Origin of the sequence: Pseudomonas lactucae, assembly GCF_016937615.1 — a bacterium.
Taxonomy (GTDB): domain Bacteria; phylum Pseudomonadota; class Gammaproteobacteria; order Pseudomonadales; family Pseudomonadaceae; genus Aquipseudomonas; species Aquipseudomonas lactucae.
In genome coordinates, this window is the sequence record NZ_JAFHKI010000073.1 from 1 (window position 1) to 54476 (window position 54476).

Consider the following 54476-nt stretch of genomic DNA (forward strand, 5'->3'; position numbering starts at 1 on the left):
GGCCTGTTGGTGGCGCGCTTCGCGGGTCAGGCGCGCTCCGATGCCTTGGTCCACAATGACCGCGGCATGCTTGCGACGGTCATTGCGTTCACTGTCGCCATCCTGCTGGCCGGCGCCATCGCCTGGAGCACCTCGCGATTTGTCGCGCAGCCCATCGTGGCCCTGGCCTCGGTCATGCGCCGGCTTGCGGCCGGCGACCTGCGCACCGGGATCGCCGGCGTCGAACGCGGCGACGAGATTGGCATCATGACCCGCGCGGTACGCGTGTTCCAGGAGAATGCCCTGCGCATCCGCGTGCTGGAGGCCGAGGCCGAGGCCGAACGCCAGCAGGTCCAGGCCTCGTTGGAGCGAATGGTCGCCGAGCGTACCGACACGCTGCATCACCAGACCGAGGTGCTGGAGGCGCAGGCCATCGAGCTTATCCATGCGCGCAATCAGGCCGATTCGGCCAACCAGGCAAAGAGCGATTTCGTGGCCACGGTCAGCCACGAACTGCGCACGCCGCTGACCCTCATTCTCGCCCCCCTGGAGCAGCTCTCGGCAGCGGCCCTTCCGCCGGTCGACTGGCGGGTGCAAATCGAGCGCGCCCAACGCAACGCGCTGCGCTTGATGAACCGGGTCAACGACATCCTCGATTTCTCCAAGGCCGAAGCGGGCAAGTTTGAGGTGTGCCCGACGCTGGTCGACTTGAACAATGCGGTGGGGGTGCTGGCCGAGGATGCCGCCATGGTGGCCAAGGGCAAGGGGTGCACCTTGACCTGCAGCATCGATCCCGCGCTCGGCACGGTGTTCCTGGACCCCCGACACTTCGAGAAAATTCTGCTTAATCTGGTGAGCAACGCCATCAAATTCACGCCCGCTGGCGGCACCGTACACCTGGCAGTGACGCCGCTGGACGGCGAGCGATTTGAACTGGCGGTGCAGGACTCGGGGATCGGCATTGCGCCTGAGGAACTGCCGTTGCTGTTCCAGCGGTTTTCGCAGATCGACAATTCCGCCACGCGCCATTACAGCGGCACAGGCATCGGCCTGGCCCTGGTCAAGGACCTGGTCGAACTGATGGGGGGCGAAGTCGGCGTCAGCAGCGAGCCCGGACGCGGCTCGTGCTTCTTCGTTCGACTTCCGCTGGGGGCCGAGCAAAACGCCTTGCTGAGCGACGCCAGTAGAATGCATGAGCCCTCGTCACCGGGCACAGCGAGCACGACCGAGCAGCGCCATCTGCGTTTCGACGACGGCCGCCAGGGCAGTCCGGCGCAAGGCGTAGACGCCGAGCAGCACCCCGAACACGCCGCGCGATCCAAAGTGCTGGTGGTGGACGACAGCCCGGAAATGCTCAGCTATCTCAGCGAGCTTTTGCGTGACGACTATGTCGTCGCCACCGCGGTGGATGGAGAGCAGGCCTGGGCACTCCTGCAGCGTCGCCCCATCGATGTCGTGGTCTCTGATGTGATGATGCCGCTGCTCGACGGCTTCGGCCTGACCGCCAGAATCAAAGGCAGCCCTGGTTTTGCCCACTTGCCCGTCATCCTGGTGACCGCTCGCGGCGGCAGTGATGCCTGCGTTTCCGGGCTGGAGAGTGGCGCCGACGACTACATCGCCAAACCCTTCTCGCCGCTGGAACTCAAGGCTCGCGTGCGCGCGGCGCTACGCATGAGCCAGGTGCAAAGCGAACTGCACACAAAATCCCGCCAGGCGGGCATGGCCGAAATCGCCACCGCTGTGCTGCACAACGTCGGTAACGTCCTCAACAGCGTGAACGTGTCGGCAGAGCTGGTCAGCAACCAGATGCGCACCTCCAAAGTCCAGGGGCTTGGCAAGGTCGCTCAACTGATGAACGAACACGTCAATGACCTGAGCGATTTTCTCGCCAACGATCCCAAAGGCAAGATGCTGCCCGACTACCTGCTCAAGCTGGCGGAGGTGGTTACGGCAGAGCAACAAGGCATTGTCGAAGAACTCGGGCAACTCACCAAGGGCATTGACCACATCAAGACCATCGTCGCTGCCCAGCAGTCCTATGCCGTTGCGGTCAGCGTCGTGGAGACAGTCTCGGTCGCCGGGTTAGTCGACGATGCGTTGCGCATGAGTGCCGGTTCGCTGGAGCGTCAGGGGGTGACGCTGGTCAAGAGGATTGCCGAATTGCCCTTGCTGCCGCTGGATCGGCACCGGGTCTTGCTGATTCTGGTGAACCTGATCAGTAATGCCAAGCATGCGTTGGAAGGCGTGGCTGATCGCAGCCCCTGCGTTACGCTCGATGCCTGCCTCGTTGACGCATCAGTCCTGCGTATTTCAGTGACCGATAACGGCAACGGGATCACGCCAGAGCACCTGGCGCGGATCTTTTCGCATGGTTTCACCACTCGCAAGGAAGGCCACGGTTTCGGTCTGCACAGCTGTGCCCTCGCTGCGCAGGAAATGGGTGGCCGCTTGACCGTGCACAGCGACGGGGCCGGGCAGGGCGCAACGTTTACCTTGGATATTCCCCTTGAAGCCGCACCGGATCAGTGATGGGCGGCGATATCAGCCGCCGCGCTGTATCTGCTCCAGTATCAGGCTGTCGGTGATGTTCAGGTCGTCCAGCAACAGAAACATCTTGCTCAGCACCTCGGCCATTTTCTGGTCCGTGTCGGCGAACGGCAGGTAGAACTCGCTGAAGCCACTGCCGGCGGGCACGATGCACAGGTAATTGCCGGGCTCGATATGGATGGCTGCGCTGCCCAGATGAATGCGGTAGTTCGCGCGCTGGCCGGTGACGTACAGAAAATGCCCTGCACATTTGACGTTTCGCAGCCCTAGCCCTTGGATCAACTCGTCGACCAGTTCAGCGCGGCGCTGCAGGGTTTCGTTGCTGGTGCTGTAGCCATCCCCGGCATGGGCCACGGAGACCAGCAGGTCGGCGTCACGCATGACTTGCGAAAACAGCAGCGGCGGAACCTGCTCAAGCGGTAGGGCGGTACGGTCGCGGTAGAACGCGATTGTGTCGAAGGTAAAGTGTTCGGTTTCCGAGAGGTAATGGCCGGTGTCCAGAAAGTTGAACATCGCGTAAATGCCGTGCTCCTTGCTCTCGAAATAGATGTCTTCGACGCTTGAGGTCGACCAGCCGCGGGCCTGCAGCAACCGCGCGGCGACCTTGGCTTTGAGGCGGTGACCGGCAAATCGGTTGGACCACAGGCCGGTGTCTTGCTCAGCCGGCGTCAGCAGGTACAACTCGCGAAAGGCCTGCTTGAACGGCTGCACGCGGCGCTGGGTCACCACTTCTTTCTGCCAGGCCGACAGTTGGCCCGCCGTGAACAGATGAAACGGGTGGGCAATACGCAGGTGCTTTTTTGCGCTGTGCGGGCGGCCTTCAAGGTCGGTCACCGTCAGCGTTGCGGCATCGAGCCAGCCCAGCACAGCGTCATCGGCCTGCACGATCAGTTGTTCCAGCAGCAGGCGCACCGCAGGCATGTTCAACAGCGGTTTCAGCTCGTCCGGCGCCAGGGTTTCGCCGCTGCTCATCATCGCTTCCAGGGTGCGGCAGAAGCGCGCGATCTGGTCCTTGAGCTGGGTTTGCTGGGTCTTGAGGGCGACGAAGTCGGGATGTTTGCGAATCGCGGGCGGTGCGGTTTTCAGGGTCTTTCCGGCTTTGCCGACGTGCAGTGCGGGCGACAAGCCGTCAATGATCAGTCTGACGTCATAGCCATCGATCGTGGCGGCCGTCACTGCCGACTCGGCGATTTGCGCTTCCATGGCCCACTCCAGGCGAATCGCCGAGGGGTAGCCGGCGACACGCGCGAGGTTTTCCAGGCCGGCCTGTATCGCGGCATGGGAGTTGGCTTGTCGTTCAGCGCCGTATTTGCGCACCTCGTTGTGCAGTTTCTTGAACATCAGATAGCGCTGGCTTACGTCGTCCGCGTCCCTGACGGGCAGTACGCCATAGATGCGCATGGACGCCTGTGCGTGGCGGGTCAGTTTCTTTTCCAGTGCTGCTCGGCCGACGCCCTGGTAGGCGTCGAGCAGCACACGCGTCTCGGGAAACGCCCAGTGCGAGGGTTCGAGTGCCGCGAGGTAGTCGCGCAAGTGGTCGGGGTCGGCCTCGGCCAGCGCCTTGTCCAGCAGGTAGCGGTCCACCACGCCCACGGTGTCATCCTGCGTATTGGGCAGGTCGCTGCCCCAGCCGGACTCCGGTGCCAGGGCAATGCTCAGGTATTCACGCTGGAAGGCTTGCAGATCATTCCAGCCGAGCGCATCGAGCACCACGCGGCTGGCGTGCCCGGCGTAGGGCAGGGCGGTCAGCAGGGTATGCCTGGAAAAACCGTCCAGCGCCGCGAGCAGTTCAGCCGATGCGGGCTTGGGCAATGTCTGAAGCGCCAGGAAGCGCTCGAGCACGGCGGCCGTATGGCCGAAGCCGTCGACAAAATTATCCGGTGTCATGCCCAGCCGTTCGATCACCGCCAGGGCCTGCAGCAACCAGCGGGTCTGATGCACCTCTACCGAACGAAAGGTGTCCGCCAGCTTCTCGGCGTTTTCGGGCAACCCAGCCAGCGCGTCCTCGACATAACGCACGGTGAAGCGCGCCAGTTCAGGGGGCACGGCTGCGGACTCTTCAGCGGCAGGGGCTGCGCTTTCGGTTGACTCATCATCGTCGAACGCGTCCTCGGCGTACCGATCCATGTCCACATCATCGCTGTCCAGCCCGGCATCGTCTGCGTAGAACATCATGGCGCGGCCCCAGGTATTGGCCGCCCGGACGAAGCGCGGGTAATCGAGGCGGCCCGCGGCCAGCAGGCCCAGTGCGAAACGCTCGATTTCCTGGTGCACGTAGACATAGCTATCGGCGATTTTTCGCGTGTCTTCATCCGGCGGCGAAGGCGGCTGCTCGCGGTTCCAGCTGCCGTCCAGCAACCATTCGGCGAGCGTCAGCCAGGCCGGGGCAGGCGGGTAATTGCTCAGGCGATTGAGGCAGGCCTGAACGTCAGGAAAAGCCCAGGCCTGGTCCAGACTCCTGCGGTAATAGGCAGGGCCATCTTCGTCAGTGGGCAAGGGATAGTCACTGTCCTCGAAGGCAAATTGCAGCATGTGCCGCAGTCGCGCACCGATCTGCTCCAGCGCATAGGCATCCGCGTGCGCGGTGATCCACGCGTCGCAGAGTCGATATTGCAGGCCGTAGCGCTGTTGATCGCGGCGGTCCTCCAGGTCGTCCCAGACGGTCGGGAACACAAACCCATCAGCCAGCGCTTTGGGCCCCTCCTTGGGCTGCTGCCTGACCCAGTCATCGGCGATGCGCAGGAAGTCGATGCCGTCCCAGAAATCGAGCTCGAACGCGTCATATCGGCTGAGCGCGGGATATCCATCTAGCGCGCTGTCACAGAATGCGCGCAGCGCAGCGAGGCGTGTGGCTTGTTCGGGCGCGGGGCGGCGTGATTGCATGAGGGCATCCAGGGAAATGAGCGACGAGGATCAACCGCCAATCAGCGGCACCAGGCGGATAAACGCGAGCGTGGAAGGGGGACTCAAGTCAATGGGTTCATCGAGTGTTTGCAGCATGACGCCGTTGTGCAGAACGCGGAACGCACGGGCTTGAAAACCCTTCAAGGCGCGAGCGACCTCAACGTCGACATCCAGCTCCGCAGCTGCGCTGGCCTGAGGCATGGCCACCGCGCCTTCACGGGCTTGCCGACGAATATCGCGCTCGCTCAGGTATTGACGGTCGAGTACCTCACGCAGCGACAGGTGTTCCAGCCAATGCTGGACCGACAGCGCGGCGATCTGTTCGGCAACGGTCAGGCGAATGAGCTCGGCGACCGTCAAGGTCAATGACTGCGGCGTGAGGGTCACAGGGGGCAGCAAAGGCTCCTGGCGCGCACCTTTGAGGCAATAGCTATGGACCACGAACTCCATGACGCATTCCTTGCAAACCAGGCCAGCCGGGCGGATGGCGCCTTAGCATAGCCCGGGCTGCAATAAACGTCATCGACCGTCGCCGTCACGCTGACGGCCAGCCATCTATTTAATCGAACGCCGCTTTCAGTATTTAGTATTTGCCGACCTCCGGGCCAGCTATTAGTCTCGGTCCATCCACACCGAACGCTGGCAAGCCGCTCGTCACAGGCGGCGTCCAGGCAACACGCAACAACCACTACAAGAATACCGATCCGGGACGCGCCGTCAGGCGTCGGCCACGGTTTCGGACATCCAAAATCTGCCGATTTTCTGGAGCCACACCGCCATGAGTGCACGACCTCACCTCGGCGCAGACGCCGACAGCGATGCCGAACAACTGCGCAAACTGGGCTACACCTCGAACTTCAGTCGCAGCATGAGCCTATGGGAAAACTTCGCCCTGGGCTTTACCTACCTGTCGCCGGTAGTGGGCGTTTACACCCTGTTCGGCCTCTGCCTGGCGGCCGGCGGCCCGCCGATGTTCTGGGCCTACCTGCTGGTGGGTTGCGGGCAGCTGCTGGTGTGCCTGATCTTCGGCGAGGTGGTTTCGCAGTTCCCGATTTCCGGCGGCGTCTACCCCTGGGCTCGACGTCTGGTGGGTAAACGCTGGGCGTGGATGGTCGGTTGGATTTACTCCATCGCCCTGTGCGTCACCATCGCCGCCGTCGCAGTCGGCGCCGGTCCCTACCTCGCGGCGATGCTCGGTTTCGAGCCGAGCAACAACACCAATATCGTCATTGCCGTGCTGCTGACGCTGTTCGCGACCCTGGTCAACCTCAGCGGTACCCAGGTCCTGGCGCGCATCGCCATGTTCGGGTTTCTGTGTGAACTGGTCGGCGCGGTGATCGTTGGCGTGTATCTGCTGGTGTTTGAACGCCACCAGCCGATCAGCGTGCTGTTCAACACGTTCGATATCCGTGTCGACGGTTCTTACTTACCGGCGTTCCTCACCGCATCGCTGGCGGGCATGTTCCTCTATTACGGCTTCGAGGCGTGTGGCGACGTGGCCGAGGAAACCCCGAACCCGAGCAAGCAAATCCCGGTGGCCATGCGCATGACCATCTACATCGGTGGTGTCGCCGCGATGTTTGCCTGCCTGGCGCTGATCCTCGCCGTGCCGGACATGCAGGCGGTGATCAACGGCACCGATAAGGACCCGGTCACCACCATCCTCAACAATGCCTTCGGCAGCGTCGGTTCGAAGGTGGTGATGGGCGTGGTGATGATCTCTTTCATCTCCTGCGTGATCAGCCTGCAGGCCGCTGCCAGCCGGCTGCTGTATGCCTACGCCCGCGATGAAATGGTAATCGGCAGCCGCCTGCTGAAGCGTATTTCGCCGACCACCCAGGTGCCGGTGGCCGCGCTGTTTGTCTCCGGCGTGCTGCGACGCTGATCATCGCCCTCGGCTTCTTCCTCTAGGACGCCGTGGCGACCATCGTCAGCTTCGCGGCGATCGGGATTTACCTGGCCTTCCAGATGATCGTGCTCGCCGCCCTGTACGCGCGCGCCCGGGGCTGGAAACCCAGCGGCAAGTTTGCCCTGGGCGGCTGGGGCCTGCCGGTGAATATCGGGGCGTTGGTCTATGGCGTCGGCGCCATCGTCAACATGGCCTGGCCGCGCACGCCGGACGCGGCGTGGTACATCAACTATGCGATGTTGCTGAGCACGGCCATCGTCATTGGCCTGGGCCTGCTCTACATGTGGTTGGGCAAGCCCTATGACCGTGGCACCGCGCCCGCCGGCGATGCCTGGAACGCCGGCCGGTAACGGCCAGCGACCCGCGTGTAATTGGAATGCGCAGTCCCAAAACCCTGGCGGCGGGTGTAAGGTAGTCTGCGCAACCCGTGGAAATCTCAGGAAAGCGAGGTGACTATGAGCGTTCCAATGTTGAAAAAGCTGCATCTGAATGGGTACCACATCGTGCAGGTCAACTACGGACCCTGGCGCGTGTGTACGCACAACGACCGGTTGGCGTCCTTCGACTCCCGTGAACAGGCGCTGGCGTATGCCGCGGCTCTTCCGGGGTACAAGGTGCGCCACAGACCGGTGTCCAATGATGATTGAGTGTTAAGAAGAAGCCCTGGTTTTGCCGGGGCTTCTGCATAGGGCGTCTACGAAAAACTGCTTCCCCTGATCATAAAAAGGACTGAATGATGAGTGTCGAAACCCTGCCGCAAGCGGGCAGTTGCCGTTGTAATGGCGTGCGTTTCAGCGTGAGCCAGGCCCCCGTGATTACCATGGCCTGTCACTGCACCGGCTGTCAGAAGATGACCTCCAGCGCGTTCTCCCTAAGCGCACTGTTTGCCGCTAGCGCTTTCACCGTGACGCAAGGCTGCCCCGTGGTCGGCGGGCTGCATGGCCTGGATCGCCACTACTGCTGCTCTCACTGCATGAGCTGGCTGTTTACGCGTCCTCATGGCATCGATGAGTTTGTCAATGTACGCGCGACCTTGCTGGATAACGCCCACGATTACGTGCCGTTCATGGAAACATGGACCTGTGAAAAGCTGCCCTGGGCGGTCACTCCGGCTGTCGAGCGCTTTGCGCAACTGCCTGAACCCCAAGACTTTGCGCGCCTGATGCAGGCCTATGCCCAATTGCAGGCACGCTGAACTCAGTCGATCAGCGCCAGCAGGTCGGTGTCGCCAACATCCACCCCCGCCTGGGTCAGCAAGGTCGTCACTTGCCCTCGGTGATGGGTCTGGTGGTTGAAGAAGTGCGTCAACAGGCTGAAAAACGGCTTGCTGGCCGCCACGCCGCGCATGTTGCGTTAGTGCAGTTGCTGGTCGAGATCGGGCTCACGCAAGGTGCCGGCCCAGTCGAGGATCAGTTGGTCCAGCCAGACGCGACGGGCCGCCAGCGCATCCAGGTCGACGAAGGCTAATTGCTTGAGGTCACCGGGCTGGGCGATGGTCTCCAGGGGCACCAACGCCGTGAAGCCTGTCGGGTGCTGGGCAAAGCGCTTGAGCCAGACCGTGTCACCCAGCGCCAGGTGATTGAGCGTGCCGAGAATCGAGCCGAAAAATGCCTGGCGATCCAGGCGCACTTGCGCGTCTGACAGCTGGGCGGCAGCGTCATAGACCTTGCGGTTCATCCACTGGTTGTAGGTGGCCATCAGCGCGATCTGTTCGATACGGTTCACGTCGCTTATCTCTCATCGGCTGCATGCCCGCTCGGTGGTCAGCATGTTGCGGCGGTGGCAGCTTGTGGTGGTTGAACGACAATACTATGCACGCCGGGTCAGCCCCTGCATACCCGCGATGCCGACGGCATTGCGGGTATCTTCATCACCTGACCCACCGCTGTCGCAGCCTCGCTAAAGCTCCACAGCTGCTACGAGGCGGCGGATGCAGATTGCGATAACAACGGGCGGGCCTAGAAGCGTAGCGTGGCACCGGTGGTCAACCACTGCGTGCGCTCGCCGATCAGGCTACGGCCGACCACTACATCAACATCGACAGACTCGCCCAGATGAAACCTGGGCCCGGCCTGCCATGCCTGGTCGCCACCTGCCTGGCCGTATCGCTCGGCAACCAGCGTCAGCGCCTGTGCTGGCTGGTATTCAATACCGGTGCCCCAGGTCATACGGTGTTTTTCATCGCCATCATTGTAGGCGTGCGTCCAGCCGGCATTCAGGTTCAGTCGCAGCGGCGCCACCGGTTGCCAGGTAAGGGGCACATTAAGATCCGCGCCGTCGTAGGCGTGCCTGCGGGCCTGGGCCATGTGCGCAGCGGCCGAAACAGCCATCTGCAGCCCCAGCTCATCCCACGACCCTATGGGTGCCTTGAACTGCGGACTGAGTTGGGTTTCACCGTCGGCACGTGACAGCGCCGCGCCCCACTGCACGGACGGCATTGCGCTGAAGGTGCAGGCCGGCGAGAGCGTTTCGCTGTGGCTGGCGCCATCGTGGCGATTTGCGGTGTACCAGGCATCGACATTGCATTCGCCTGGCGCATTAATGGCGCCATCGTCGACCACATAGGCGCCGCCGGCGGCATGTGCCTTGGATATCAGCGCGATCAGAGCAAGAGTGCCCAGGCTCAGACCGATGAAGATCAGATTGCGTCGCAGCGCGCGGCGTTTGGCCGGTGGCAACAGTAACAACGTGGGGCGCGCGGCGCGATAGTGGCGTGCGCGGTATTTGGCAAACCCGTCCGGGCGCTTCGGGGTGTGTTGTTTGTGCATGATGCACCTCGCATGAGTTCAGCTTTCTACGGTCAGCACCGAAATGCCGCTGGCGTTGGCCTGGCAGACCAGCTCGCAGGTGTCTTCACCGCCCGGCAGGGCGATGACCACGTCGGGGCGGCTGTCGGTCAGCATGAAATGGTTGCGCTGGCGTTCGGCCTGTTTGCCGTGGCGCTGCCAGTTAGGCGGATAGCGCACCACGTCGATGCCCAGTTCCCGCGCCCATTCTTCAATGTCGCTGCCCAGGAACGAGTTGCCGCCATGAATCAAAACCCGCACCGGGCGCAGGCGGTGGTAAGCATCCAGCACGTGGCGGGACTTTTTGCTGTCGGCGTAATGACGACCTGCACAGATCAAGATGCGCATAGTCAGTGTCCTTGTGTTACGCGATGGTGGTCGGGCGACCGCCATCGTTCGGAGGGAGAGGGTGATCAGTACCACTGCTTGAAGCGGCGGATGTAGATCGTTTTCATCAGTTGGGCCACGCAGCAGTAGCTGAGCAAGGTGCCCACCAACCATGGGAAGTACGCCAGCGGCAGCGGTTGCAGGCCCACCAGGGTGCCCAGCGGCGAGAACGGTACGTAGATGCCCAGCGCGATGACCACGCAGGTCATCATCAACACCGGCCAGGCGGCGGTGCTCTGGAAGAACGGGATCTTGCGGGTGCGCAGCATATGCACCACCAGGGTTTGCGAAAGCAGGCCTTCGATAAACCAGCCGGACTGGAACAGGGTCTGCATCTCGATACTGTTGGCGGCAAACACGTACCACATCAGGGCGAAGGTGGTGATGTCGAAGATCGACGAGGTCGGCCCGATCCACAGCATGAAGCGGCCGATATTTTTTGCGTCCCACTTGCGTGGCTGCGCCAGGTATTCCTTGTCCATCTTGTCCCACGGCAGGGCCAGCTGGGAGATGTCGTACATCAGGTTTTGCAGGAGCAAGTGGATCGCCAGCATCGGCATGAACGGGATAAACGCACTGGCCACCAGCACCGAGAACACGTTGCCGAAGTTGGAGCTGGCGGTCATGTTCAGGTACTTCATGATATTGCCGAAGGTTTCGCGGCCCTTGAGCACACCTTCTTCCAGCACCATCAGGCTCTTTTCCAGCAGGATGATGTCGGCCGACTCCTTGGCGATGTCGGTGCCGCTGTCCACCGAGATGCCCACGTCGGCATCGCGCAGCGCCGGCGCATCGTTGATGCCGTCGCCGAGGAAGCCCACCGTGTGCCCATTGGCTTGCAGGGCTTTGAGCACGCGTGATTTCTGCAGCGGTGTCAGTTTGGCGAACACCGTGCGTTCTTCCACGTGGCGCGCCAGGGTGGCGTCGTCCATCAATTCGATTTCCACGCCCAGCAACGGCTGGCCGGGTTCAAGGCCGACCTGGCGACAGATCTTGCGGGTGACCACTGCGTTGTCACCGGTGAGCACTTTGACCGCCACACCGATTTCCTGCAGGGCGGCAATGGCCGGGCCGGCGGTTTCCTTCGGTGGATCAAGGAAGGTCAGGAAACCGTGGATCACCAGGTTGCGTTCATCGGCGGTGGTGTACTGCTGGCGTGCCAACGCCTTGGGAATGTTGCGGGTGGCCACCACCAGCACACGGAAGCCGTCTTCGTTGTAGTCGTTGGCAATCGCCAGCAATGCCTCGCGGCGACGCTCATCCAACGCCACGGCGGCGCCGTTCTCCATCACGTGGGTGGCAATGCTCAGCATCTCTTCCACGGCACCCTTGCACACCAGCAGATGGTCGTCGTCGGCGTTCTTGACCACGATCGACAGGCGACGGCGGACAAAATCGAACGGCAATTCATCCACCTTGCTATAGGCAAACGGCGCTTGGAACTTGGGGTTCTGTTCAAAGAACTGCACCACGGCCTGGTCCATCAGATTTTTCATGCCGCTTTGGTGGTGGCTGTTCAGCCAGGCCAGGCTTAACACCGCATCGTCGCGCTGGCCGAAGGCATTGACGTGATGTTCCAGGATGATCTTGTCCTGGGTCAGAGTGCCGGTCTTGTCGGTGCACAGCACGTCCATCGAGCCGAAGTTCTGGATCGCATTGAGGCGCTTGACCACCACTTTGCGTTTGGCCATGGCTGTGGCGCCCTTGGCCAGGTTGGCGCTGACGATCATCGGCAGCATCTCCGGGGTGAGGCCCACGGCCACCGCCAGGGCAAACAGGAAGGCATCGCCCCAATCACCCTTGGAGAAGCCGTTGAGGAAGAACACGATCGGGACCATCACCAGCATGAAGCGGATCAACAGCCAGCTGACGCTGTTGACCCCGCGATCAAAGGCGGTTTGCGTGCGCGAACCGACGATCGCCTTGGCCAGGGAGCCGAAGTACGTGCGCGGTCCGGTCGCCACCACCACGGCGGTAGCCCGGCCGCTGACCACGTTGGTGCCCATGAAGCAGATGTTCGGCAGGTCCAGCAGGTTGCCTTGGTCCGCGCTCACCGGGCCGGCGGATTTTTGTGTGACATCACCGAGAGTGTCGTACTTCTCTACCGGCAAGGCCTCGCCGGTGAGCACGGCCTGGCTGATGAAGAGGTCGCGGGACTCGATCAGGCGGATATCCGCCGGGATCATGTCGCCGGCCGACAGTTGCACGATATCGCCGGCCACCAGGTCGCGCATCGGCACTTCGCGCAGGGTCGGCTGGCTGCCAACCTGCTCACGGCGCAGTACCGTTGCGGTGGTGCGCACCATGGCCTTGAGGGTCTCGGCGGACTTGGCCGAGCGATGCTCCTGCCAGAAACGCAGCAAGCTGCTGAGCAGCACCATGGTCATAATAATGATGACCTTGGTCGGATCGGCCTCTTCGCCTTGCCGCATCGGCAACCAGCAGTCGGTGAAGAAGCTGATCGCGCCCAGGGTCAACAGCACGTAGATGAACGGGTTATGCAGTGCGTGCAGGAACTGCACGATGGCGTGCGGCGGCTTGTCGTGGGCGACTGCGTTGTGGCCTTCGCGTTGCAGGCGGGCAGCGGCGTCCAGTTCGGTCAGGCCCTCTCGGGTGGCGCGGACATTGGCCAGGGTGGCCTGCAGGCCGTTGTGGGCCTCGCGGGCGGCACGCATCGACAGCTTGGTGTCGGTGCTGGTTTTGCTCAATGGCGGGTTTTTTTCGGCGCTCATGGTGTGTACTCCTGTCGCCAATGCTCGACAAAACATACCCGTTACTTGCCTGGATACAGGCGAGCGAAAGCATGCCGAGTCGCAGACTTCGCGATCGGTTTAAATAAAGTTTCGAGTAACTTTTGCTGCCGCCTTAGTTAACAGGCGCGCAGCGTAATACCTCTGGAAGTGTTCATGAAGAACGCCAGTGTATTCATGGATTAGTTGCTGTTTTCAGCGGATCAGGCGGCGCGATTGTCCAGGTAAAACCCGAGTATCAGGCCGGCCTGCGCCAGGCTGAAAACCTGGCGTCTCTGTGGGTCTTGAGGGTCGGCGTGTTCCCATTGCCGCACCCATTGGCCGGTGGCTGGGCAGGCACGCCAGTGCGCCAGCGGTTGAGCCCGACGTACTTGAGGGGAGGGGGTGACAAAGGCCGAGCGGGCGGGCGCAAAACCCGCGGGCGCACGGCACAGCTTGGCGCGCAGGGCCGAGGCCAGTGTCCGTACATCAGGGAAGACAAGGGTTTGAAAGGTCATAACACACCTCGGGACCGGACACGCATCCGGCGAGGCAGTTACGGGGGAGCATCAAGCTCCAGCGCAGCTTACCGGACCGGGGAGGAGAGTCCTGTCATATTCTGGGTTTGGCGTCCGACGTCCGCAAATGCGGGATTCGGACAGCAACTGGATACTGTGTCCATTGGCTTCTTTTGTGAGGTTTAAAAAAGGCCCCAGTAGCGGGCAGGGGCAATCTACTTAGGCGGTTAATAAATGTCAACGCACTTTTAATTAAAGTGAGCAGTGTTCAGAGTTCATTCAGATAAGTTGCAGTCTTTAGAACTTCATATACCGCGTGCCGCGAGAACGGCCAGATAAATCAATACCACGCCACAGGTGCCATAACTGATGCGCTGCCACAACGGTGATGCGTTCTTGCGCAACAGGTTCACCAGCGCGGCGATCAGAAAACACGACAGCACCGAGGCCAGCATAAACCCGGCAAAAAACATCAGCGTCTGCCCATGGCTGGGCGTAGCGCCGACGATACCGGACAACGCGCTGCCCAACGCGCCCCAGTAAACGATGTTCTTCGGGTTGGCCAGGGAAATCGCAGCACCCACCGCCAGTGCGTTTTTCCCGGAACTGGCCGGTGCGTCGTCCGCCTCGGGCAGGTGCCAGGCGTCAATCAGGCTGCGTACGCCGAGCCAGGCCAGGTACAACGCGCAGACCACCGTCAACGGCACGCGCACGGCATCATGCTGGATCAGCAGGGCGATGCCGGTCAGGCCGATCACCGCCCAGACGGCATCGCCCACCAGTGAGCCGATCTGTACCAACAGCGCGGGCGTGAACCCCTGGAGCAAGCCGCGACGCAAGGTCTCCGCCAGCACGGCGCCGGGGGAGAGGCAAAACACAAAACCAAACACCAGTGCGTAAAAAAAGATCGCCAACATGCCCGCTTCCTTTCGAGAAAGTCGCAAAGCATACGTCAGCGGCAGCTGTCGGCGGTACCCATCATCTTAAATACTCAGGCGCAGGGCGAGGGCGGCCAGGGTGATCAGCAGCACCGGCAGGGTCAGCACAATGCCGACCTTGAAGTAGTAACCCCAGGTGATAGTGATGCCCTTGCGCGCCAGGATATGCAGCCACAGCAATGTGGCGAGGCTGCCGATGGGGGTGATCTTGGGGCCGAGGTCACTGCCGATCACATTGGCGTAGATCATCGCGTCTTTGACCACGCCCACGGCATGGCTGGACTCGATGGACAGCGCGCCGATCAATACGGTCGGCAGGTTGTTCATCGCCGAGGACAGCAACGCGGTCAGCACACCGGTGCCCATGGCCGCGCCCCAGACGCCGTAAGTGGCAAAGGTGTCCAGCCAGGTCGCGAGGTAGGTGGTGAGGCCGGCGTTACGCAGGCCATAGACCACCAGGTACATCCCCAAGGAAAACACCACGATCTGCCACGGCGCTTCCTTCAGCACTTTGCGCGTGGAAATCTTGTGGCCCTTGGCGGCGATCACCAGCAGCAGGACGGCGCACACCGCGGAAATCGCACTGATGGGAATGCCCAGCGGCTCCAGGGCAAAGCAGCCGACCAACAGGATGCCCAGCACCCACCAGCCGGCACGGAACGTGGCGCGGTCGTGGATGGCGCTGGCGGGGTCAGCCAGGTCGGCGGGGTCGTAGGCCTGCGGGATATCGCGACGGAAGAACCACAGCAGCACCGCCAGGGTGGCGGCAACACTCACGAAGTTGACCGGCACCATCACGGCGGCGTATTCGTTGAAGCCGATCTTGAAGTAGTCCGCCGAGACGATGTTCACAAGGTTCGACACCACCAGCGGCAGGCTCGCCGTGTCGGCGATAAAGCCTGCGCCCATCACGAACGCCAGGGTCGCCGCTGGAGAAAAGCGCAGCGCCAGCAGCATCGACATGACGATGGGGGTCAGGATCAACGCCGCGCCATCATTGGCGAACAGCGCCGACACCAGTGCCCCGAGCAGCACCATGTAGGCGAACAGCCGACGCCCCCGCCCGCGGCCCCAACGCGCCACATGCAGGGCGGTCCAGGCAAAGAAACCGGCTTCGTCCAGCAGCAGACTGATGATGATCAGCGCGACAAAGGTGCCGGTGGCGTTCCAGATGATGTGCCACACCGCCGGGATATCCGCCAGGCTGATCACGCCGCAGGCCAAGGCCAGGATCGCGCCGAGGGTGGCACTCCAGCCGACGCCCAGCCCCTTGGGCTGCCAGATGACCAGGATGATGGTGACGATAAAAATCGCGATTGCGACAAGCATGTATAAACGCTCCGATGGCTCAGCAGGTGCTGGCCCGTTGTGGTCGGTTGCCCATTGCATCCAGACGCAGTGCGTCGTGTTGCAACCATGGCTGGTTGGCTTGCAGGGTAGTGTCCGGCATGTGTGTACCCACTCAGGCAGTGCCGGGTTGATGCAGTAGCAGCTCCATTGCGCAGTTGCGCCGGATGGCGGGAAATCTTCGGCTGGCCGTCGCCCAGAGCATGGATCAATTTGCCTAGGCAAAGTTCGTCTTCGTACAGGATCTACGGTGTGATTCGGTGCGGGAGGCATCTGCCAGGCGCTTGAACAGGGTGAGCGGCGAGAATGTTCATCGGTTTCGGTTAAATGCTGTTTCGATTGATAGGGATCAATAATCCGCGAATCGACACACAAGTGTTTGAAATTAAAATGAAACATGCATGTCCTAAAGTGCCTGCCCATTGCCGACGAAGGAAGACCCGCGTGACCCGAGCCACTCGTAACCTGCGCAAGACCCTGGATTGCGTCGCGGAAAATAACGAAACCGCAGCGTTCGACTTGATGCGTGCCGTGGAAAAACTCTCTGATGAAGTGCTGCGTCAACGCCTGCTCAATACCATCCACCGGCTCAACCAGGACGCCCACGAACTGCGAGAAGCGCGTGATTCGGTGGGGCAGGTGTCGGTAAAGCTCGCCTGAGCAAGATCGTTCAAGACAACCTTTTTTCGCCCTGGCATGCTTGTCGACTGTCTGTCGATGAGCCGTTTCCATGTCTGCTGCCTTGCCTCATTACGCCTTCGCTCGCGGCGCCATTGCCGTCATTCCGTTATCCCTGGCCTGTGCGCCCTGGGGGCTGCTTGCCGGCTCCATGGCCATCGATGCGCAATTTACCCCGCTGCAGGCCCAAGGCTTGTCCGCCATTGTGTTTGCAGGTGCGGCGCAGTTGGTTGCCATCGGCATGGTCAAGGGCGGCGCCAGCCTGATTTCCATCGTGCTGACCACCTTGCTGCTGACCTCCCAGCATCTGCTCTACGGCATGCACCTGCGCCCGGTGCTTTCGCCGCTCACGGCGCGCTGGCGCATGAGCCTGGGGTTTCTGCTCACCGACGAGTTCTTCGCGCTGGTCAGCCACTATGACCGTCAGACCTTCAACCGCTGGTATGCGTTGGGCGTAGGCCTGACGTTTTATATCATCTGGAACCTGTTCACCCTCGCCGGCATTGTGCTGGGTAAAAGTATTCCGGGCCTTGATCAACTGGGCCTGGAGTTTTCGATTGCCGCGACCTTTATCGCCTTGATCACGCCAGTGGTGCGCGATGCGCCGACGGTGGTTTGCGTGGCGGTGGCCTTGCTGTGTTCGGTGTGGCTGAGTTATTTGCACTGGGAGTCGGCGGTGGTGGTGTCCGGCGTGCTGGGCATGAGCGCGGGGTTTGCCTGCAAACGACTGGGAGTAGGGCAACCATGATTTACCTGATGATCGTGGGCATGGGCCTGGTGGTGTTTTTCAACCGTTACCTGTTTATCGAACCGCGCCTGCCGGTGCGCCTTAACCGTGGCGCGCGGGAGTTTCTGGGATTTGCGGTGCCGGGCATGCTCACGGCGATTTGCGGGCCGATCATTTATTTACCCGATCACCAGCTCAACCTGAGCCCGGCCAATCCGTATTTACTGGCCGGTATCTGCGCGATAGGCCTGATGTACTGGACGCGCAATGTGTTGATGACCGTGCTGCTGAGCATGGCGTTGTTCTATCTGTTTCGCTGGTGGGTCTGACGCGCAGGCGTAAAAAAGCCCGCGGGAGGGCGGGCGGAAGGAAGACTTCTAAAAATGAGCCTGACCACTATAAGCGCGCGAGTTTCCCTTCACAGTGAAACTAAATTCATGCGGCTGGCGGTAAAACGGCCCCGTTGGGACCGCCGTGTCGCGTCAGTTTTTGGCGTTGAGCTTGCGCAGTTCTTCGTAGGTAGCCGACTGCACAAACCAGAAGCCGGACACGATGCACCAGGTCAGCGTGCCACCGACCAGCACCGCCAGGCCCGACAGAAAACTTGCGCTGAACATCGATACCAGCCCGATGAGCCATACGAAGGCCAGTGCAATGTAGAGAACATAGTTATTGACGCTGATGACGAAATCTTTCATGACGCTTCCTTGTAGAGAGTATCCCGTGGCCTCCTCAGTGAGGCCAGCGGCGGCATCATAATGCCATGGTCATGGCGGACGCCAGCTTGGGCGTTAAGGCGTATGGCGTCGTGTGAGGTGGCGGCGAGTGGTACAGTCGCGTTTTTTTCAAGGAAACGATGGCATGCGAAAGGTGGTCATGGGCGCATTGGTACTGGCAGCACTGGCCGGTTGCGCGGGTTCGAAAATGCAAGAAGCGCGTACCGGCAGCCCTTACAAGACCCTGGCGTCGGACAAGGCAGCCCTGGTGGTCGCCGAATGCATCCAGTTCGGTTGGCAGGATGAAAGCGTGTTTGGCGTTGACGCCGGCGGCTTCAAGGAGCCGATCGGCGCGGGCGGTTTCACCGTTTACACAACGGCCGGCGACTATTTTGTGGACGTGCAAAGCGCGGGCGGCGGTTCCAGCGTCAAGTACTACGCCGCCGACGACAACATGCCTGCCAAGCGTCGTTTGGCTGCACTGGCGACTTGTCTGTAATCCGTTGCCTTAGTCATATTCGGAAACGCCCGGCGGGACAGCCGTCGGACATTCGCTTATTATTCACGTCGCTCGCCCGAGGTAATGGCTCTTTACCAGTACACGGATGTCGAGGCCAGTGCCTCGGGCGAGCATCCTTTCCTTTACCGTGGCATAAACCCCAAGTGCCAGCGTCGAGGGATCTTCAGTGTCAATAACCCCAGCAGCCCCGCCAATACGCCGCTGACCAGCAACGCCTTCAGGCCCATCTGCTGCTCCAGCAGCGCACCGATCACCGCGCCGACAAACATGCCGCCCCACGGGATCAACTGCACTCGCCAACCATTGCGGCGCTCCCCCAGCATCCAGCGGCCCAGGCCACGACCGAAGCGTGACAGCGCCCCGGTGACGTAGGTCAGCCCCACCGGTAAACCATTCACCTCTTCCACCGCCGCATTGAGCATGCCCATCGCCGTGATCGCCGCCAGCAATGCCGGCAAGGCATCCTCGAACGGCCACAACGCGCCCGCGCACAACAGCATGGCAATGCACAGCAGCAAGGGCAGCGCATGTCGCCGTCCGTAGCGGCTGACCACCACGCCCAACGCATTGCCGACAACGAAGGTGGCAACCAGCAGCAGCAGGCGCCCTGTCAAACCGAGATCACCGGCACTGATCGCCACCGCCAGGCGCGTGGTGTTACCGCTCATGAACGACACGAAGTCACCGCTGGCCATGAAGCCAATGGCGTCGGTCATGCCCGCCAGCACCGAAAGGCTGGCCACCAGCATCAGGCCGATCCTACCGCGCCAGCGCTGTTGATGAGCAAGCGCGGCGTTGGCAAACGGCTTGTGAGACGAAGGCAGCATGGGGCCGGGCTCCTCAATGAGATTATCCGGCCACTACGGTAGGACGCTTTGCTGACGTGCGCAATGATCTCAGACAGCTTTCAGCTGCACGACCTAACGGTCCTTGGCGAGCTGTTCAAGGAACATGGCCAGGGCGACTTCCTCGGCCTTGAGCCCCTTGCGCATGCGCGGCTTGGGCAGTTTCGACAACTCGCCCAGGCTGAAATGCTCCAGCACGGCGGGGTGGATATAACACTTGCGGCACACCGCCGGCGTATTGCCCAGTTGCCTGGCGACGTCCTTGACCATCGCTACCACGTGTCGCTTGGCATCGGACTCTGGCTGCCATTGCAGTTCGCGCAGCACCGCCAGCGCCATGGCGGTGCCGGCCCAGGTGCGGTAATCCTTGGCGGTGAAGTCGGCGCCGGTCAGGCTGTGCAGGTAGGCATTCACATCCTGGGAGCTGACGGTGTGACGCTCCCCGTCCTCATCCAGGTACTGGAACAGGTTCTGCCCCGGTAATTCCATGCAGCGCCTGACCACCGTGGCCAGGCGCCGATCCTTGACGCTGACCTGATGCTCCACGCCGCTTTTGCCCCGGAACTGAAACTTGATTTCACTGCCCTTGATGCCTACATGGCGGTTGCGCAGGGTGGTCAATCCGTAGGATTTATTGTCGCGGGCATACTGGGTATTGCCGACGCGGATCAAGGTGGCATCCAACAGCATCACCACGGTGGCCAGGACTTTCTCGCGGGTAAAACCGGGTTCCGCCAGTTGCGCTTCCAATTGCTTGCGCAATGTGGGAAGCGCCTTGCCGAACGCTTGCAGGCGCGCGTATTTATCGCTGTCGCGCACTTCACGCCAGCGCGCGTGATAACGGTACTGCTTGCGGCCACGGGCATCGCGTCCGGTGGCCTGCAGATGGCCGCGCGGATCGGCGCAGATCCACACGTCAGTGTAGGCGGGTGGCACGGCCAGGGCATTGAGACGCTTGATCTCGTCAGCGTCGGTGATGCGCTCGCCATTGGCATCGACATACTGGAATTTGCCGCGCACTTTCTTGCGGCGGATGCCGGGTTGGGTGTCGTCAACGTAATGCAAATCGCGGGGTAGGTCGGCGGGCAGCGCAGAGTCAGGCATGGGCGGTTTCCTTGGCAACACATCAGGCCGGTATGTCTGATTGACCGCAGCCCTGTGTGGTCGTGCCAAATAGTTACGCCAGCACCGCGACTGCCTTGATTTGCGCCCATAGCACTTGGCCGGGATGCAGTTGCAACTGATCGCGGGAGAAGCGCGTGATACGCGCCAGCAACGGTGTGCCATCGGCGTCCAGGCGCACCAGCACGTGGGCGCTGTTGTCGGCGGGAATTTCCTCGGTCACCGTCACCGGCAGGCGGTTGAGGATACTGCTGTGTTCTTCGGCTTGCAGGTTCAGGCTCACGTCACGCGCCTGCACCTTGACCCGCAATGCTTTACCCACGGCCAGCGGCGCATGAGCCACGCGCATCGGCAGTGCACTGCCCGGCAGTTGCAGCGTCAGCAACTGATAGTGCGCGTCGTAGGCACTGACGGTGCCGTTGATGACCACACCGGCGTCGTCGCCGCGTGCCAGCGGCAGGTCGAGCCGCGCCAGGGTTTCGCCGATGGGGCCGCTGGCCAGGGCCTTGCCGGCGCTCAGCAGCACGATATGGTCGGCCAGGCGCGCCACTTCATCCTGGGCATGGCTGACGTACAGCACGGGGATATCCAGTTCGTCGTGCAGGCGCTCCAGATACGGCAGGATCTCGCCCTTGCGCTGGCTGTCGAGGGCCGCCAGTGGCTCATCCATCAACAGCAATCGAGGGCTGGTGAGCAAGGCGCGGGCGATACCGATGCGCTGGCGTTCGCCGCCGGAGAGGTGCAGCGGGTTGCGCTCGAGCAGGTGGCCGATGCCCAGTAATTCGGTAGCCTGAGCCGTGTCCACGCGACGTTGCTGGCGGGGGATGCGCTTGAGGCCGAATTCCAGGTTGGCGCGCACCGACAAATGCGCGAACAGGCTGGCCTCCTGGAACACATAGCCCAACGCGCGTTTATGCGGCGGCACGAACAACCCACTGCGGCTGTCCTGCCAGACTTCATCGTTGACCTGGACAAACCCATCGTGCGCACGCTCAAGCCCGGCGATGCAGCGCAGGCAGGTGGTTTTGCCGGAGCCGGATTGCCCGTACAGCGCCGTCACGCCGCGCCCAGGCAGATGCAGGTCCACCTCCAGGGCAAAGTCCGAGTACTTGAGTTGCAGGCGTACATCAATCATCGACATCAGCTCCAGCCCATCCGGGTTTTACGGCTGGAGTACAGTGCCAGCAACACGAGGAACGCGAAGACCACCATGGACCCGGCCAACCAATGAGCCTGGGCATATTCCATCGCTTCGACGTGATCGTAGATCTGCACCGAGACCACGCGGGTCTTGTCCGGGATATTGCCGCCGATCATCAGGACCACGCCGAATTCACCCACCGTATGGGCAAACCCGAGGATCGCCGCGGTGATGAATCCCGGGCGCGCCAGCGGCAGCGTCACGCTGAAGAAGGTGTCCCAGGGATTGGCGCGCAGGGTCGCGGCCACTTCCAGCGCACGCGTGCCGATCGCGGAGAAAGCGTTTTGCAACGGCTGCACCACAAATGGCATGGAGTAGATCACCGAGCCGATCACCAGCCCGGTAAAACTGAAAGTGAGAGTGCCCAGGCCCAGCCATTGCGTGAACTGGCCGACGTAACCGTTGGGCCCCATGGTCAACAGCAGATAGAAACCGATCACCGTGGGTGGCAGCACCAACGGCAGGGCGACGATTGCGCCGATGGGACCACGCCACCACGAGCGGGTGCGCGACAGCCACAGGGCAATCGGAGTGCCGATGACCAGCAGGATCAGGGTGGTCAGTGACGCCAGTTTGATGGTCAACCAGATGGCGGAAAAATCGGCACTCGATAGCGGCATTTAGAGCTCGTAACCGTAGGACTTGATGACGGCAGCGGCTTTGGGGCCTTTCAGGTACTCAACCAACGCCTTGGCAGCGGCGCTGTCTTTGCCCTTGTTGAGGATCACCGCGTCCTGTTTGATCGGGTCATGCAGTGAGGCGGGGACGATCCACGCCGAACCTTGGGAGACTTTGCCGTCTTTATAGATCTGCGACAAGGCCACGAAACCCAGCTCGGCATTACCGGTGGACACGAATTGAAAGGCCTGGGTGATGTTCTGGCCTTCAACCAGCTTGGCCTTGACCTGCTCGGTCAGGCCCTCTTTGGCCAGCACTTGAGTGGCGGCCAGGCCGTAGGGGGCGGCTTTCGGGTTGGCGATGGACAGGTGCTGGAAGGCGTTTTTCTTCAACACGTCGCCCTTGGCGTCCACATAGCCTTCTTTGGCCGACCACAGCGCCAACGTGCCCAGGGCATAGGTGAAGCGCGAGCCTTTGACGGTGTCGCCTTCGTTTTCGAGTTTTTGTGGGGTGGTGTCGTCGGCGCTGAGGAACACCTCGAATGGCGCGCCGTTCTTGATCTGCGTGTAGAACTGCCCGGTAGCACCGTAGGACGCGACCAGCGTATGGCCGGTGTCTTTTTGAAAGTCGGCGGCAATTGCCTGGATCGGCGCGGTGAAGTTGGCGGCGACAGCCACCTGGACTTCATCGGCGTTGGCCGAGCCGACCGCGAACGCGGCGACCAGCACGGCCAGGCGTGAGGCGTGAATCATCATGGAGCAGCTCCTTGGGATGTACGGCAGGTGGGTAGAAGGGCTAACCGCTATGTACGCAAATATATAGCGGTTGGCCATTGCCGGTACAGCACAACGTTGCCGCAGGTGGCTGGGTTACTTGAGTCTGGCCAGGGCTTGTGCCGCCAGCTCGCGGGTCAGCTCATAGGTGGTCATGTCCTTGCCCAGGCGCAGTGCCTGGCCCGACCAGAGGTTGCTGAAGCCAGCTTCATCCTTGGCCTTGAGCGGCATTAACGCGCCACCGGCCGTGGGAAAGGCAGGCGCCGCCGGGTTGATCGCGCCCAATTCGCGCATCACCCGATTGACGATGCCGCGCGCGGGACGGCCGGTGAACAGGTTGGTCAGTGCCGTTTCGCTGGCCTGGGCGTGGCGCAATGCGTAGTGATGGGCGGCGGTCACATTCGCTTCGGGGGTGAACAGGTACGCGGTGCCGATCTGTACGGCCGAGGCGCCGAGGGCGAGGGCCGCGACAATGCCGCGTGCATCGCCGATGCGCCGGCGGCAATCACCGGCACGTTCACGGCGTCGACGATCTGCGGCAATAGCGCGAACAGGCCGATCTGGGTATTGATATCGTCACTGAGAAACAAGCCACGATGCCCGCCGGCTTCAATGCCCATGGCGATAATCGCATCGCAGCCATGACGTTCCAGCCAGATCGCCTCTTCCACGGTGGTGGCGGAGGACAACACCTTGGCGCCTGTGGCTTTTACCCGCTCCAGCAGGGATTTTTCCGGCAAGCCAAAGTGAAAACTGACGACCTGCGGGCGAAACGCTTCAACGACCTGGCAGGCGGCATCGTTGAATGGCGCACGGTTGGACACCTGCGTCGGCGCTTCAAAATCGGCACCCAATTCACGGTAGTAGGGCTCCAGCAGCGCTTTCCAGCGCAGGTCCCGCGCTTCGTCAGGCGCGGGCGGCTGATGGCAGAAAAAATTGACGTTGATCGGCCGATCGCTGGCCTGGCGGATACTGGCCAGCGCGTCGCGCAACTGTTCAATGCTCAGCGCGGCGGCTGGCATCGAGCCCAGCGCGCCCGCCTGGTTGGCGGCGATCACCATGGCCGGGGTGGTGCCGACGGCCATGGGCGCCTGGATAATGGGCACCTCTATGCCCAACAGGTCGAGAATGCGCGTATCTGGCCAGGTGCTCATGGGATGCGTCTCCAGTGTCAGTCGGTCTTTTCGCTGTTTTAGCAGGGCATCCGTTGCCCGGCCAGTCTGTTTTATTCACTGGACGACGCTGGCTTTTCGTGCGGTTCAGTCGCCGCGTTCGCGGTCGAGCAATTGGCGCTTGCGCTCCACCCCCCAGCGGTAACCCGACAGGTCGCCGTTGCTGCGCACCACGCGATGACAAGGGATTGCCACTGCCAAGCGGTTGGCGCCGCAGGCTTGGGCCACCGCGCGAAACGACTGGGGCGCGCCGATCTGCTCGGCGATCCGCGCATAGCTGGCCGTGCTGCCTACCGGAATTTCGCGCAAGGCTTGCCAAACCCGTTCCTGGAACGCGGTGCCGCGCACATCCAGCGGCAGGTCCAGGCCCAGGGCGGGGGCTTCGATAAACCCCACCACTTGTGCGATCAACTGTTCGAAACGACGGTCGGCGCCGATCAGGTCGGCCTTGGGGAATTGATCCTGCAGATCCCGCACCAGCGTGTCCGGGTCATCGCCCAGCAGGATCGCACACACGCCACGCGTGCTCTGCGCCACCAGAATCGCCCCCAGGGAGCATTGGCCGACCGCAAACAGGATTTCGTTGTGGCTGCCGCCAGCTTTGTAATCGCTGGGTTTCATGCCGAGCAATTGATCGGCTGACGCATAAAAGCGACTGTTGGAATTAAAACCGGCGTCATACAGCGCGTCCGTCACCCGGTGCTGGCCTTTGAGCCCATCGCGCAACTTACGCGAGCGATGGGCACTGGCGTAGGCTTTGGGAGTCAGGCCGGTGACGGACTTGAACACGCGATGGAAGTGAAACGGGCTCAGGCCCGCTCGTGCGGCAAGGGTATCGAGGCTGGGCGGGGTGTCGGCTTGCTCGATATGGCGGCAGGCGTCGGCCACCCGTTGCGCATGCTGTGCCGCCCGTTGGGTCTGATCGCCGACGGCACGCTTACTGGGCCGATACCCCGCCGCTTCGGCTTGCGCCGGTGTATCGAAGAACTCGACATTTTCCGGGCGCGGCAAGCGCGACACGCTGCTGGGGCGGCAATACACACCAGTGGTTTTCACGCCATAGACGAACAACGAGTCGGCCTTGGGGTCGCGGGACAGGATCGCCGCCCAGCGCGGGTCTTGTTCGGTAGTCATAATCGGCACTCTTGACGGACTCTCGGCAGATTAGCCGTGCCGTGACTACCTGACACCCCGAAGCTTGCGCTCAAATCAGCCGGCGGTGCGCAGGGTGAGGTTGATGCGTTGCGCGCCCATGATGGGGTGCACGCCGTCCTTGATGGGCATCACGCCGTGAAAGCGCAGGCGATCAACCCCGCCCCAGATCACGACGTCGCCATGAAACAACGAGATCTTTTTCGGCTTTTCGCTGCGCTCGTGGCCGCCAAACAGAAATATCGCCGGCAGCCCCAGAGACACCGACACCACGGGCGCGCGGTAGTCACGTTCGTTCTTGTCTTGGTGCAGAGACATTTTTGCGCCGGGTACATAGCGGTTGATCAGGCAGGCATCCGGGGCAAAGTCGCTGAACCCGGCCTCGGCTGCCGCCAGCACCGCCAGTTCTCGCACCGCGTCGGGCAGAGCCGGCCAGGGTTGCTGGCTATGCGGGTCCAGCGGGCTGTAGCGGTAGCCGCGGGCATCGGTAGTCCAGCCCAGTTCGCCACAACTGCTCAACGCCGCGGACATGGTAAACCCGCCCGGGGTGACCATATGCCGAAACGGGGATTGTGCCAGTACGCGGCGTAGTTCGGGCAGAAGCCTTTCAATCCAGGGCAGGGCGTAGCCCTTTAGCACGTAGGACTGTTCGCCAATTTGCTCGCGCCCGGCGGGTTGTTGCAGGGCGTCGTCGGCGAACAGGTCGGCAGTAGGGCCGGGCATGGCTTACAGCGCCTTGCTCACGTTGATGTCAGTGATTTCATCGCTGGCATCATGGATTTTCGCCAAGGCTTGCTTGGCTTCTTCCACGCTATTGCTCGTCAGTTGTGCGAACTCAAAGCGGCGTTCGCCGTTGAGCTTGTACTTGATGACGTATTTGGTAGTAGGAGTCACGGCTATTTCCTGTGGTGCGTTCTGATCAGCTCAGCTTGGTGCTGGTACGACGAACAATACGAATCTTGTGGGATAACGCGGGCTTGCGGGTGACGCTGATCGCCCGACGCGTGACCACGTCCAGGGTGATGTTCCAGAACCCGGTGCTCGGTGCGGTGATTTTAGCGGGGAATTTGTCGAATGCGCCGCCGTGGTAGGTGTGGCGGCCGCCATTTTTGAAACTGCGGAAATTCGCATCGCTCATCAGACGGATGTTACAAGTCTGCGAGCATTCGATAACGACAATATCTCCCTCGTTGAGGTGCTCGCGCTGGTGGATGAATTTCATGAGGGGTGTCTCCAGAAGGGCTTTTTCTGAAAAATCAGAACGATACGTAGGTTAAGATAGAGTTTATCAGCCCTAGCGCGTTTATTATCGGCTCGTCTTCAACGGCGTCGACAATTTAAAACAGTTATTTACCGAGTTATCAGGGATAAATCCTACGTGGGCGGGAGAAAATTACCATCCCCGCTGTCGTAGCGTCTTTATCGGAGGTTTTTGTATGAAGTGGAGTGTGTTGGTTCTGGCCTTGGCGATAGGTGGCTGTGCTTCGGTGGCAGATATCAAGCAGACCCCGCCGACGCTGGCCGTCATTTCCGGGAAAAAGCCCCAGGAATACGCCGCATGTGTGGTACAGAAATTGTCTACGACCCGCCGTCCGCCGCAAATCGAACCGCATAAAGAAGGGGTGCGCGTGATCGTGCCGCAGAAATTCTCCGCCGATCCTTCGGCGATTTTTGAAATCGAAGAACGCTCCAGCGGCAGCAGCATCAAGCTCTATGAAAGCATGTCCAATGTGCCGATCCGTCCAGGTGACGTGAAGAGCGCCGGTGAAGCCTGCATTTCCGGCTGATGCCAGGGTGGAAAAATCAGATATGAAGCGTGAGCACGTCAGAACCCACAATGCCGAGGGGCAACTCTCGGCGACCCATGTGATCCAGAACCCTGCCGACCTGGGCGAGTGGATCGTATTTTTCAAAAAGAGCGGCGGGCGCAGTTTTTTCCTGGTGGACGATCAGGATGAGGTGGAGTCCTTCGCAAGCCTGGATGAACTGACCGAAATCCTTCGGGAGCTGGGGATCAAGTTCGCCGAGATCCACCTGTAGCCTGAGGTTACTTGCAGACCACGACCACACTGCGGGTCTTGTAGTTGCCTACGTCCTGGCCCAGGGTCTTGTCGCTCTCCTTGAGTGACGGTGTGCCCTCGGTGCCGACAATGCGGTAACCGGTACCGGCGCAGGAGGCATCGGCTTTTTCGTAGCAGCTCGCCCAGGAGTTGGCTTCACCCGAGCAATCGATGGTCAAGCCTTGTTCACCGTTTTTCAGGTAGACGTCGGACGTGGTGGTGCAGCCGGCGAGTGCCAGTACCGCAGTCAGTGCCAGAAGTTTGTTCATGTGTGTTCGTCGTCGAGGGGGGTGGGAGGGGTGCTGACACGGTCGTGGCGCATTTTCGGCAGATTATAGCTAACTGCCATCTAGGTACAGACAAACACAAAAAAGCCCCGTCAATCGGGGCTTTTTGCGTAGAGACTGAAGACTTACTTGCCCTTCGGTCGTTTGCTCGACGCGTGGCCCGCTTCATCCACGAACACTTCGGCTACCGCGATCGCCATGCTTTCTGTTTCGAAAACGCCAGCGACGCTGTCTCCGTGGAAGTTGATCAGGTGCCAGCCGTCGGCTCGCTGGGTGATCAGGTAGCCGTTCACGCCTTTTGGTTCTGACATCTATTAACAATCTCGTCTGGTCTGGTTCAAGGGTGCAATGATAGCGCCAAATGTCGCAGGGCCGCGTAAGTTATTCCAAGTCAGTGTTCCTGCCTGAAAAGCATGCTAAAAAGACCGCAGCCCGTTGAAATGATGAGCGGCCGGCAGATTTTGCCGTGCCAGTGGAGAACCTCTTTGTAAGATAAGCGGAACTTACGCTGACATTTTTTCTCTATGATGACATCGCAACGCCAGCAGCTCCCATTGTAAGGTGGCTGCGGCCTGATTAGACTGCGCCGAATTTCGTACGCACAGCCCTTTGTAAGGACCCATATGATCAAGAAATGCTTGTTCCCAGCAGCCGGTTACGGCACTCGCTTCTTGCCAGCGACCAAGGCCATGCCCAAAGAAATGCTGCCGGTGGTGAACAAGCCACTGATTCAGTACGGCGTGGAAGAGGCACTGGATGCCGGTCTGAACGAAATCTCCATCGTCACCGGCCGCGGTAAGCGCGCGCTGGAAGACCACTTCGACATCAGCTACGAGCTGGAAAACCAGATCAAGGGCACCGACAAGGAAAAATACCTGGTTGGTATCCGTAAGCTGTTGGACGAGTGCTCGTTCTCCTACACCCGTCAGACCCAAATGAAAGGCCTTGGTCACGCGATCCTCACCGGTCGCCCGCTGATCGGCGACGAGCCGTTCGCCGTGGTACTGGCGGATGACCTGTGCGTCAACCTGGAAGGCGACGGCGTACTGACCCAGATGGTCAAGCTGTATCAGAAATACCGTTGCACCATCGTCGCGGTCATGGAAGTGAACCCGACCGAAACCAACAAGTACGGGGTTATCGCCGGTGACGACATTGGTGATGGCCTGATCCGTGTGCGTGACATGGTTGAAAAACCTGCACCGGAAGATGCTCCGTCGAACCTGGCGATTATCGGTCGTTACATCCTGACTCCGGACATCTTCAAGCTGATTGAAGAAACCGAGCCAGGCAAAGGCGGCGAGATCCAGATCACTGACGCTCTGTTGAAGCAAGCCAAAGACGGTTGCGTGATTGCCTACAAGTTCAAGGGCCAGCGTTTCGACTGTGGCGGCGCCGAAGGCTACATCGAAGCCACCAACTTCTGCTACGAGCACTTCTACAAGACCGGCAAGGCTTACTGATTCACGCTTGCCCGCACGCTTGTAAGAGAAAGCCACCTCCGGGTGGCTTTTTCGTTTTTCAGCCCCATGTAAGTCGGTATGCTGATGGCCTGCCGAGGAGAGTGAAATGGCCTACGATTTTGACCTGTATGTAATTGGCGCCGGTTCCGGCGGTGTTCGTGCGGCGCGCTTTGCCGCCGGCTTTGGTGCCAGGGTGGCCGTGGCGGAAAGCCGCTACCTGGGCGGTACCTGCGTGAACGTGGGCTGTGTGCCCAAGAAGTTGCTCGTGTACGGCGCGCATTTTGCCGAAGACTTCGAGCAGGCCAGTGGTTTCGGCTGGTCCCTGGGCGAGGCGAATTTTGATTGGGCAACCCTGATCACCAACAAAGATCGTGAGATCAATCGTCTCAATGGCATCTACCGCAACCTGCTGGTCAACAGCGGCGTAACGCTGCATGAAGGGCATGCACGCCTGGTGGATGCGCATCAGGTGGAAATCAATGGCGAGCGCTTCACCGCCAGGCATATTCTGGTCGCCACTGGCGGCTGGCCGCAGATTCCGGAGATTCCAGGGCGCGAACACGCCATCGGCTCCAACGAAGCGTTCTTCCTTAAAGAGTTGCCTAAGCGCGTGCTGGTGGTCGGCGGCGGTTATATCGCGGTCGAATTCGCCGGTATTTTCCATGGCCTGGGCGCCAAGACTTCGCTGCTGTATCGCGGTGACCTGTTCTTGCGTGGCTTTGACGGTGCGGTGCGCAAGCACCTGCAGGAAGAGCTGACCAAACGCGGCCTGGACCTGCAATTCAATGCCGACATCGAGCGCATCGACAAGCAGGCCGACGGTAGCCTCAAGGCCACCCTCAAGGATGGTCGTGTGTTGGAAACCGATTGTGTGTTCTATGCCACCGGCCGCCGTCCGATGCTGGATAACCTCGGCCTGGAAAACACCGGGGTCAAACTCGATGAGCGTGGGTTTATTCAAGTCAATGAGCAGTACGAAACCGCTGAGGCATCCATCCTGGCGATTGGCGATGTAATCGGTCGCGTGCAGCTGACACCGGTGGCGCTCGCCGAAGGCATGGCCGTGGCGCGTCGTTTGTTCAAGCCCGAGCAGTATCGCCCGGTGGATTACGCGATGATCCCGACGGCCGTGTTCAGCCTGCCGAATATCGGTACGGTGGGCCTGACGGAGGAGGACGCGAAGAAGAATGGGCATAACGTGCAGGTCTTCGAAAGCCGCTTCCGGCCGATGAAACTGACGCTCACGGACTGCCAGGAAAAGACCTTGATGAAACTGGTGGTCGATGCCGACACCGACAAGGTGTTGGGCTGCCATATGGTTGGCCCGGACGCCGGTGAGATCGTCCAGGGCCTGGCAATCGCGCTCAAGGCGGGCGCGACCAAGCGGCATTTCGATGAGACCATCGGCGTGCATCCGACGGCGGCGGAAGAGTTCGTCACCATGCGCACGCCTGTGGCGCACTGATCAGGTGTCGGGTGTTGCCTCTGGCGCCTTTGCAACGACGGTCGCCAGGCGCAATGCCTCGATACTGGCGTGGGCTTTGACAAGGTCCAGTTCCAGCGTCTTGTTGACCTGCTGAAGCTCGCTCAGCGCTTGTTGGCATGACTCGCTTTGCAATGCTGCCACCCGCAGGCGCTCCTGCAGCAGGGTGCGCTCGCTGTCGATCTGGCTCATTTGTTCGCTCAGCTTGGATTGCTGGGCCTGGTCCTTGCGCACCTGATCCCGCAGCGCCGCCAACTCTTTGGCCGCTACCCGGTGCTCGATCAGCAAGCGTTCATTGTCGCGATGCAGCTGGGTGATCTCATCCTGACGCACCATCGCGCTTTGCTGGGCCTGGCGCAGTTCTGCCTGTACCTGCTGCAACTGGCCTTCGTGGCGCCGTTGTTCCTGCTCGCGCTGCTCCTGGATTGCGTTGCGATAGTGCTCGAGCGCTTCGCGGGCGTGCAGGTGCTTGTCTTCCAGCGAACGAATCTGTTCGTCCTTGTCACTGATCCTTAATTCGTAATCGCTGCACGCCTGACTGAGTCCGGCGTTGCGGGTTTGCTCGGTTTGCAGGCTGGTGCAGGCGGTTTGCAGGGCGGCGCTTTCGTCTGCCAGCGCGGCCGCCTGGATATCGAATTGCTGCTTGAGCTGGCTGTGGGCTGCTTCGAGCGTCTGCAGTTGGGCGAGCAGGGCGGCTTTTTGTTGCTCGAATTGCGCCAGCGCCAGGTCGATGGGCTCCTGGGCTTTTTCTTTCAGGCGTTGGGCCAGTCGCGCTACCAGTTCGCCCAGCTCGTCGTCGATAGGGGCTTCGGTGATGGTCAGCCGGGTCTCGCTGTCGTCCAGCTCCTTCAGATAACGGTGAATCGTGGTTTTCGAGCCGGTATTGCCCATCTCGATGCGTACGGCATCGATACTGGGATTTTCGCCGCGGGCGAGGATCGCCAGGCGTGCCGTCTGAACCACTGCTTTGTTTATGCCGCCGCGCGCCATGGAGTCTCCGTCGATTTAATACTATGGTACGTAGTATGTAGATACATACTGTAACACGAACAAAAGTTCGTTTAAATTCATCCATTAACAGATGGGATATTGGCGTATTATCCCGTGTCATAGTCGGTTTTGATGCCGCTACGTCCGCCCGCAGTACGAATAGGCCTCCCATGAGCGATCTGGATCGTTATCTCAACGCCGCCACCCGCGATAACACGCGGCGTAGCTACCGCGCTGCCATTGAGCACTTTGAAGTGAGTTGGGGTGGTTTCCTGCCGGCCACCAGCGACAGCGTCGCGCGCTATCTGGTGGCGCACGCGGGTGTATTGGCGGTCAACACCTTGAAACTGCGGCTCTCGGCGTTAGCGCAATGGCACACCAGTCAGGGTTTTCCCGACCCGACGAAAACCCCCGTGGTGCGCAAAGTGCTCAAAGGGATTCGGGCCGTGCACCCGGCGCAGGAAAAGCAAGCCGAGCCGTTGCAGCTCAAACACTTGGAGCAAGTGGTGGCATTCCTTGAGGTTGAAGCGCGCAATGCCGGCGAGGCGCAGGATCAGCCCCGGCTGCTGCGGGCCAAACGCGACACCGCGTTGGTCCTGCTGGGCTTCTGGCGCGGCTTTCGCAGCGATGAGCTGTGTCGGTTGAGTATCGAGCATGTGCAGGCCACGCCAGGCGCCGGGATCAGGCTGTACCTGCCGCGCAGCAAAAGCGACCGCGACAACCTCGGCAAGACTTATCACACCCCGGCGCTGCTGCGGCTGTGCCCGGTACAGGCCTACACCGAGTGGCTCAGTGCGTCTGCATTGGTGCGTGGTCCGGTGTTTCGGGGCATTGATCGCTGGGGCAACCTGGGCGAGGAGGGCCTGCATCCCAACAGTGTGATCCCGTTATTGCGCCAGGCGCTTGAGCGCGCGGGCATCGCCGCCGAGCAGTACACCAGCCACTCCCTGCGCCGAGGTTTTGCCACCTGGGCCCATCGCAGTGGCTGGGACTTGAAGTCGTTGATGAGTTACGTCGGCTGGAGCGACATGAAATCCGCCATGCGCTATGTTGAAGCGACACCTTTTCTCGGCATGACCCTGGCCACACAACCGCTGCTTTGAGTTTTCTTCTATTAATACAGCCACCTGATAGGGAAAACCAATCGTCAGCATCAGCTTTGCCAATGAGCCATCAGTCAAGAGAGTGGGTAGGATTCACTTCATCAACTTCTTAACCCCTGACGGAGAGTCAACGATGCCTATCATCAACAGCCAAGTTAAACCGTTCAAAGCCACCGCCTACAAAAACGGCAACTTCGTAGATGTGACCGACGCTGACCTGAAAGGCAAATGGTCCGTAGTCTTCTTCTACCCAGCCGACTTCACCTTCGTCTGCCCAACCGAGCTGGAAGACCTGGCTGACAACTACGCCGAATTCCAGAAACTGGGCGTCGAAATCTACAGCGTTTCCACCGACACCCACTTTGCCCACGCTGCCTGGCACAACACTTCGCCAGCCATCGGCAAAATCCAGTACACCATGATCGGCGACCCGACCCTGACCATCTCGCGCAACTTCGACGTACTGATCGAAGAAGCTGGCCTGGCAGACCGCGGTACTTTCGTGATCAACCCTGAAGGTCAGATCAAGATCGTTGAACTGAACGACGGTGGTGTTGGCCGTGACGCTTCCGAGCTGCTGCGCAAAATCAAAGCCGCTCAGTACGTGGCTGCCCACCCAGGCGAAGTCTGCCCAGCCAAGTGGAAAGAAGGCGAGGCCACTCTGGCTCCATCCCTGGACCTGGTCGGCAAGATCTAAGTCTGTGAAGTCTCAAGGGCGGTATTCCGCACTTAAGTAAGCTGCACCCGCCCCTGAAACGCCCGGGCGAGATTCGCTCGGGCGTTTTTTTGTCTGCAATAAATCGAATTAACAGGAAATCGCCCGTATGTTGGACGCCAATCTTAAAGCTCAGTTGAAGTCATACCTGGAACGGGTCACCCAGCCGATCGAGATCGTCGCCTCCCTTGATGACGGCGCGAAATCCCAGGAAATGCTCGCCCTTTTGCAAGACGTAGTCAGCCTCACCACGCTGATTACCCTGAAAACCGATGGCAATGATGCGCGCAAGCCATCGTTCTCTATCAACCGCCCGGGTGCCGATATCAGCCTGCGTTTCGCCGGCATCCCCATGGGCCATGAATTCACTTCGCTGGTGCTGGCCCTGCTGCAAGTCGGTGGCCACCCGTCGAAGGCCAGTGTCGAAGTGATTGAACAGATCCGCGCCCTCAAAGGCGAGTTCAGCTTCGAGACGTACTTCTCGCTGTCGTGCCAGAATTGCCCGGACGTGGTCCAGGCGCTGAATCTGATGGCCGTGCTCAACCCGAATATCCGCCATGTCGCCATCGACGGCGCGCTGTTCCAGGCTGAAGTCGATGAGCGCAAGGTCATGGCGGTTCCGAGTGTGTACCTCAACGGCGTGAACTTCGGCCAGGGCCGCATGGGCCTGGAAGAAATCCTCGCCAAGCTCGACACCAGCGGCATTGAAAAGGCTGCTGAAAAAATCAGCGCCAAAGAGGCTTTTGATGTACTGGTTGTCGGCGGCGGCCCAGCCGGTTCTTCGGCCGCTATCTACGCTGCGCGTAAAGGCATCCGCACCGGCGTTGCCGCCGAGCGTTTTGGCGGCCAGGTGCTGGACACCATGTCTATCGAGAACTTTATCTCGGTACAGGAAACCGAAGGGCCGAAGTTGGCCAGCGCCCTGGAAGCTCATGTGCGTCAGTACGACGTGGACATCATGAACCTGCAGCGTGCGAGTGCCTTGATCCCGGCGAAAAGTGCTGGCGACTTGCACGAGATTCGCTTCGAAAGCGGTGCGACGCTCAAGTCCAAGACCGTAATCCTGGCCACCGGCGCCCGCTGGCGTGAAATGGGCGTGCCGGGTGAGCAGGAGTACAAGGCCAAGGGCGTGTGTTTCTGCCCACACTGCGACGGCCCGTTGTTCAAAGGCAAGCGCGTAGCGGTGATCGGCGGCGGTAACTCCGGCGTGGAAGCGGCCATCGACCTCGCCGGCATCGTCAGCCACGTGACCCTGCTTGAGTTCGACAACAAGCTGCGCGCCGATGCGGTGTTGCAACGCAAGCTGCACAGCCTGCCGAACGTTGACGTGATCACCAGCGCACTGACCAGTGAAGTCAAAGGTGATGGTCAGAAAGTCACTGGCCTTGCGTACAAGGATCGCGACAGTGGTGAATTCAAGACCATCGACCTGGAAGGCATCTTCGTGCAGATCGGTTTGCTGCCCAATACCGATTGGCTCAAAGGCACGGTGGAGCTGACGCCACGTGGCGAGATCATTGTCGATGCACGTGGCGAGACATCACTGCCCGGCGTGTTCGCGGCCGGTGACGTGACGACCGTGCCGTACAAGCAGATCGTGATTGCAGTGGGCGAGGGCGCCAAGGCTTCCCTGAGCGCGTTCGATCACCTGATCCGTACATCTGCGCCAGCGTAAAGCAGGGCCTGAATACGAAAAACCCCATGAGCGATCATGGGGTTTTTTCGTTACAGCGGCGCCGGCTGAATAATCTCAACCCAGTACCCATCCGGGTCCTTGATGAACGCCAGGCTTTTCATGCGGCCATCGTTCAGGCGCTTCTGGAAGTCGCAGCCCAGCGCTTCGAAACGTTCGCACGCGGAAACGATGTCCGGCACCGAGATGCAGATATGGCCAAAGCCACGTGGGTCGGTGTTGCCGTTGTGGTAGGCAAAGTCGGGGTCGTTTTCGGTGCCGTGGTTGTGCGTCAGCTCCAGGATGCCCGGGATCGATTTCATCCATTGGGTGCGGGCGGCGGCGTCGGCCGGGATCTGCGCCTTGTCGACCAGGGCGAGGAAATAGAGGCTGAATTCGGCTTCCGGGAAGTCGCGTTTTTCAACCAGCGAGAAACCCAGGACGCGGGTGTAGAAGTCCAGAGACTGAGTGATGTCCTTGACCCGCAGCATGGTGTGGTTGAACACGAAGTTCGTGGTGGCGGTGTCAGGTTGGGCGGTGACGCCCGGGAAAGTGTTCAGTTCGTGCAGGCTCATGGGCCCTCCAGAAAAAAATGGGGCAAACGCGGCTCCAGGTGAGAGGAGCGTTCCCTTGGCTTGCGGCTGGCATCCGTGCAGCGCAGTCATGATACGCAAGGCCCGCCTGCGGCGCCAAATGAAAAAGGCCACGCAGCTCTTGCGACAGGCGGCTGGTGGGGCTCACACTTTGCGCCTCGGACTTCTGGTATTTCTGGCAATGATCGAACTTCGTAAACCGCTGTTGAGTGCTGTGTTTTTGCTGTTGGCCAGCCAGTTCGTGCAGGCGGAGGGCCCCGAGATTCAATGGCCTGAGGGCTGGCAAGTGGAGAGTGTGCCCGACGGCGAACCCTCGACGAACCCTCGACCGGTGTCCCGCCAGCGTGCCGTCAAGCAAGACGATAACGGCAACACGGTGATGGTCATGGAGTTAACCGGTACGCCGATCGAAGCAGGGCATAAAGTTAATCTTCAAGGTGTGTTGTTGGAGATGCGTAAATCCATCCAGAAAGATTTCGCCCAAGGCGGTTATCAAAGCGTGTGCACCAAAATGCACAGTGCAACATTGAGCCGTCTTGAGGCGCTGGAAACTACCTGTGTGATTACCGAGAACGGTCGTCACGTATTGTCACAAACATTAGTGGCGGCGGTTGATAGCCAAAAGGCCTATGTTTTTTCTTACGCGGGACAAGCCCAAGCCTACGATTCGAGCAAGGGGGAAGTCAGTTCGGTGCGCGACAGTCTGAAACTTTAAGTGCGTCAGCCTGATCGATTTTGAACAGATGAAATGTTATTTAAGTTCGCTTTCGAACCCTTGAATAAAAAAGCCCCGCGTAAGCGGGGCTCTTTGTTAGTGCCGGCGATCAGCCGCGAAGCCACGAATCTACAGTGGCGGCGCCGTACTGTTCTTTCCAGGCCTTGAGGCCGCGGTGGTTACCGCCTTTGGTTTCGATCAGCTCGCCGGTATGCGGGTTGTGGTAGACCTTGACCACGCGTGCACGGCGCTGCTTGGGTGCGGTCGCAGCGGCTGCGCTGGCCTTGCCCGGGTTTGGATCGAGGATGGAAATGATGTCGCGCAGGCCTTTGCCATAGCTCTTCATCAGGGCTTGAAGCTTTTCTTCGAACTCGATTTCTTTCTTCAGGCCAGCATCGTTCTTCAGAGATTCCAGCTGGGCAAGCTGCTCTTGAAGGGCTTTTTCTGCTGCGCGAAATTCGGCAAGTCTGGACAAAATAGTTACTCCAATCGTGTATTTGGCTGATATCAACTGCAGACAAAGCTGTGAATCAAGAGCTTTAAGGCGACTCAACAAAGAAGCCTTCCTGCGAGTGCCGCACAGGCAGGAAAATTGTAGTAGTTAATTGGCTAAGAGTAAATCACGTCTTTCGTCTCACTAACATTATTTCAATATCGCTAGTGCGTGGCTATTCAACGTCGACCAGCGATTTAATGAACTCGTCAGCGGGTAATGGCCGTCCAAACAGATATCCCTGCAGGAAGTCCACGCCTTTGGCCGCCAGGTATTCACATTGCTGCACTGTTTCCACGCCTTCGGCCACGATACCCAGGTCGAGCTTGCCGGACAGTTCTATGATGCTGTCCAGAATATGGCTGGACAGTGCATCGGCACCGATCATCGCGACAAAACTCTGGTCGATCTTCAAGTAATCGACATTGAAGTGGCGCAAATAACCCAGGCTGGAGTGGCCGGTGCCGAAGTCATCAATGGCAATCATCACGCCCAGTTGATGCAGGGCATCGAACAGGCGTCGGGTGATGTCGGTGGGCTCGATCAGCTCGCGCTCGGTCAGTTCCAGCACCAACGTCACCCGGCCTGGCGGGAAAGCCGCGAGAAACGCTTGGCAATCCGCCACCAGGGCCAGGTCCTGGCAGTGGCGGGCGGTGATATTCACACCGATATGAAACCCCGGGCGCAAGCGCGACGCCTGCGGCGCCAGTTGCGCGGCGGTCTGGCGCAACAGGGCGCGGGTCATCGGTACGATCAGGCCGCAATCCTCGGCGAGCGGAATGAACAGGTCCGGTCGCACCAAGCCTTCCTTGGGATGCTGCCAGCGCATCAGCACTTCGCAGCCGGCCCATTCGCGTGTGTCACCGCGCACCACCGGTTGGAAGTACGGGATGAACTCGTGGGCGCCGAGTGCGCGTTGCAGTTCATGGCTCGGCGCAGAAACGCGTTTTTGCAGCCAATGCGCGAACATGCCCGCCAATACACCAAAGAACAGCAGCAGGCTGAACAGGGCAGGGTAGCGGTCGCGCATGAATCGCCACACTTCACCGGCGGGCATGCCGACGTCGACGCTGTAAGAATAATGCGTGGAGGCCAAATGCTGAGCGGCCACGGCAAACGCGGGTGCCGGCACGTCCTGTACTTTACCGTCAGGGCCGAGCCAATGAGGCCCGACCTGAAGGGTCAGGCCCGCGTAGCGACTGATCAGGCGCAGGGCGTTGGTCAGGTGGTAGCCGTCAATCGAGGCAAACGCGGCCTTATCGCCGTCGACCAATCGATACACCAGCAGGGCGGTATCGGGTGTCACAGGATTGCCGTTCATCAACCAAAGCGTGCCGTCGACGTAGTCTCGCGGATTGACCGACGACTCGTAATCGCTGCCGAACAATGAGCTGCAATAGATGTTTTTCTGCCATGACAAGGTGGTTGCGCGCACGAAGGGGCGCCGCGTGACCTGCTCGCGCAATGCCAATTGAGCAGCATTGTCGCAAGGCTGCCCGGCCAGCGGCAGCAGGGCCTGTGCGGCGAGGGCGGTGTTGTCGAGCATCAGGTCGAACTGGCGCACGGCTTCCACTGCGGTGCGGGCGGTACTTTGGTGCAGTGTGCGTTCGGCTTGCCAATACAGGATGGCCACGCCCAGAAAGATCGGCAGCGCCCCGCACAGGGCGCTGATCGCGTAGCGGGCGAAGGGCTTGCGAGGACCTTTGACGGTGAGCGGCATGAAGGCAGCGACCTGTGGCGAAGGGAGCTCTACCGGCAGACCGGTCAGGAATGTTTGGATGATAGATGGGCCGGCGCAAATATGCTCGTTTCGGCAAGGCGCTGTGCAATCTCGATGAACGCCAGGGTCGCCGGTGAAGACTGACGACGATCCAGTACCGCCAGGCCTATCTGCCGAGGTTCGCGCGGTGACAGCGGCCGCCGCACATAGCGCGTATCGGGCAGCAGCGGCAGCGATGCCTCGGCGACGATGCTCACCCCGTCTCCACGGCTGACCGCGTCCAGGGTGCTCAGCAATTGGGCGCAGCGGTAGCGGACCTTGGGCCGCAATTGGGCGGCGCCGAACAATCGCGATACCAGTTCCGACGAACCGGCCTGGGTCAAAATGAACGGGTCGTCACACAGGTCCTGCAGTGTCAGGGTGTCGCGCGCGGCCAAAGGATGATCAGCAGGCAACAGCGCGACCATCTGGTCTTCGAACAAGGCGAAGGTGTCGAAACGGTCCTGTTCCAGTACCACGAAGCCCACATCGATGCGGCGCTCATCCAGCCACTCCAGCACCTGCCGGTCCGGTCCTTCGTCCACATGCACTTCAATACCCGGATGCGCAGCGCGAAAGCGCTCGAGTATGCCCGGCAGCAGGCGAATGGACGCGGTTGGCCCAAACGAGCCGATCCGCAACGTGCCGCGTTTCATGCCTCGGGCATCGGCGGCCTCCTGTTGCAGTGTATTGGCCAGGCCCAGCATGGCGCGGGCGCGGCCGAGCAGTTGCTGGCCGATGTCACTCGGTACCACCAGGCTCTGATGGCGTCGGAACAACTCCACCCCCAGCTCCTGTTCCAGGGCCTTGATGGCATGCGACACCGCCGATTGGCTGACACCCAATCGGTGCGCCGCGCTGGTGAAGCCTTGCAGCTCTGCCACCAGGGAGAAGATTTCCAGTTGCGTCAGGGTCATGAGTAAAGACTCATTTTACGATGATAAGGTATTAGCTGAAGAATACGCCCATTCTCCTGTTCCTTGAGCAAATCCCATGCTTGTCACTTCAGATCGCCTGACTTACTGCAAACTCGCCGCCGTCACCATGATCTGGGGCGGCACCTTTGTCGCCGGGCGCTACCTGGCCGATCAGATCAGCCCGCTGCTGGCCGCCAGCCTGCGGTTTATCCTGGCCAGCCTGGCGCTGTTGCTGTTCATGACGGTGGCCCGTATCCGTCTGGTACGTCCGAGCGTGCCCCAGCTGTTGCAACTGATGGTGCTGGGCTTTTTCGGGATTTTTTTCTACAACCTGTGCTTCTTCTACGGGTTGCAGTACATCAACGCGTCACGGGCCTCGTTGATCGTGGCGCTGAACCCGGCGGTGATTGGCCTGGCCTCCTGGTGGCTGTTCAAGGAACGCCTGAGCCGCGCCAAGGTGTTCGGGATCGCGTTGTGCCTGGCAGGCGCCGCCACGGTGATCATCAGTCGCAACCCGCAATTGCTGGCCACCCCAGGCAGCTGGCTGGGCGATCTGTTGATTGTTGGCTGCGTGCTGGCGTGGGGTATTTATTCGTTGTGTTCGCGAGGGTTGAACGCAAGCCTGGGCCCATTGCAGACCGTGACCTGGTCGGTGTTGCTGGGCACCCTGATGTTGACGGCCGCTACGACGCTCACCGGTAGCGTCACGCTGCAAGCGCTTGCCGGCATCGGCCTGCCGCAAGTACTGAGCCTGTTGTACCTCGGGGTGCTGGGCTCGGCATTGGCCTATATCGGCTACTACGACGGGATCCGTCGTATCGGCGCGACGCGCTCCGGCGTGTTTATCGCCCTTAACCCACTGACGGCGGTGATCTGCGGCGCCTTGCTGCTGGGCGAACAGTTGACCGCGCCGATGTTGCTCGGCGGCGCGATCATTCTGCTGGGGATTTTCCTCTGTAACAAACCCCTTGCACGGGCCAGGGCAATGGGGATTTGATAAGAGTACGGACAAACATGGTTACGCTGTGTAGAATCGATTTACGCATACAAGAATATGGACTTGCGCTCACGCAAGCCTAAGCCGTCAGAGACTGATGACACCATGAAGCGACACGGCTCCCCCCTCATCTTTGGTGACTTCCTCGCCCGCAGCGTGCGAGGCTTGTCCTGCGCGCCTCCCTTACCTCTCATCCTTGCTTGCAAATAATCAATTGCTATCCACAAGAATGATGAGGGACCGGCCATGACCGACCAATACGAAAATCCAATGGGCTTGATGGGCTTTGAATTCATCGAGTTCGCATCGCCGACCCCGGGCACCCTGGAACCGATCTTCGAGATCATGGGGTTCAGCAAGGTTGCGACCCACCGTTCCAAGAACGTGCACCTGTACCGCCAGGGCGAGATCAACCTGATCCTCAACAACGAGCCCAACAGCATCGCCTCCTATTTTGCGGCCGAGCATGGCCCATCGGTGTGCGGCATGGCGTTTCGCGTCAAGGACTCGCAGCAAGCCTACAACCGTGCGCTGGAACTGGGCGCGCAACCGATCCATATCGAAACCGGCCCGATGGAATTGAACCTGCCGGCGATCAAAGGCATCGGCGGCGCGCCGCTGTACCTGATCGACCGTTTCGGCGAAGGCAGCTCGATCTATGACATAGACTTCGTCTTCCTCGACGGTGTGGATCGTAACCCGCAAGGCGCGGGCCTCAAGGTGATCGATCACCTGACTCACAACGTGTATCGCGGGCGCATGGTTTATTGGGCCAACTTCTACGAGAAGCTGTTCAACTTCCGGGAAGCGCGCTACTTCGATATCAAGGGCGAATACACCGGCCTGACCTCCAAGGCCATGAGCGCGCCGGACGGCATGATCCGTATCCCGCTCAACGAGGAATCGTCCAAGGGCGCAGGGCAGATCGAAGAGTTCCTGATGCAGTTCAACGGTGAAGGCATCCAGCACGTGGCCTTCCTCACCGACGACCTGATCAAGACCTGGGATGCGCTGAAGAAGATCGGCATGCGCTTCATGACCGCGCCGCCGGACACCTACTACGAAATGCTCGAAGGTCGCCTGCCGAACCACGGCGAGCCGGTGGATCAGCTGCAGGCGCGCGGCATCCTGTTGGACGGTTCGTCCATCGAAGGCGACAAGCGCCTGCTGCTGCAGATATTCTCGGAAACCCTGATGGGCCCGGTATTCTTCGAGTTCATCCAGCGCAAAGGCGATGATGGCTTTGGCGAGGGCAACTTCAAGGCGTTGTTCGAGTCCATCGAGCGGGACCAGGTACGTCGTGGTGTGCTGACCACCGACTAAGGCTGAAAAAAAGCCCGGCCGAGGACAACCCCGGCCGGGCTTTTTATTGTCTGGGCATCAGGCTCGCTGCTGGCGCAGCAAGTGCTTGAACCCTTCGAACACCAGCACCATCACGGCGATCCAGATCGGAATGTAGGTCAGCCATTGCCCCGGTTTGACCCCTTCACCCAGCAGCAGGGCAACGACCAGCAGCAACACCGGTTCGACGTAACTGAGCAGCCCGAACAGGCTGAACGCCAGCAAACGGCTGGCGATGATATAGCTCACCAAGGCCGAGGCACTGATCAGGCCCAGCAAGGGGATCAACGCATACAGCTTGGGGTGCGCATCCATCACTGCAAAACCTTGTTCACCGCTTTGCACAAACCACCAGGCCACCGGCAGCATCAGCGCCATATCCAGCCACAGACCGCCCAAGTGGTCGGTCTTGAGGTATTTGCGCAGGATGAAATACAGCGGGTAACCAATGATCACCACCAGCGTCGCCCAGGAAAATCCGCCGGCCTGGTACAGCTCGTTAAGCACGCCGAGGCCAGCAAAAAATACCGCGATTTTTTGCAGGTAGGAAAGCTGTTCGCCCCACACCAGGCGACCGGTCAGCACCATGGTCAGCGGCAGCAGGAAGTAACCCACCGACACATCCAGGCTGCGCCCGTTCAGCGGCGCCCACATGAACAGCCACAATTGCAGGCCAAGCAGCGTCGACGACAGCATCACACCGGCAATCCATCGAGGCTTGGCCGCCAGCACGCGCAGCAAGTCGCGCACTCGCCGCCATTCGCCGCTGACGATCATGAACACCGTCATGCAAGGCACGGTCAGCAGCATGCGCCAGCCGAAAATCTCCAGGCCGCTCAACGGCGTGAGAAGCGACGTGAAGTAATACATGACGGCAAACAACACCGAGGCCGATACCGATAACACAACACCTTTAGACACGCTGTCCTCGCGAAAGCCGATTTGAAATAAACAAAGAGAATCGAGAAGCGGATTATGGTGCTTTTAACGGCAGAGGGTGCGCCGTTTTGGGGCGGAAGACGGAAAATGACTCAAAATGGTCGGTTTACGCAGCTGGAATGTGGGAGCTGTCGACCCCCACAGGCTTCCAGATCCGCCCGAGAGGCTGCTTACGCGCGCACCGCGCGGCCCGAAACAAAGTGGCTCACATCATTGAACCCCGGCGTGGACGAATGCCCCGGCGTGACCAACGAATCGATAAACGCTTCATCCTCTGCCGTGATCTTCACATCCAGCGCACCGGTGTAGGCATCCCACTGCGCTTCGGTGCGCGGCCCGACAATCGCCGAACTCACTGCTGCGTTGTTCAGCACCCAGGCTATCGCAAACTCCACGATGCCTACGCCGCGGCCCTGGGTGTATTGCTGGATCTGCTGGGCGATGCGCAGCGACTCCACGCGCCATTCGGTTTCCAGGATGCGTTTGTCCTGGCGTGCGGCGCGGCTGCCAGGCTCGGGGGTGACATCCGGCGCATATTTGCCGCTCAGCACGCCCCTGGCCAGCGGGCTATAGGGCACCACGCCCAAGCCATAGGCCGCCGCGGCGGTGATTTGTTCCACCTCGGCCTGGCGGTTGACGATGTTGTACAGCGGCTGGCTGATCACCGGTCTGTCCACGCCCAGGCGCTCGGCCACGCGAATCACTTCAGCAATGCGCCAGCCGCGATAGTTGGACAGGCCCCAGTAGCGGATCTTGCCCTGGCGAATCAGGTCGCCAATCGCCGATACAGTCACTTCCAGTGGCGTGGCGTGGTCTTCGCGGTGCAGGTAGTAGATGTCCAGGTAGTCGGTGTCGAGACGGGTCAGGCTGGCTTCCAGCGCATTGAAGATCCGCTTGCGGCTCAGGCCGCTGCGGTTGGGCAACCCGTCCGGCGGGCCGAAACCGACCTTGGACGCCACCACCCAATCCTGGCGCTGGCGGGCAATGGCTTCGCCGACCAGTTCTTCGGAGCGGCCGCCGGTATACACGTCCGCCGTATCGATAAAATTGATGCCCTGGTCCCAGGCCTTGTCGATGATGCGCAGCGAGTCCTCGGTGTTGGTCTGTTCGCCAAACATCATGCTGCCCAGGGTCAAGGCGCTGACCTTCAAGCCGGACTGGCCCAATGTGCGGTAAATCATGCAAAGCTCCTCAATTCTGGGAAACGTGACTCGATGCAATACCAGACTCAGAGGCTCTGCAACAAGCCCTTGGGGCATTTCTTCATGGGTTGAGCAATGCCTGGCAGCGCACTTGTAGAAATCGGTGCAGCATTTTCACCCGCTCCGATACTTGCAGGCGGTGCGGGCACATCAGGTTGAACGGGGTAGGTTCGCCTTGCCAGTCAGGCAACAGTTGCACCAGGCGGCCGGCCTTGAGATCCCGGGCGATATCCAGGTGGGCCTTATACGCAATGCCGTGGCCGGCCAGGGCCCAACGCCGTACGATTTCACCGTCATCGCTCAAGTAGTCGCCCGTCACTTCGACCTCTTGCAGGTCGCTGCCCTGGCGAAAGAACCACGTACTGTTGGCGCGACCCTGGCGCATGTAGCGCAGCGTATTGTGCTGTGCCAGCTGCGCCCGGCGTGGTGGGGGTGCCATGGCGAAAGAGGTAGTCGGGGCTGGCACAGGCAATGCGCTGGTGGCCCGGCACCACCGGCAGAGCCACCAGGCTCGAATCCGGGGTACGCCGAAGCGCAGGGCGATGTCGACGGTGTCGCGGAACAGGTCGGCATTGCTGTCGTTAAGCAACAATTGCAGCCGGATATTCGGGTGTTCCTGCTTGAATTCATCCAGCCAGCCAAGCACCACATTGCGCCCGAAGTCCGAGGGCGCGGCCAGTTGCAGCAAGCCGGTCAAGCCCTGGCCTTGCTGCTTGAGCGCCTGCTCACCTTCGGACAGGGCCGCCAGCGCCACACGCACGCTGTCGAGGTAGCGCTTGCCTTCTTCGGTCAGGCGCATGCTGCGGGTGGAGCGCGCCAGCAGGCGAATATCCAATCGGGTTTCCAGGCGCTTGAGGGCGATGCTCGCCGCCGCCGGCGTCAACCCAAGGCCGCGCGCGGCAGCCGACAGACTGCCGGTGTCGGCGGTGCGCACAAAGACTTCAAGGTCGAGGATCGAGCTCATTTGTAAAAATCCTTTAAAGATCTTGTCGTTTTACCGGGATTTTTCGCCAATTACCAAGCTGGGAAGATGAACGCTCACTTTCTCATCCAGGACATTTCCCCATGACTTCTTCCCTCAGCGGTAAAACCGTCATCGTGATCGGCGGCAGCAGCGGTATTGGCGCGGCGGTGGCCAAGGCGGCCGCGGTGCGCGGCGCACAGGTGGTGCTGGCCGGGCGGCGCTTGTCGTCCAGTACCGACAACGGCGTGCGCAGCGAGCCGGTGGATGTCACCGACGTGCTATCCCTGCAACATCTGTTCGAAAAGGTCGGGCGCTTTGACCATCTGGTGTATACGTCTGGCCCTTCGGTACGTGCCAAACACTTGAGCGAGACCGACCTGGAGGAAGCCCAGGAAAATTTCAATGTGAAACTCTGGGGAGCATTGCGCGCGATCCAACTGGCCCTGCCATTTCTGGATGAGCGCGGCAGCATCAGCCTGACCTCCGGGCAACTGGGGCGTAAATTCGTCCCAGGCCAGTTCATCAAGGTCGGCATCAATGCCGCGACCGAGGCGCTGGGCAAGCAATTGGCCAAAGAGCTGGCGCCGCGTCGCGTCAACGTGATCAGCCCGGGGGTGATCGATACACCGGCGTATGCGGGGTTGGCCGAGGAGCAGCGCCTGGCAATGTTCGCCAAGGCCGGTGGTGCATTGCCGGTTGGCCGGGTCGGGCAGGCAGAGGAAGTGGCAGCGGGGTATGTACTGGCCATGGAGAATGGGTATATGACTGGCGCGGTCATCGATATCGACGGCGGCGGCCTGCTGTAAGCACGGACCAAAATGTGGGAGGGTTCTGCGCCCCTCCCACACGCACCACGTCAGGCCTTGAGGGTCCGCGTCATCCGCAACGCCAGCACACTACCGGCCACAATCACCGCTGCCAGCAGGTAAAGCGCCAGATCCGTGGACCCGGTGGCATCCTTGACGAAGCCGACGATATACGGGCTGAGGAAGCCGGCCATCTGGCCCATGGAATTGATCAGCGCCAGGCCACCGGCCGCCGCGCCTGCGCTGAGCATCGCGGTGGGCACGGGCCAGAACATCGGCAGGCCGGTGAGGGCGCCCATGGTAGCGATAGTCAGGCCGAGGATTGCCAGGGCCGGGGTGGTGGCGAAATTCACCGCAATCACCAGGCCGACGGCTCCCATCAACATCGGCACCACCAAGTGCCAGCGACGCTCCTTGCGCAAATCGGCGGAACGCCCCACCAGCAACATGAACACCGCCGCCAACAAGTAAGGGATCGCACTGAGCCAGCCGATCACCAGGTTATCGCTGAAGCCCAGGTTCTTGATGATCGACGGCAACCAGAAATTGATCGCGTACACACCGCTCTGGATACAGAAGTAGATCAGGCCAAAGGCCCAGATGGCCGGGTTCTTGAACACCTCAACCAGAGAGTCGGTGGTGGTCTTGGGTTTGTTGGCCAGGTCGGTAGCCTGGTCGGCTTCCAGCACCGCGCGCTCGTGGGGCGTGAGCCACTTGGCGTTGGCGAAGCTGTCACTGAGCAGGAAGTAGGCGAGGGCGCCGAGGATCACGGTCGGGATGCCTTGCAGCAGGAACATCCACTGCCAGCCCGCCAGGCCACCTTGGCCTGCGGCGAAGTGGTTGAGGATCCAGCCGGAAAACGGGCTGCCGAGCAAACCCGACACCGGGATCGCCGACATGAACAGCGCCATGATCCGCCCACGGCGGAACGTCGGGAACCACTGCGACAGATAAAGCACCACACCGGGGAAGAAGCCTGCCTCGGCGGCGCCGGTCAGCAGGCGCAAGGCGTAGAAATGCGTCGGGGTGGTCGCGAACAGCAGGCATGTGGACAGGGTGCCCCACACAATCATCATCAACGCAATCCAACGCCGTGGACCGAACCTGGTCAGCGCCAGGTTGCTTGGCACGCCACACAGCACGTAGCCGATAAAGAAAATCCCGGCACCCAGGCCGTACACGGTTTCGCTGAATTTCAGTGCATCGAGCATCTGCAACTTGGCAAAGCCAACGTTGACCCGGTCGAGGTAGTTGAACAGATAGCAGATGAAAATGAACGGGATCAGGCGCAGGGTAATGCGCTTGTAGATGGCGTTTTTATCGTCATCGGTGGCCAGTGTGGCAGCGGCGCTCTGGGACATGGGACTCTCTCTTTATTATGATTTTTCGCGATGCGCGGGTAACGTTGATCGCCCTATGAGTCTCGGCCACGCAACGCTGGGCTGTCTTTGTGCTCGCGCACAGGCAAGCCGGGTTTGCGCTGTGCCGATGAACAACCCTGTTTTCAGTTTTTTTTGAGGAAGTGGCCCCATGTTCGAGCTGGATCATGACCTGGCGCAGGATATCGTCGATCGGACCATGGCGATTTTGCCCTACAACGTCAACGTCATGGACAGTCAGGGGCTGATCCTGGGCAGCGGTGAAGCCGAGCGGATCAACACCCGCCATGAAGGCGCGCAACTGGTGCTCGCCAATGGCCGCGTGGTGGAAATCGACGGCCACACCGCCAGGCATCTCAAGGGGGTGCAGCCGGGCATCAACCTGCCGCTGATGCACGACCAGCGCCTGATTGGCGTACTTGGCCTCACTGGCGAGCCGGAACAGTTGCGCACGTACGCCGAACTGGTGCGCATGACCGCCGAAATGCTGGTCAGCCATCGTCATCAACAAGCCGAACAGCAATGGCGACGCCAGCGTTGTGACGACCTGCTGGCATTATTGCTGGCCGAAACCGGCGATTCACCGCGCCTGGTCGATGAGGCCCGGCAGATGGGACTCAAGCCGCAACTGGCGCGCACGCCATACCTGTTCGAACTGGGCGCCGGCCAATCGGCGCAAGCATTGAGCGCCTGGCTGGCCGCGCGTTACCCGGACAGTTGGTGCGTGAGTTCGGCGCAGTTTTCGCTGTTGTGGTGCCGACCTGCGGCCGTTCAGGTGGACAATCCCCGGCTGCTGGAAAAACTCGAAGGCCAGGGCTGGAACATCCTTCGCGTGGCCGTCGGTGGCCCGGCCGACGGGCTGGCCGGGCTGCGCCGCTGCTATCGCCGTGTCGGCGATCTGCTCGCCTACGGTCGCGACGTGCTGCCGCATTCACGCCTGCTCACGCTCAACCGTTACCGCCTGCCGGTGATGCTCTGGCGCCATCGCAACGACGATGCTCTCGATGAGCTGCTCGGCCCGTTGCGTAAAGTGTTGGCCAAGGACAGCAACGGTCAACTGCTGGCCACCCTGCGCCGTTGGTGCGAGCACGACGGCCAAAGCCAGGCCTGCGCCGATGCCTTGGGTATTCACCGCAACAGCCTGCGCTACCGCATGGAACGCATCGCCGAACTCAGCGGCGTCGATCCGCTGACCCTGGACGGCATGCTCGCGTTGTATCTCGGCGTGCAGTTGCTGCCCCAGTCTTTGTCGGAATGAACAACAAACCTCAGCCGCACTTGTGCATCGGACCGGCGTCAATTCCGGTGCCAGCTGGCAGCATGGGCGTCATAAAAACCGGAGAAAGCCCATGAAAATCATCATCGCCCCCGACTCGTTCAAGGACAGCCTGAGTGCCGAAGGCGTCGCCCGGGCCATCGCCCACGGGTTGGCCCAGGTCTGGCCGGATGCGCAGTTGATCCAGTGTCCGATGGCGGACGGTGGTGAAGGGACGGTCGATTCGGTGCTCGCCGCTTGCCACGGCGAACTGCGCCGCCAAACAGTGCACGGACCGCTGGGGACCAAGGTTGATGCGCGCTGGGGCTGGCTGGCGCACAGCCACACGGCCATCATCGAAATGGCTGAAGCCAGCGGTCTGCAACTGGTACCGCCCGGTCAGCGCAATGCCTGCACCACCAGCACCTTTGGCACCGGCGAACTGATCCGCGCGGCGCTGGATGCCGGTGCCCGCCGCATCATCCTGGCGATTGGCGGCAGCGCCACCAACGACGGCGGGGCCGGGGCGATGCTGGCGTTGGGGGTGCAATTGTTCGACGCCCAGGAGCGAGCGCTTGCCCCTGGCGGTCTGGCCTTGTCGCGCCTGGCTCGTCTAAGCCTCGAACACCTCGATCCACGCTTGGCCGAGGTGCGCTTTGAAATCGCCGCCGACGTGAATAACCCTCTGTGCGGTCCCCAGGGCGCATCGGCGATTTTCGGCCCGCAAAAAGGCGCCGCCCCTGAGCAGGTCCACCAACTTGACGCTGCCCTCGGCCACTTCGCCGACCACTGCGCTCGTGTGTTGCCCAGCGATGTACGCGACGAACCCGGCAGCGGCGCGGCGGGCGGCCTGGGCTTCGCCGCCAAAGCCTTCCTGGGGGCGCAGTTCCGTGCGGGTGTGGAGGTCGTGGCTGAGTTGGTCGGCCTTGATCAAGCCGTGCGCGGCGCCGACCTTGTGATTACCGGCGAAGGCCGCTTCGACGCCCAGACCCTGCGCGGCAAAACGCCCTTCGGTGTGGCGCGCATCGCCCGGCAACATGGCGTGCCGGTGATCGTGATCGCAGGCACCCTGGGCGATGGTTACGAGCAGATGTACGCCCATGGCGTCGACGCTGCATTCGCGTTGCCTTCCGGGCCGACCAGCCTGGAACAGGCCTGTGCTGAAGCGCCGCGCTTGCTAAGTGAGCGGGCGGCGGATATTGCGCGGGTGTGGCGGGTGGCGGCCAAGCGCTGACGCACCTGTCAGAACATGGGACAATCCGCACCTTTTCGACACGGAGAGTCCCCATGCTGCGCCCCGTACTCCTGGCCCTGCTGCTGAGCGGCACTGCCACCCTCGTTCAAGCCAAGCCCGAAACCGTACCGCTGCTGCGGGAAATCAAGGAATGGGTGATCGGTTGCGACAACCTGCGCAATTGCCATGCCCTCAGCGCGCCCAGTGGGGTCGACGAAGAGGACTACAGTTCCCTCACATTGCACATCTGGCATCAGGCCGGGGCCGAGGGCTACCTGCGCTTGCGCTTGGACCATCGTGGCGAAGCGCTGGACCTGGCCACCTTGCGATTGGACGGTCAGGCGCTGGGCCTGGAGTTGATTCGGGACCTGCACGTCGAATTGGACGATGAGGGTGGCGATCCCGAGGTGCGGTCCTACGGTGTGATCGAGGAGGCCGCGGTCCGCCGTTGGTTGCAGGCCTTGCGCGATGGCAAGCGTCTGGAGCTGCCGGGTGACAAGGACGCCCATGTGTCGTTGAGCGGGCTGAGCGCTTCGCTGCTGTTGATGGATGCGGTGCAGGGGCGGGTGGATAACGTCACCGCCCTGGCCGGCCGGGTAAAGGCGCGGCCAGTGCCGTACCGGCGCGTTTGCAGGCGCCGGCGCTGCATAAATTCCCGCTGGCACCGGCGTTGACTGCGCAGGAACAGGCCGGCCTGGTAGCGGCTGCGTTGCGCCCCATCACGCCTGAAGTTAACGGCACGGGGAGCGAGCCTGAGGCCAGCGCCGGCGCCCTGACGGCGCAGCAGGCAATGACCGTGGTGCGTTATGACTGTGCGGCGTACAACTGTGAGTACGACGTGGTCAGCCGCCAGCGCCAGGCGCCGTATGCCGAAACAACCCTGCAACTTGAGCCCTTGCCACTGGAGGACGCGGCGCTGCAAGGCTCGGTCGGGTATGACCCGGCCACGGGCACCTTGAGCTATTTCTACAAACAACGCGGGATCGGCGATTGTGGCGGCGGCGGTGCGTGGGTGTTTGACGGCAAGGCGTTCCAGCTCAGCGAATTCAAGAGGATGCCGCGTTGCACCGGGGTGGCCTACGGGGATTGGCCGTCTTTGTGGTCGACCGCTCCCGCGCCCTAGCCATCAAGCGGCGAGGGCCCCTACACTGGCCGGCCATGTGTTATTCAAAGGATGAAGCACCATGTACACGCCTGAACCCCATATCGTCATCCAGCGCTTTACCGAGGCCCATCTTGAAGGCGTCGCGGCGCTTTATAACGAACCGGCCGTCTGCCGTCAGGTGCTGCAGATGCCTTTCCAATCGGTGGAGGCGTGGCGCAAGAAACTGGTGATGGACGATGAGCGGCGCCTGCAACTGGTGGCCGTGCATGGCGGCGAGGTCATTGGTCAACTCGGCCTGCAACAGTACCTGCGCGTGCGCCAGGCCCATGTCGGTTCGTTCGGCATGGGCGTGGCCACGGCCTGGCAAGGCAAGGGGGTAGGCTCGCGCCTGTTGACGGCCGCGCTGGACGTGGCCGACAACTGGATGAACTTGCACCGTGTGGAGTTGACGGTGTACATCGACAACGAAGCGGCGCAACGCCTGTACCGTAAATTCGGGTTCGAGGTGGAAGGTGTGCTGCGTGATAGCGCCCTGCGTGACGGGGTGTTTGTCGACACCGTCAGCATGGCGCGCCTGCGCACGCGCGCTTAGTCCCGCAAGGCAAACGCCACCGCAGCCTGCGCATGCAGCTCGGTGGTGTCCAGCAGCGGCAACTCGCTGTGTTCGGGCTTGATCAACAGGCCGATTTCCGTGCAACCGAGGATAATCGCCTGAGCGCCGCGCGCGGCCAGGGATTCGATGACCCGTTGGTAAGTCCGGCGTGAAGTGTCGCTGATGACGCCGACGCACAACTCCTCATAGATGATGCGATGCACCTCCTTGCGTTCATCCGCGTCCGGTACCAACACTGTCAGGCCGTGGCCGGCCAGCCGGGACTTGAGAAAGTCCTGCTCCATGGTGAAGGCAGTGCCGAGCAAACCCACCGTCAACGTCCCGACCTCCACGGCGGCCAATGCCGCTGCGTCGGCGATATGCAGGAACGGAATCGACACTGCCGCTTCGATATGGGGCGCCAACTTATGCATGGTGTTGGTACACAGCACCACGCACTCTGCACCGCCGGCCTGCAGGCGGCGCGCGGCATCTTCAAGGATCAGCGCCGTATCATCCCAGCGTCCGGCGTGTTGGGCCTGTTCCACCGGGCCGAAGTCCACGCTGTACATCAACAGTTGCGCCGAGCGCAGCGGGCCGAGCTGCTCGCGCACGCACTGGTTGATGATGCGGTAATACTCGGCGCTGGACTCCCAGCTCATGCCGCCGATAAGGCCGATGGTACGCATGTGACGTTCCTTACAGAGGATGTGGTTTCACCTTACCCACTGGCCGGGCATTAGTCATACGCAGTTGGCGGCCAAATGACCGGTGCAGTTTTAAGCCATACGGTGCAGCGCAGCATCTGCCATGATCAAGGCTCGCAACCTGGCTGACCAAGGAATGCCGCAATGGACGATGTACAGCAACTGGGTGAGATGCTTCGCCATTACGCCGACAGCGAAGCGCATAAAAAGCAGCAATTCGACGTGCAGTCGGCCCGCTGGGCACAGAAACTCAATGAGTTGTTCGCGCAGATCGAGCAGTGGTTGGCGCCGGTAAAAACCGTTGGCTTGCTGGACGTCGAGCGTGAAGCCTACGTGGCCAGCGGCCCGAGTGTGCCGGTGGAAACATCGACGTTCAAGACCGAGAAACTGACCGTGCACATTACCGGCAAAACCGTGGAATTTGTGCCCGATGTGATGGGGGCGGGCGGGCTGATTTGCGTGGCCGTGATGGGGCTGACGGCGGCTCGGCACGGCAGCGTGTCGCTGGTGTTGCCGGCAGATAAAAACGACTGGCAGTGGAAAAAAACCAATGGCCTGAAAGACCCGGACACGTTCGGCTTCGATGCGAACTTCCTGGCGTCGCAGTTGCAGAGCCTGATCCCCCGCGAACGCGGCTGAAGCGTTTATTCAAGCGCAGGCCTATCAAAAGTCCTGCGTCAGGTAAGGTGTAATTCCCAGGATTGTCTATACCTAGATCTCATTCTAACGATGATGACCGCCAGGGAGTTCAATGATGAAGCCAAGGCTAATGATCAGCACGCTGTGCATTGCTTCAATCGGCATGGCGGGCTGCGCCAGCAAGATCACGCCACCGGATGAATATTCAGGATTTCTGTCCGACTACAGCCAATTGAAGGAAGCCAAGTCGCCGTCGGGCGCTGCAGTGATGCGCTGGGTCGATCCGAAACTGGACCTGAGCCGTTACACCGCGGTGTATATCGAACCCACTCAGTTCTATCCCAAGCCCCAGGCCACGGCGAAAATTCCGGACACTACCCTCAACGGCATCAACCGCTATTTCAACCAGGCGCTCCAGCGTGAACTGGCCAAGTCATTGCCCTTGGCCAACGGTCCTGGCCCTGGCGTGATCGTGGTCCGTGCGGCAATCACCGCGGTCAGCAGCAAGACCGAAGGCCTCAAGCCTTATGAGTTCGTTCCAGTGGCGTTAGTCGCGGCTGCGGTGAGTACCGGCGCGGGTATTCGTGACCAGGAAACTACGTTGGGCACCGAGGCGCAGTTCCTCGATGGCGCCAACGGCAAGGTCCTTGCGCAGGTGGTACGCAAAGGCACCGGCAAGCCGCTGGCCAACGACTCGCAGGTGATGAAGGCCGACGACATGAAAAGCGTGATTGATGGCTGGGCGTCCGACCTGCATCAGTCCTATCTGAAGCTCAAGAAACACTAGAACGCATTGCGCGCAGGGCGGTTGTAGTAGCTTAGAAGGGCGTCGTAGCGACGGGTGACGAGGTAGTAATCCTCACTCAGTTGCTGCGGCGTGGCGCGTTCGAGCCAGTCTTGTCGAAGGGTGGTCAACGCCGCGAGGTAAGCCTGCGCCGCCGGAGTCATCGTATACCAGAGGTTCCAGGCTTCCTCATCCCGATTGCTGCTGGGATGCAGGCGTTTGTAGGCATTGCCATCGTCCGCCGCCTTCTGCACGGCTTCGGTCAGGACGGCGACGGTCTGCGGTGTCAGGCTGGCGTCGCGCATATCGTGTTCGATCCTGTCCACGGCCTGACGCGCCACGATCATGTAATTGAGCACGTGCCAATGAAGGTCACGGCCAAAACGTGCCTCGATACGCGCCAACTGTGCGGGGCGCACGTTCAGGTCTTCACGTTCCAGCTGGTCGCGCAGTTCGGTGGACACCGCCAGGTAGGCTTCACCTTTGTCGGCCAGTTGTGCGAGCAGTTGTTTATTCATGGCCTCGGCCACCATCTGCTGAGCGCCCTGAGGCAGGCCTGCTGGCGGCGTTGGCGTGATCATGTCCGCCAGCGAGGTGAATTTCTGCAGCTTGTAGGCATAGACGCTGGCCAGGCCGATCAAGCGGCTGCCGGGTTGCTGGCGCTCCAGTTTCAGGGTGTACAAGGACGAACACACCGACGCTTGGATAATGCGC

The 54476-nt window shown here is 61.0% G+C and carries 55 protein-coding genes and 7 pseudogenes (1 of these 62 running past the window's edge); 28 read left to right on the forward strand and 34 right to left on the reverse strand.

The genetic code is table 11. The annotated features are described in order from the left end of the window. Window positions 1-66: 66 nt before the first annotated feature. From JWR98_RS30220 to JWR98_RS30230, 3 pseudogenes are all read left to right on the forward strand, one after another. Window positions 67-1116, forward strand: a pseudogene (locus JWR98_RS30220) (sensor histidine kinase); the annotation flags it as partial. 198 nt (window positions 1117-1314) lie between these two features. After that, window positions 1315-1650, forward strand: a pseudogene (locus JWR98_RS30225) (response regulator transcription factor); the annotation flags it as partial. A gap of 519 nt (window positions 1651-2169) precedes the next feature. Further along, a pseudogene (locus tag JWR98_RS30230) lies at window positions 2170-2508 on the forward strand (ATP-binding protein); the annotation flags it as partial. A 12-nt stretch (window positions 2509-2520) separates the two neighbouring features. Here JWR98_RS30230 and JWR98_RS14485 read toward each other — a convergent pair. Both JWR98_RS14485 and JWR98_RS14490 read right to left on the reverse strand, forming a co-directional pair. Further along, on the reverse strand, window positions 2521-5409 hold the full coding sequence (locus JWR98_RS14485; protein ID WP_205490387.1) for a DUF4132 domain-containing protein: 2889 nt from the start codon (window positions 5407-5409) through the stop codon (window positions 2521-2523). Window positions 5410-5439: 30 nt separating this feature from the next. Continuing rightward, the gene (locus JWR98_RS14490) at window positions 5440-5880 is read right to left on the reverse strand and encodes a hypothetical protein (protein ID WP_078733157.1); all 441 of its coding nucleotides are present in this window, start codon (window positions 5878-5880) and stop codon (window positions 5440-5442) included. Between the two features lie 328 nt (window positions 5881-6208). Here JWR98_RS14490 and JWR98_RS14495 point away from each other — a divergent pair. The 3 genes and pseudogenes from JWR98_RS14495 to JWR98_RS14505 all read left to right on the forward strand — a co-directional run bounded on the left by JWR98_RS14495 (window position 6209) and on the right by JWR98_RS14505 (window position 8534). Next, window positions 6209-7689: pseudogene (locus tag JWR98_RS14495) on the forward strand (APC family permease). A gap of 105 nt (window positions 7690-7794) precedes the next feature. Beyond that, the gene (locus JWR98_RS14500) at window positions 7795-7986 is read left to right on the forward strand and encodes a hypothetical protein (RefSeq protein WP_042944646.1); all 192 of its coding nucleotides are present in this window, start codon (window positions 7795-7797) and stop codon (window positions 7984-7986) included. 89 nt (window positions 7987-8075) lie between these two features. Further along, window positions 8076-8534: a GFA family protein gene (locus JWR98_RS14505; RefSeq protein WP_078733159.1), complete on the forward strand. Its 459-nt coding sequence runs from the start codon at window positions 8076-8078 to the stop codon at window positions 8532-8534. A 2-nt stretch (window positions 8535-8536) separates the two neighbouring features. Here the strand turns inward: JWR98_RS14505 and JWR98_RS14510 are convergent. The 8 genes and pseudogenes from JWR98_RS14510 to JWR98_RS14545 all read right to left on the reverse strand — a co-directional run bounded on the left by JWR98_RS14510 (window position 8537) and on the right by JWR98_RS14545 (window position 16336). Then, window positions 8537-9064 (reverse strand): annotated as a pseudogene (locus JWR98_RS14510) (DinB family protein). 233 nt (window positions 9065-9297) lie between these two features. Beyond that, complete coding sequence (locus JWR98_RS14515) at window positions 9298-10107, reverse strand: hypothetical protein (protein WP_205490388.1); 810 nt, start codon at window positions 10105-10107, stop codon at window positions 9298-9300. 18 nt (window positions 10108-10125) lie between these two features. Continuing rightward, the gene (locus JWR98_RS14520) at window positions 10126-10473 is read right to left on the reverse strand and encodes a DUF2493 domain-containing protein (RefSeq protein WP_042944648.1); all 348 of its coding nucleotides are present in this window, start codon (window positions 10471-10473) and stop codon (window positions 10126-10128) included. A gap of 65 nt (window positions 10474-10538) precedes the next feature. Further along, window positions 10539-13244, reverse strand: a complete 2706-nt coding sequence (gene mgtA / locus JWR98_RS14525; protein ID WP_205490390.1) for a magnesium-translocating P-type ATPase — start codon at window positions 13242-13244, stop codon at window positions 10539-10541. A 221-nt stretch (window positions 13245-13465) separates the two neighbouring features. Then, the gene (locus JWR98_RS14530) at window positions 13466-13759 is read right to left on the reverse strand and encodes a hypothetical protein (RefSeq protein ID WP_078733164.1); all 294 of its coding nucleotides are present in this window, start codon (window positions 13757-13759) and stop codon (window positions 13466-13468) included. 305 nt (window positions 13760-14064) lie between these two features. Beyond that, window positions 14065-14676, reverse strand: a complete 612-nt coding sequence (locus JWR98_RS14535; RefSeq protein WP_078733165.1) for a LysE family transporter — start codon at window positions 14674-14676, stop codon at window positions 14065-14067. A gap of 66 nt (window positions 14677-14742) precedes the next feature. After that, window positions 14743-16026: an arsenic transporter gene (locus JWR98_RS14540; RefSeq protein WP_205490392.1), complete on the reverse strand. Its 1284-nt coding sequence runs from the start codon at window positions 16024-16026 to the stop codon at window positions 14743-14745. Window positions 16027-16045: 19 nt separating this feature from the next. Further along, window positions 16046-16336, reverse strand: a pseudogene (locus JWR98_RS14545) (metalloregulator ArsR/SmtB family transcription factor). Between the two features lie 152 nt (window positions 16337-16488). Here JWR98_RS14545 and JWR98_RS14550 point away from each other — a divergent pair. The 3 genes from JWR98_RS14550 (at window position 16489) to JWR98_RS14560 (ending at window position 17778) form a co-directional block, all read left to right on the forward strand. Next, window positions 16489-16704: a hypothetical protein gene (locus tag JWR98_RS14550; RefSeq protein ID WP_003173811.1), complete on the forward strand. Its 216-nt coding sequence runs from the start codon at window positions 16489-16491 to the stop codon at window positions 16702-16704. A gap of 70 nt (window positions 16705-16774) precedes the next feature. Further along, on the forward strand, window positions 16775-17470 hold the full coding sequence (locus JWR98_RS14555) for an AzlC family ABC transporter permease (protein ID WP_205490394.1): 696 nt from the start codon (window positions 16775-16777) through the stop codon (window positions 17468-17470). Further along, window positions 17467-17778: an AzlD domain-containing protein gene (locus tag JWR98_RS14560; protein WP_205490396.1), complete on the forward strand. Its 312-nt coding sequence runs from the start codon at window positions 17467-17469 to the stop codon at window positions 17776-17778. Before JWR98_RS14555 ends, JWR98_RS14560 begins: the two co-directional genes overlap by 4 nt. 153 nt (window positions 17779-17931) lie before the next feature. Here the strand turns inward: JWR98_RS14560 and JWR98_RS14565 are convergent, their stop codons facing one another. Continuing rightward, entirely contained in the window at window positions 17932-18147 is a 216-nt protein-coding gene (locus JWR98_RS14565; RefSeq protein ID WP_042944651.1) for a hypothetical protein, read from the reverse strand. 163 nt (window positions 18148-18310) lie between these two features. On the opposite strand from JWR98_RS14565, the gene JWR98_RS14570 reads away from it, so the two are divergent. Further along, window positions 18311-18664, forward strand: coding sequence for a hypothetical protein (locus JWR98_RS14570; protein WP_078733169.1), 354 nt, complete (start codon window positions 18311-18313; stop codon window positions 18662-18664). Between the two features lie 143 nt (window positions 18665-18807). On the opposite strand, the gene JWR98_RS14575 is transcribed toward JWR98_RS14570, so the two are convergent. The 10 genes and pseudogenes from JWR98_RS14575 to JWR98_RS14620 all read right to left on the reverse strand — a co-directional run bounded on the left by JWR98_RS14575 (window position 18808) and on the right by JWR98_RS14620 (window position 26790). Then, window positions 18808-19512 (reverse strand): YoaK family protein, encoded by a 705-nt coding sequence (locus JWR98_RS14575; RefSeq protein WP_078733170.1) that lies wholly within the window; start codon window positions 19510-19512, stop codon window positions 18808-18810. 93 nt (window positions 19513-19605) lie between these two features. Then, complete coding sequence (locus JWR98_RS14580; RefSeq protein WP_205490398.1) at window positions 19606-20634, reverse strand: DNA topoisomerase IB; 1029 nt, start codon at window positions 20632-20634, stop codon at window positions 19606-19608. A 73-nt stretch (window positions 20635-20707) separates the two neighbouring features. Beyond that, a complete protein-coding gene (modC, locus tag JWR98_RS14585; RefSeq protein ID WP_425273186.1) occupies window positions 20708-21793 on the reverse strand; it encodes a molybdenum ABC transporter ATP-binding protein in 1086 nt (361 codons plus the stop codon). After that, on the reverse strand, window positions 21793-22473 hold the full coding sequence (modB, locus tag JWR98_RS14590; protein ID WP_078733172.1) for a molybdate ABC transporter permease subunit: 681 nt from the start codon (window positions 22471-22473) through the stop codon (window positions 21793-21795). The genes modC and modB overlap by 1 nt, the downstream gene beginning before the upstream one ends. Further along, window positions 22474-23226 (reverse strand): molybdate ABC transporter substrate-binding protein, encoded by a 753-nt coding sequence (modA, locus tag JWR98_RS14595; protein ID WP_078733173.1) that lies wholly within the window; start codon window positions 23224-23226, stop codon window positions 22474-22476. Window positions 23227-23340: 114 nt separating this feature from the next. Continuing rightward, a pseudogene (locus JWR98_RS14600) lies at window positions 23341-24398 on the reverse strand (NAD(P)H-dependent flavin oxidoreductase). Window positions 24399-24503: 105 nt separating this feature from the next. Next, window positions 24504-25550, reverse strand: coding sequence for a bifunctional DNA-binding transcriptional regulator/O6-methylguanine-DNA methyltransferase Ada (ada, locus tag JWR98_RS14605; protein WP_205490402.1), 1047 nt, complete (start codon window positions 25548-25550; stop codon window positions 24504-24506). A gap of 75 nt (window positions 25551-25625) precedes the next feature. Further along, a complete protein-coding gene (gene alkB, locus JWR98_RS14610; RefSeq protein WP_078733176.1) occupies window positions 25626-26291 on the reverse strand; it encodes a DNA oxidative demethylase AlkB in 666 nt (221 codons plus the stop codon). A 3-nt stretch (window positions 26292-26294) separates the two neighbouring features. Next, on the reverse strand, window positions 26295-26462 hold the full coding sequence (locus JWR98_RS14615; protein ID WP_176156637.1) for a hypothetical protein: 168 nt from the start codon (window positions 26460-26462) through the stop codon (window positions 26295-26297). A 25-nt stretch (window positions 26463-26487) separates the two neighbouring features. Next, a complete protein-coding gene (locus JWR98_RS14620) occupies window positions 26488-26790 on the reverse strand; it encodes a DUF1883 domain-containing protein (RefSeq protein ID WP_003173824.1) in 303 nt (100 codons plus the stop codon). Between the two features lie 214 nt (window positions 26791-27004). On the opposite strand from JWR98_RS14620, the gene JWR98_RS14625 reads away from it, so the two are divergent. After that, window positions 27005-27355 (forward strand): hypothetical protein, encoded by a 351-nt coding sequence (locus tag JWR98_RS14625; RefSeq protein ID WP_003173825.1) that lies wholly within the window; start codon window positions 27005-27007, stop codon window positions 27353-27355. A gap of 22 nt (window positions 27356-27377) precedes the next feature. Continuing rightward, window positions 27378-27608 (forward strand): hypothetical protein, encoded by a 231-nt coding sequence (locus JWR98_RS14630; RefSeq protein ID WP_042944655.1) that lies wholly within the window; start codon window positions 27378-27380, stop codon window positions 27606-27608. A 7-nt stretch (window positions 27609-27615) separates the two neighbouring features. Here JWR98_RS14630 and JWR98_RS14635 read toward each other — a convergent pair whose 3' ends face one another. Next, the gene (locus JWR98_RS14635; RefSeq protein WP_078733177.1) at window positions 27616-27897 is read right to left on the reverse strand and encodes a hypothetical protein; all 282 of its coding nucleotides are present in this window, start codon (window positions 27895-27897) and stop codon (window positions 27616-27618) included. A 143-nt stretch (window positions 27898-28040) separates the two neighbouring features. Next, a complete protein-coding gene (locus JWR98_RS14640; protein ID WP_003173828.1) occupies window positions 28041-28226 on the reverse strand; it encodes a hypothetical protein in 186 nt (61 codons plus the stop codon). A gap of 312 nt (window positions 28227-28538) precedes the next feature. Between JWR98_RS14640 and galU the strand changes: the two genes are divergently transcribed. Together galU and gorA are read left to right on the forward strand one after the other, a co-directional pair. Further along, the gene (gene galU / locus JWR98_RS14645; RefSeq protein WP_003173830.1) at window positions 28539-29378 is read left to right on the forward strand and encodes a UTP--glucose-1-phosphate uridylyltransferase GalU; all 840 of its coding nucleotides are present in this window, start codon (window positions 28539-28541) and stop codon (window positions 29376-29378) included. Window positions 29379-29484: 106 nt separating this feature from the next. After that, window positions 29485-30843, forward strand: a complete 1359-nt coding sequence (gorA, locus tag JWR98_RS14650; RefSeq protein WP_205490404.1) for a glutathione-disulfide reductase — start codon at window positions 29485-29487, stop codon at window positions 30841-30843. Here gorA and JWR98_RS14655 read toward each other — a convergent pair whose 3' ends face one another. Continuing rightward, window positions 30844-31851 (reverse strand): DNA-binding protein, encoded by a 1008-nt coding sequence (locus tag JWR98_RS14655; RefSeq protein ID WP_205490406.1) that lies wholly within the window; start codon window positions 31849-31851, stop codon window positions 30844-30846. 170 nt (window positions 31852-32021) lie between these two features. Between JWR98_RS14655 and JWR98_RS14660 the strand changes: the two genes are divergently transcribed. The 3 genes from JWR98_RS14660 (at window position 32022) to ahpF (ending at window position 35344) form a co-directional block, all read left to right on the forward strand. After that, complete coding sequence (locus JWR98_RS14660; protein ID WP_078733180.1) at window positions 32022-32954, forward strand: site-specific integrase; 933 nt, start codon at window positions 32022-32024, stop codon at window positions 32952-32954. A gap of 133 nt (window positions 32955-33087) precedes the next feature. Then, window positions 33088-33651, forward strand: coding sequence for an alkyl hydroperoxide reductase subunit C (gene ahpC / locus JWR98_RS14665; protein WP_003173835.1), 564 nt, complete (start codon window positions 33088-33090; stop codon window positions 33649-33651). A gap of 127 nt (window positions 33652-33778) precedes the next feature. Then, window positions 33779-35344 carry an alkyl hydroperoxide reductase subunit F gene (ahpF, locus tag JWR98_RS14670; protein WP_078733181.1) on the forward strand — a complete coding sequence of 522 codons (1566 nt, stop codon included), beginning with the start codon at window positions 33779-33781 and terminating at the stop codon, window positions 35342-35344. Between the two features lie 50 nt (window positions 35345-35394). On the opposite strand, the gene gloA is transcribed toward ahpF, so the two are convergent. Next, window positions 35395-35916, reverse strand: coding sequence for a lactoylglutathione lyase (gene gloA, locus JWR98_RS14675; protein WP_078733182.1), 522 nt, complete (start codon window positions 35914-35916; stop codon window positions 35395-35397). A gap of 199 nt (window positions 35917-36115) precedes the next feature. Here gloA and JWR98_RS14680 point away from each other — a divergent pair, with 199 nt between their 5' ends. Beyond that, window positions 36116-36649 (forward strand): DUF4946 domain-containing protein, encoded by a 534-nt coding sequence (locus JWR98_RS14680; RefSeq protein WP_078733183.1) that lies wholly within the window; start codon window positions 36116-36118, stop codon window positions 36647-36649. Window positions 36650-36758: 109 nt separating this feature from the next. On the opposite strand, the gene JWR98_RS14685 is transcribed toward JWR98_RS14680, so the two are convergent. From JWR98_RS14685 to JWR98_RS14695, 3 genes are all read right to left on the reverse strand, one after another. Continuing rightward, window positions 36759-37124, reverse strand: a complete 366-nt coding sequence (locus JWR98_RS14685; RefSeq protein ID WP_003173839.1) for a histone-like nucleoid-structuring protein, MvaT/MvaU family — start codon at window positions 37122-37124, stop codon at window positions 36759-36761. Between the two features lie 193 nt (window positions 37125-37317). After that, entirely contained in the window at window positions 37318-38862 is a 1545-nt protein-coding gene (locus JWR98_RS14690) for an EAL domain-containing protein (protein WP_078733184.1), read from the reverse strand. Window positions 38863-38906: 44 nt separating this feature from the next. Beyond that, on the reverse strand, window positions 38907-39818 hold the full coding sequence (locus tag JWR98_RS14695) for a LysR family transcriptional regulator (protein WP_205490408.1): 912 nt from the start codon (window positions 39816-39818) through the stop codon (window positions 38907-38909). A 76-nt stretch (window positions 39819-39894) separates the two neighbouring features. Between JWR98_RS14695 and JWR98_RS14700 the strand changes: the two genes are divergently transcribed. Both JWR98_RS14700 and hppD read left to right on the forward strand, forming a co-directional pair. After that, window positions 39895-40815 (forward strand): DMT family transporter, encoded by a 921-nt coding sequence (locus JWR98_RS14700; protein ID WP_078733186.1) that lies wholly within the window; start codon window positions 39895-39897, stop codon window positions 40813-40815. 246 nt (window positions 40816-41061) lie between these two features. Further along, window positions 41062-42138 (forward strand): 4-hydroxyphenylpyruvate dioxygenase, encoded by a 1077-nt coding sequence (hppD, locus tag JWR98_RS14705; RefSeq protein ID WP_003173843.1) that lies wholly within the window; start codon window positions 41062-41064, stop codon window positions 42136-42138. Window positions 42139-42195: 57 nt separating this feature from the next. On the opposite strand, the gene rarD is transcribed toward hppD, so the two are convergent. The 3 genes from rarD to JWR98_RS14720 all read right to left on the reverse strand — a co-directional run bounded on the left by rarD (window position 42196) and on the right by JWR98_RS14720 (window position 45261). Further along, window positions 42196-43077 carry an EamA family transporter RarD gene (gene rarD, locus JWR98_RS14710; protein ID WP_205490410.1) on the reverse strand — a complete coding sequence of 294 codons (882 nt, stop codon included), beginning with the start codon at window positions 43075-43077 and terminating at the stop codon, window positions 42196-42198. Between the two features lie 188 nt (window positions 43078-43265). Beyond that, on the reverse strand, window positions 43266-44276 hold the full coding sequence (locus JWR98_RS14715) for an aldo/keto reductase (RefSeq protein ID WP_003173845.1): 1011 nt from the start codon (window positions 44274-44276) through the stop codon (window positions 43266-43268). A gap of 82 nt (window positions 44277-44358) precedes the next feature. Next, on the reverse strand, window positions 44359-45261 hold the full coding sequence (locus JWR98_RS14720) for a LysR family transcriptional regulator (protein WP_225908717.1): 903 nt from the start codon (window positions 45259-45261) through the stop codon (window positions 44359-44361). A 101-nt stretch (window positions 45262-45362) separates the two neighbouring features. Between JWR98_RS14720 and JWR98_RS14725 the strand changes: the two genes are divergently transcribed. Continuing rightward, window positions 45363-46067, forward strand: a complete 705-nt coding sequence (locus tag JWR98_RS14725) for an SDR family oxidoreductase (RefSeq protein WP_078733189.1) — start codon at window positions 45363-45365, stop codon at window positions 46065-46067. Between the two features lie 50 nt (window positions 46068-46117). On the opposite strand, the gene JWR98_RS14730 is transcribed toward JWR98_RS14725, so the two are convergent. Then, complete coding sequence (locus JWR98_RS14730; protein ID WP_205490412.1) at window positions 46118-47428, reverse strand: MFS transporter; 1311 nt, start codon at window positions 47426-47428, stop codon at window positions 46118-46120. A 169-nt stretch (window positions 47429-47597) separates the two neighbouring features. Here JWR98_RS14730 and JWR98_RS14735 point away from each other — a divergent pair, with 169 nt between their 5' ends. From JWR98_RS14735 to JWR98_RS14750, 5 genes are all read left to right on the forward strand, one after another. Next, entirely contained in the window at window positions 47598-48704 is a 1107-nt protein-coding gene (locus JWR98_RS14735) for a sugar diacid recognition domain-containing protein (protein ID WP_205490414.1), read from the forward strand. A gap of 91 nt (window positions 48705-48795) precedes the next feature. Further along, entirely contained in the window at window positions 48796-49935 is a 1140-nt protein-coding gene (locus JWR98_RS14740; protein ID WP_078733192.1) for a glycerate kinase, read from the forward strand. Between the two features lie 53 nt (window positions 49936-49988). Then, window positions 49989-50609, forward strand: a complete 621-nt coding sequence (locus tag JWR98_RS29970) for a DUF1176 domain-containing protein (protein ID WP_341869715.1) — start codon at window positions 49989-49991, stop codon at window positions 50607-50609. After that, window positions 50564-51058 carry a DUF1176 domain-containing protein gene (locus tag JWR98_RS29975; RefSeq protein WP_341869716.1) on the forward strand — a complete coding sequence of 165 codons (495 nt, stop codon included), beginning with the start codon at window positions 50564-50566 and terminating at the stop codon, window positions 51056-51058. Before JWR98_RS29970 ends, JWR98_RS29975 begins: the two co-directional genes overlap by 46 nt. A gap of 61 nt (window positions 51059-51119) precedes the next feature. After that, entirely contained in the window at window positions 51120-51632 is a 513-nt protein-coding gene (locus JWR98_RS14750; RefSeq protein WP_205490416.1) for a GNAT family N-acetyltransferase, read from the forward strand. Here JWR98_RS14750 and JWR98_RS14755 read toward each other — a convergent pair. Then, window positions 51629-52321, reverse strand: coding sequence for an aspartate/glutamate racemase family protein (locus JWR98_RS14755; RefSeq protein ID WP_078733195.1), 693 nt, complete (start codon window positions 52319-52321; stop codon window positions 51629-51631). The two genes, JWR98_RS14750 and JWR98_RS14755, sit on opposite strands and share 4 nt — an antisense overlap. Window positions 52322-52483: 162 nt before the next feature. Here JWR98_RS14755 and JWR98_RS14760 point away from each other — a divergent pair, with 162 nt between their 5' ends. Then, a complete protein-coding gene (locus tag JWR98_RS14760; RefSeq protein ID WP_078824610.1) occupies window positions 52484-52978 on the forward strand; it encodes a hypothetical protein in 495 nt (164 codons plus the stop codon). A gap of 115 nt (window positions 52979-53093) precedes the next feature. Continuing rightward, a complete protein-coding gene (locus JWR98_RS14765; RefSeq protein WP_078733197.1) occupies window positions 53094-53765 on the forward strand; it encodes a DUF3313 domain-containing protein in 672 nt (223 codons plus the stop codon). On the opposite strand, the gene JWR98_RS14770 is transcribed toward JWR98_RS14765, so the two are convergent. Then, on the reverse strand, window positions 53762-54476 hold the 3' portion of the coding sequence (locus tag JWR98_RS14770) for a DUF3829 domain-containing protein (protein WP_205490418.1). The gene runs 269 nt beyond the window's last position; the window shows 715 of its 984 coding nt (coding positions 270-984); the start codon falls outside the window, past its right edge; the stop codon is at window positions 53762-53764. The genes JWR98_RS14765 and JWR98_RS14770 overlap by 4 nt on opposite strands.

What these genes read in the sequence shown, in the direction of transcription:
- JWR98_RS14485 (WP_205490387.1), bottom strand. Translation starts at nt 5,409, where the DNA reads ATGCAATCACGCCGCCCCGCGCCCGAACAAGCCACACGCCTCGCTGCG.
- JWR98_RS14490 (WP_078733157.1), bottom strand. Translation starts at nt 5,880, where the DNA reads ATGGAGTTCGTGGTCCATAGCTATTGCCTCAAAGGTGCGCGCCAGGAG.
- JWR98_RS14500 (WP_042944646.1), top strand. Translation starts at nt 7,795, where the DNA reads ATGAGCGTTCCAATGTTGAAAAAGCTGCATCTGAATGGGTACCACATC.
- JWR98_RS14505 (WP_078733159.1), top strand. Translation starts at nt 8,076, where the DNA reads ATGAGTGTCGAAACCCTGCCGCAAGCGGGCAGTTGCCGTTGTAATGGC.
- JWR98_RS14515 (WP_205490388.1), bottom strand. Translation starts at nt 10,107, where the DNA reads ATGCACAAACAACACACCCCGAAGCGCCCGGACGGGTTTGCCAAATAC.
- JWR98_RS14520 (WP_042944648.1), bottom strand. Translation starts at nt 10,473, where the DNA reads ATGCGCATCTTGATCTGTGCAGGTCGTCATTACGCCGACAGCAAAAAG.
- mgtA (WP_205490390.1), bottom strand. Translation starts at nt 13,244, where the DNA reads ATGAGCGCCGAAAAAAACCCGCCATTGAGCAAAACCAGCACCGACACC.
- JWR98_RS14530 (WP_078733164.1), bottom strand. Translation starts at nt 13,759, where the DNA reads ATGACCTTTCAAACCCTTGTCTTCCCTGATGTACGGACACTGGCCTCG.
- JWR98_RS14535 (WP_078733165.1), bottom strand. Translation starts at nt 14,676, where the DNA reads ATGTTGGCGATCTTTTTTTACGCACTGGTGTTTGGTTTTGTGTTTTGC.
- JWR98_RS14540 (WP_205490392.1), bottom strand. Translation starts at nt 16,026, where the DNA reads ATGCTTGTCGCAATCGCGATTTTTATCGTCACCATCATCCTGGTCATC.
- JWR98_RS14555 (WP_205490394.1), top strand. Translation starts at nt 16,775, where the DNA reads ATGTCTGCTGCCTTGCCTCATTACGCCTTCGCTCGCGGCGCCATTGCC.
- JWR98_RS14560 (WP_205490396.1), top strand. Translation starts at nt 17,467, where the DNA reads ATGATTTACCTGATGATCGTGGGCATGGGCCTGGTGGTGTTTTTCAAC.
- JWR98_RS14565 (WP_042944651.1), bottom strand. Translation starts at nt 18,147, where the DNA reads ATGAAAGATTTCGTCATCAGCGTCAATAACTATGTTCTCTACATTGCA.
- JWR98_RS14570 (WP_078733169.1), top strand. Translation starts at nt 18,311, where the DNA reads ATGCGAAAGGTGGTCATGGGCGCATTGGTACTGGCAGCACTGGCCGGT.
- JWR98_RS14575 (WP_078733170.1), bottom strand. Translation starts at nt 19,512, where the DNA reads ATGCTGCCTTCGTCTCACAAGCCGTTTGCCAACGCCGCGCTTGCTCAT.
- JWR98_RS14580 (WP_205490398.1), bottom strand. Translation starts at nt 20,634, where the DNA reads ATGCCTGACTCTGCGCTGCCCGCCGACCTACCCCGCGATTTGCATTAC.
- modC (WP_425273186.1), bottom strand. Translation starts at nt 21,793, where the DNA reads ATGTCGATGATTGATGTACGCCTGCAACTCAAGTACTCGGACTTTGCC.
- modB (WP_078733172.1), bottom strand. Translation starts at nt 22,473, where the DNA reads ATGCCGCTATCGAGTGCCGATTTTTCCGCCATCTGGTTGACCATCAAA.
- modA (WP_078733173.1), bottom strand. Translation starts at nt 23,226, where the DNA reads ATGATGATTCACGCCTCACGCCTGGCCGTGCTGGTCGCCGCGTTCGCG.
- ada (WP_205490402.1), bottom strand. Translation starts at nt 25,550, where the DNA reads ATGACTACCGAACAAGACCCGCGCTGGGCGGCGATCCTGTCCCGCGAC.
- alkB (WP_078733176.1), bottom strand. Translation starts at nt 26,291, where the DNA reads ATGCCCGGCCCTACTGCCGACCTGTTCGCCGACGACGCCCTGCAACAA.
- JWR98_RS14620 (WP_003173824.1), bottom strand. Translation starts at nt 26,790, where the DNA reads ATGAAATTCATCCACCAGCGCGAGCACCTCAACGAGGGAGATATTGTC.
- JWR98_RS14625 (WP_003173825.1), top strand. Translation starts at nt 27,005, where the DNA reads ATGAAGTGGAGTGTGTTGGTTCTGGCCTTGGCGATAGGTGGCTGTGCT.
- JWR98_RS14630 (WP_042944655.1), top strand. Translation starts at nt 27,378, where the DNA reads ATGAAGCGTGAGCACGTCAGAACCCACAATGCCGAGGGGCAACTCTCG.
- JWR98_RS14635 (WP_078733177.1), bottom strand. Translation starts at nt 27,897, where the DNA reads ATGAACAAACTTCTGGCACTGACTGCGGTACTGGCACTCGCCGGCTGC.
- JWR98_RS14640 (WP_003173828.1), bottom strand. Translation starts at nt 28,226, where the DNA reads ATGTCAGAACCAAAAGGCGTGAACGGCTACCTGATCACCCAGCGAGCC.
- galU (WP_003173830.1), top strand. Translation starts at nt 28,539, where the DNA reads ATGATCAAGAAATGCTTGTTCCCAGCAGCCGGTTACGGCACTCGCTTC.
- gorA (WP_205490404.1), top strand. Translation starts at nt 29,485, where the DNA reads ATGGCCTACGATTTTGACCTGTATGTAATTGGCGCCGGTTCCGGCGGT.
- JWR98_RS14655 (WP_205490406.1), bottom strand. Translation starts at nt 31,851, where the DNA reads ATGGCGCGCGGCGGCATAAACAAAGCAGTGGTTCAGACGGCACGCCTG.
- JWR98_RS14660 (WP_078733180.1), top strand. Translation starts at nt 32,022, where the DNA reads ATGAGCGATCTGGATCGTTATCTCAACGCCGCCACCCGCGATAACACG.
- ahpC (WP_003173835.1), top strand. Translation starts at nt 33,088, where the DNA reads ATGCCTATCATCAACAGCCAAGTTAAACCGTTCAAAGCCACCGCCTAC.
- ahpF (WP_078733181.1), top strand. Translation starts at nt 33,779, where the DNA reads ATGTTGGACGCCAATCTTAAAGCTCAGTTGAAGTCATACCTGGAACGG.
- gloA (WP_078733182.1), bottom strand. Translation starts at nt 35,916, where the DNA reads ATGAGCCTGCACGAACTGAACACTTTCCCGGGCGTCACCGCCCAACCT.
- JWR98_RS14680 (WP_078733183.1), top strand. Translation starts at nt 36,116, where the DNA reads ATGATCGAACTTCGTAAACCGCTGTTGAGTGCTGTGTTTTTGCTGTTG.
- JWR98_RS14690 (WP_078733184.1), bottom strand. Translation starts at nt 38,862, where the DNA reads ATGCCGCTCACCGTCAAAGGTCCTCGCAAGCCCTTCGCCCGCTACGCG.
- JWR98_RS14695 (WP_205490408.1), bottom strand. Translation starts at nt 39,818, where the DNA reads ATGACCCTGACGCAACTGGAAATCTTCTCCCTGGTGGCAGAGCTGCAA.
- JWR98_RS14700 (WP_078733186.1), top strand. Translation starts at nt 39,895, where the DNA reads ATGCTTGTCACTTCAGATCGCCTGACTTACTGCAAACTCGCCGCCGTC.
- hppD (WP_003173843.1), top strand. Translation starts at nt 41,062, where the DNA reads ATGACCGACCAATACGAAAATCCAATGGGCTTGATGGGCTTTGAATTC.
- JWR98_RS14715 (WP_003173845.1), bottom strand. Translation starts at nt 44,276, where the DNA reads ATGATTTACCGCACATTGGGCCAGTCCGGCTTGAAGGTCAGCGCCTTG.
- JWR98_RS14720 (WP_225908717.1), bottom strand. Translation starts at nt 45,261, where the DNA reads ATGAGCTCGATCCTCGACCTTGAAGTCTTTGTGCGCACCGCCGACACC.
- JWR98_RS14725 (WP_078733189.1), top strand. Translation starts at nt 45,363, where the DNA reads ATGACTTCTTCCCTCAGCGGTAAAACCGTCATCGTGATCGGCGGCAGC.
- JWR98_RS14730 (WP_205490412.1), bottom strand. Translation starts at nt 47,428, where the DNA reads ATGTCCCAGAGCGCCGCTGCCACACTGGCCACCGATGACGATAAAAAC.
- JWR98_RS14735 (WP_205490414.1), top strand. Translation starts at nt 47,598, where the DNA reads ATGTTCGAGCTGGATCATGACCTGGCGCAGGATATCGTCGATCGGACC.
- JWR98_RS14740 (WP_078733192.1), top strand. Translation starts at nt 48,796, where the DNA reads ATGAAAATCATCATCGCCCCCGACTCGTTCAAGGACAGCCTGAGTGCC.
- JWR98_RS29970 (WP_341869715.1), top strand. Translation starts at nt 49,989, where the DNA reads ATGCTGCGCCCCGTACTCCTGGCCCTGCTGCTGAGCGGCACTGCCACC.
- JWR98_RS14750 (WP_205490416.1), top strand. Translation starts at nt 51,120, where the DNA reads ATGTACACGCCTGAACCCCATATCGTCATCCAGCGCTTTACCGAGGCC.
- JWR98_RS14755 (WP_078733195.1), bottom strand. Translation starts at nt 52,321, where the DNA reads ATGCGTACCATCGGCCTTATCGGCGGCATGAGCTGGGAGTCCAGCGCC.
- JWR98_RS14760 (WP_078824610.1), top strand. Translation starts at nt 52,484, where the DNA reads ATGGACGATGTACAGCAACTGGGTGAGATGCTTCGCCATTACGCCGAC.
- JWR98_RS14765 (WP_078733197.1), top strand. Translation starts at nt 53,094, where the DNA reads ATGAAGCCAAGGCTAATGATCAGCACGCTGTGCATTGCTTCAATCGGC.